Here is a 56,577-nt window from a genome sequence, read left to right as displayed (position 1 = left end):
AGTAGTCGTCGGCGTCGGCGTGCGGGACGGACCAGTGGTCGGCGAGCGCCCGCCCGAGCGTGGTCACGCCACTGCCACTCGCACCCATCACGTGCACTCTCGATCGTCGCATCCGTCCATTCTGACCGGTCGGACGCGGACGAGCTCAGGCGTGGTCGTGGAGGGTCAGCTGGTAGCCGTCCGGGTCGGCGAAGGTGAAGGTGCGACCGAACGGGCCGTCGATCGGCGCCGAGACGATCGTGTGGCCGTCGGCGACGAGGGCGTCGTGGATCTCCTGGACGTCCGTGGCGTGCAGCCAGATCGCCGCGCCGATCCCAGGCTGGGGTGCGGAGGCGAGATCGGTTCCGGGGACGATGTCGCGCAGGGCGAAGGCGGTCGGCGACGTCTCGAAGACGACCGCGTGCGGCGGGCCGGCCTGCGAGCGGACGAGGCCGAGGTACTGCTCATAGAAGGCCTGCGAGGCGTCGAGGTCGGTGACCTGGAGGGAGATGAAGTCCGGTCCGGTGACGGGCATGATGTGCGTCCATTTGTGTCGTGTCAGTTATCTGACACACTCAGCCTATGTCAGAATACTGACATGAGTCAAGACGGGATCGAACTGGACACCTCGCTGGGGTACCTCCTGAAGGAGGCGTCGAGCGCGCTCCGCTCAGCGATGGAGGCGGTGTTGCGACCACTCGGCATGACGATCACGCACTACTCCTGCCTCGAACTCCTCGCCCAGCGACCTGGGCTGTCGAACTCCGACCTCGCCCGCGGCGCCTTCGTCACCCGCCAGTCGATGAACGTGCTCCTGCAGGCACTCGAGCGCGATGGCTTCGTCAGCCGCCCCGAGCAGGCTCCCGTCGGCAAGGCGCTGCCGACCCGGCTCACGCCGCTCGGTCGTGAGCACCTCGCGCAGGCGACCGCCGCCGTGCGATCGGTCGAGGTCAGGATGCTGAGCGGCCTGACCGCCGATCAGCAGCGGGAGGCACTCGTCGTCCTGCGCAGCATGATCCGATCACTTCGCGACGACGAGCGCTGAGGCAGCCATCACTCGGTGATGGGAAGCGTCTCCACGAACGCCTGGATCCGGTCCGCAACCGTGACCGGCACCTGCCAGGCCGTGAAGTGCGCCCCGCGATCCAGTTCCGTCCAGCTCCGGATGTCGCTGTACGCCCTCGCCGCGTAGGAGCGCGGGAGTCCGCGTTCGCCCGTCTGCACGGCGACGGCCACGGGCACCTCGATTAGCGGGAGTTCGGGCTGCTTCGGGTGGTCGCGATACGGCCGGAACGATGATCCGATGCTCTGCGTGAACCAGTACAGCGAGACCGTGGTGAGCAGCTCGTCGTCGGTCCACCAGATGCCGTCGCCCGCCCAGGCGAGGAGCTTCTCCGCAATCCATGCGGCGAGGCCTACCGGCGAGTCGTTCAGGGCCGTCGCGAGGATCTCGGGCCTGGTGCCCTGCACCCGCGCATAGGCGAGACCGCGAGCCCACTCCTGGTCGTGTCGATGGAGCCAGTCCTGCTCCTCGGCGGTGAGGTCGCGCGCTCGGGACGCAGACGGGAAGGCGGCGTGCGTCGCGAACTGGCCGATGACCGATTCGGGATACAGGGCCGCGAGCCAGTCGCTCGTCGTCGACCCGACGTCCTCGCCGTAGGTGAGGTAGCTCGCGTGCCCCAGCACCTCGGTCATGAGTGCGTGCATGAGTTCGGCGACCACCGGGCCGGTGAACGGCCGGTCCGCGAGGGGTGCTGAGAACCCGTACCCGGGCAGGGAGGGGACGACGACCTCGAAGCCGAGCGTCCGGCCGTCGCCGAGGTCGACCGTGCGTCCTGCGAGTTCCTTCGCCAGCGGCAGCATCTCGATGAAGGAGTACGGCCAGCCGTGGAACGCGATCACCGGGACCGTCACCGTGACGCCGTCCGGCGCCATCAGCCGCGCGACATGCAGCCGCTGCCCGTCGACCTCCGCCTCGAACTGCGGCACATCCTGAAGTTCGCGTTCGATGCGCCGCCAATCGAAGCCGTCCCGCCAGTGGTCGACGAGCGCCCGCAACCGGTCGAGCGAGAGGGCGCTCTCCTCGCCGGCGTCGCCGATTGCGGCGGGGAGGCGAACCGCGTCGAGACGCCGCCGCAGGTCCTCGAGGTCGGCATCGGGCACCTGGATCCGGAACGAACGCATGCGCTCAACGCTAGAGCAGACGTCCGACAGGGGTGGCGAGTCGGATCAGCTAGCGCACCAGCGTGCGCATCCAGCCCCGCAGATCGGAGAGGGCCGTGAGGGCGATGGTGGCGTGATCGGCGTCGAGGTAGACGTGTGAGGTGACCGTCGCGCCGGCCTGCTCCTGCGCGGCGACGTAAGCGGCGGTCACGGTAGGCCGGATGAGCGTGTCCTTCGCCCCCTGTGCGACGAAGAGCGGCACGGTGATCCGCTCGGTCGGCGTGTTCTCCTGCAGGAGCTCGCTCCACACGGGAGCCGTCGCCGGGTCCGCCGTCAGGAACGATCCGATCATCGGGTCGGCGATGTCGTGCAGCTCCTTGTTCTGCCCGAGGAGGCACAGTTTCGCCATCTGGGGCACCGCTACCACCCCGGCCGGGGAGAGGATGGTGCTCAGCGGGTCCGTCGGTAGCCGGTCGGCGTAGGCCTCCGCATACGCGTTGAAGGCGTAGGCCCCGATCGTGACACCGGAGACGTCGCGGATGTCGTCCTGAAGGAGTGCCGCCAGGTCGCTCGCCGGAGCCGCCACCGCGACGCCCCGCACGTCGAGCTCGGGCGCGTAGGTGGCGGCACGCTGCGCCGCGAACAAGGCCGCGTGTCCGCCCTGCGAGTGCCCCCACAGCACGACGCGGTCACTGGCGCCGATGCCCTCGACGTGCTGCGCGGCACGGGCGATGTCGAGGACGTTCGCCGCCTCGGTCGCGCCGATGAGGAATGACGCCGGGCCGGGGATCCCCATCCCCGCGTAGTCGGTGGCGACGACGACGTTGCCGTCCGCGAGCAGGTCGGTGAGTCCCTCGATGAGCGCGAACGGTGCGATACCACTCGATGGAGCACAATGCGGTGCGGTCCCGGTCGTCGGGTGCGCCCAGGACACGACCGTCCGGGTCCCGGCCGCCACCTGTCCACTCGGCGCGACGATGATACCGGAGACGAGGATGTCGGCGCCCTCGACATCGGTCGAGTGATAGACGACCCGCAGCGCCGTGGCACCGTCTGGCGCACCGACGACGGGCTCGCTCCGCACGATCGTGCCTGGAGGTGCTGCGGTCGAGGCCGGTGTGGGCGTGGCGGAGCCGTAGAAGCCCTCCACCGAGGACTCGACCGCCGCGCCCTCCCCCACACGCACGCCGAAGTCGAGCAGACGCGCGACGGCGGGTGCCGCCACGATGAACGCGACCAATGCCGCGACGCCGATGATCCGGCCGACGATCCGACGACGGCGCGTGGCCGCGTGCTCACTCGGTGCACCGTCTTCCGCGGTACCAGGCTCGGAGTCGCGTTGCGCCGCCATGACTCACACGGTAGACCGTGGATCAGGCGGGCGCGACGCCGAGATTCCACTGATGACACCGCCCGTCGCGACCGGTAGCATCGCCGGTACCGGGCTCCCTCGCCCGGTTGTGGCCCAGACCCCGCCGCCGCTTGAGCCGGCACCCGAATGTCTGGATCGCAGCGGCGGGGCTGGGTTCCGGTACCGAGGTTCGGATAGCCATCTTGCGAACGGACCGAGCATTCCGCCGAAACGACCGGATTCAGCGCGTAACATGATCTGTACCGGGCTCCCTCGCCCGGTTGTGGCCCAGACCCCGCCGCCGCTTGAGCCGGCATTCGGGTGTCTGGAACGTTGCGGCGGGTCTGGTTCTGAGTATCAGTGACCGACTGCAGGACACCTGCCCGGTGTCTGATTCAGGCGCGGTAGTGCGCCGCCAGGCGCTCGAGGCCCTCGTCGATCGAGACCGCCGGCGTCCAGTGCAAGGCCGCGCGGGTCTGGCGCTGGTCGAACCAGTGGGCGGTCGACAGCTGCTCCGCGAGGAAGCGCGTCATCGGCGGCTCATCGGCGCCGGGGCGGATGCTCCACAGGCGCTCGACGAGCCCACCGGCAGCTCGGGCGACACCGGCGGGGACGCTGAAGGCGGGCGGCTTCACGCCGGCAGCACGGCAGATGCCTGCCAGCAGCTCGCCGACCGGACGCGGCTCGCCGTTGGTCACCACGAACGCACGACCGTGTGCCGTCTCGGCGTGTTCGAGCGCCGCCGCGATTGCCGACGCTGCGTTCGCGACGTACGTGCTGTCGATGAGGGCGGTGCCGTCGTCGAGCAGCGGCAGGCGGCCGCGGCGGGCGCGGTCCACGATGCGCTCGACGAGCTGCGGGTCACCCGGACCCCAGACGAGGTGCGGCCGCACGACGACGACCGCGAAGCCGCGACGGTCCCGCGCGAGGGCGTGCAGTTCGCCCTGCGCCTTCGTCCGCGCGTACTCCCCGCGTGCTGCGTCCGGGTCGGCCGGTTCCGCACCGACACCCACGAGCGCCGAGCCACCGTGCGCGACGGACGGCGAGGAGATGTGGACGAACCGTGAGACACCCGCGGTCTCGGCCGCGTCGAGGACGACCTCGGCCCCGGTGACGTTGACCCGCTCGAACTCCGCCGGATCACCCGCCAACGAGACCTTCGCGGCCAAATGCACGACCGCGTCGACACCGTCCATCGCCGACTCGACGACGGCTGCGTCGGTGATGGATCCCCGCACCTCCTCGACGTCGGCGAGCGCGGATGGCCCACGCTGCAACACCCGGACGCGATGTCCACCGCGGAGCAGCTCGAGGGCGACCTCGCGGCCGAGCATGCCGCTCGCGCCGGTGACGAGGACCGTCACGGGGTGCTCAGCCGTTCACCGGCCAGGATGCCTTCCGCCCACACCGACAGGCGGGTGCGGTCGATCTTGGAGTTGTGGCGGATGTCCGTCGGCAGCTCGGGTACGACGAACACCGCGACGAGCGGCTGCGGTGAAGCGTCGCGCACCTGTGCTGCGAGCTGGGCCTCGGCGAGCTGGACCCGCTTCGTGCCCGTGGTCGTCTCGACGATCGCGACGCACTGGCGGAGACCCTCGGGACCGACGCCCACGACGGCGGCGCGGCGAACGAGCGGCACCGTCTCGATCGCCTGCTCCGGTCCGACCGGAGCGATCGGTCCGTCCTGGGTCGCGATCACGTGCGGCAGACGGCCCTCGATCCAGAGGCGGCCGTCGGTGTCGAGATGCCCGACATCGCCGGTGCGGTGCCAGCGTCCGTCATCGGCGACGTCGCGGACGGCGGCCCGGTCGGTCAGCCAGAGGCGGTCGTACTGCGACTTGAGGTGCTCGGCCGAGATGATGACCTCGCCGAGGCGGTCCGCGTCCTGCGTCGGCGCACCCGTGGCGCGTCCGGCCTCGTCGAGTGGGCTGATGCACACGTCGACGCCGCCGATGGGCGTCCCGACGCACACCCCCGTGTGCTCGGTGTCCTCGTCGGGCAGCGTGTCGAGGGTGATGTCCGAGACGAGCAGGCACTCGGTCATGCCGTACACCGCGTGTGCAGACGCGTTGGGCAGGACACCCACGAGTGCCGTGAGGAGCTGTCGGCTGACGGGCGCGCCCGTCGAGAGCACGGTCCTGACGCCCTGGAGCGCCTGACGGTCCGTACTGTCGAGCGCGTCGGCCGTCGCGACCACGTTCAGGATGGCCGCCGGCGAGAGGAACACGATGTCGGCATCCGTCTCCTCCACGGCCGCAGCGACCGCTCGAGCGGTGAGCGTCCGGGGCGCCGAGATGTCCATCTCCGGCGTCGAGGAACGGGCTCCGAGCGCCGGGCCGAGGAGCGCGAACGGCGCGAACCCGGTGACGAGCCCCGAATCGGCGGTGATCGCGAAGTGTTCCGAGAGGACGTCACGCAAGGACGACAGCTGCGCGTGGGTGTACTTCACGCCCTTCGCCGGGCCGGTCGATCCCGAGGTGTAGAGGATCGCCGCGAGGTCGGTCGGGCCGGGTTCGCTGGGCAGCTCGGGCGTCGTACGGGCGTCGAGCAGGTCCTTGAGGCTGTGCGAGACGCCGAGGGCCGTCGCAGTCGCGCCGGGGAGGCGGGCCGCGGAGATCTTCACACCCGGCCAGCCGAGTGCACGCGCGGCGGCGAGGCCCTTGGTCTCGCCGATGACGTAGGCGGGCCACGCGCCTCGGACCGCGCGGTGGAGGCCTTTGACGCCGAGGCCGGCATCGGCGACGACCACGACCGCGCCGATGCGCAGGCAGGCGTAGATGACGGCGGTGAGCGTGGCGCCAGGCGTGACGAGCAGCGAGACGCGGTCGCCGCGCCGGACACCGATGCGGTGCAGACCGGCGGCCAGGCGTGTCACGCGGTCGTCGAGTTGCCGCCAGCTGACGCGACGGGCCGCACCCGAACCGCGCTGTTCGACGATCGCATCGCTGTCGTCGGTGCGCCGCTCGTCCAGTCGCCGCCAGAGCGGTTCGAAGTCCGGCTGCTCGGTCGCAGCGGCGGCGGACTCCATCGGAGCCGCATCGACGGGCGCGCCCTGCGGCAGCCGGTCGTCGAGCCAGGTGAGCAGCGACTCCGCGACCGGGGCGTCCTCGATGACGAGGTGGCCCGCGCCGGCGAAGCGGTGGACCTCGGCGTGCGGGAGGCGGTCGGCGAGGTCGTCGAGGTAGCGGTCGCTGAAGATCGGGTCGCGCGGACCCCACAGCATGACCGCCGGGACGCGGAGCTGGGCGACGTCGTCGGCGAGGCGCTCGAGACGCGGGAAGCTGACATGCTCCGCGGTCGCCGGGATGTCGGCGACGAACGCGCCGATGCCGCGACGGCGCGCGGGCGCGGAGTACGGGCTGCGGTACGCGTCGCGGACGTCGCGGTCGAGCGGCGGGGAGGCGAGCGACAACGTCGTGTCGAGGAAGGCGGTCGTCTGGACCGAGCCGGCACCGAGCATGCCGCGAGCGCCGGCGAGCCGCAGTGGCGCGGGGATCGGGGTGCCCTCGGGGTGGTGCACGGCCGTGTTGAGCAGCATCGACCCGACGAGGAGCTCCGGGTGCTCGGTGGCCCAGCCGAGGGAGATGACGCCGCCCCAGTCGTGACCGAGGGTGACGACGGGACCGGTGAGGCCGAGCGCGTCGGAGAAGGCTGCGAGGTCGGCGATCCGCTGTTCGAGGGTGCGGGTGACCTCGGTCCGCTCCGACCAGCCCATCTCGAGCTGGTCGACGGCGACGACGCGCCAGGCGGTCCCGCCGGCCTGGGCCTGCTCGACGGACCGGGTGATGAGCGAGCGCCAGAGGTACGACCAGGTCGGGTTGCCGTGGACGGCGAGGATGGTGCCGACCGGTTCGACACCGGCGTCGCTGAGCGCGTCGGCGGTGTCGAGGTAGTGCCAGTTCCTCGTCACACCGTCGTCGGCCAGTCGACCGGGGACGTCGAGGCGGTGCGAGTACCGCGCGGGCAGGCCCGGCAGACCGGCGGCGCGCACGCCCATGGTCCGCAGGCCGACGTTCGCGGCGACCGTGCCCGCTACCACGCGAGTTCCATGAGGCCGGTGTTCAACCCCGAGCCGACGCCCATGAGGAGGACGCGGTCGCCCTTGTTCAGCGTCGACTGCTGGTCGGCGAGGGTGATCGGGATGGAGGCCGGCCCGACGTTGCCGAGGTAGGGATAGGTGACCGGCACACGGCTGCGGTCGAGCGAGGCGGCCTTCACCATGGAGTCCGTGTGGATGGACGACACCTGGTGGGTGATGTAGCGGTCCATCTTCGACCAGCGCCACGAGTCGCCGGCGGCTTCCTTCCAGGCGGAGACGACGAGGTCGAGCCCGCCCTTGAGAAGCGCTCGGGCGTCGGTGAACATGCCGTCGACGCTGCCGACGCAGAGGTGGTTGAACTCCGTCGCCGCGCGGGTGACGCCGCCGAGGATGCGGTGCCCCTCGGGGTGACGGTCGGCCGGCCCGATGACGGCGGCGGCGGCCCCGGAGCCGAGGGTGAGGGAGGCGAACTCGCTCATGAAGTCGTCGCGATCGATGGTGCTGCCGCTGAGGCGCTCGATCGTGTTGGCGTGCACCTCACTCGCGTCCTCGCCGTTGACGATGAGCGCGTACTCGATCTGGCCGGACTCGATCATCGCGGCCGCCATGGTCATGCCGGTCACGAAGCCGAGACAGGCGTTGGCGATGTCGAAGTTGATGGCCGAGCTCGGCAGGCCGAGGCCGTCGTGGATGCGGACGGCGACGGAGGGCTCGAGGTGCTGCCGCGTCACCGAGGTGTTGATCATGAGCCCGATCTGCGAGGGCGAGATGCCGGCCTCGGCGAGCGCACGGCGACCGGCCGACACCGTGGCGTCGTCCGAGTTCTCGCCGGGTCCCCAGTGTCGTCGCTCGACCACACCGGCGACGCGTCGCAGGATGCCCTTCGGGAGGCGGGCGCGTTTCATCGCGGCCGCGAGGCCCTCTTCGATCTCGACCGAGGTCACCACTGCGGACGGCAGCGTGCTCGCCACCGACAACATGGCCACATTGTCGAATCGGGTAGTTGCGTTTCCGGTCACGATTCCTCCGTGCCTCTGACCAGGCAGTCTTGACCGCCAGCGTCTGACGGTACTCCTCTACCCTGAACGTGGACGAATCGTGTCCCCGTTGTTGACAGCGGGTGCCCAGCGGGACAGCGCGCGGGGCGTCCGCCTAGGCTGGTGGACGCGGCCCATTCCGCCGGTGCCGCCTGATCGGAGGATGTCCCGATGGTGGTCCGCCCCTACTGGTTGAAGCGCGCGAGCATCGAGGAATTCGAGGCGGCCTACGACCCCGGGACGTGGCCCTCGTACACCGATTCGACCGGCCTGCCGCTGGTGGCCGAGGCGATGTCCAACCAGGATCCGGCGACGCGCGCGTTCATCGCCGGGCGGCTCCTTGACGACGGGGCGGATGCGACGGTCGTCCTCGACGAGGGGTACACGCTGCTGCACGTCCTGCTGGCGCAGCGCGCCCGGGACCCCGAGGTCGACCCTCCGCTCGTCCGTCGCCTCATCGCCGCCGGTGCCGACGTGAACCGGCCCGCCGGACGACACCAGCGCCGCCCGGTGGAGGAGGTCGACCACCCGAAGCTGTCCGAAGCGGAGCTCGAACCCTACTACCGTGCGTTCTTCGACCAGCCGGGCCTCGAGCTCCTCGCGCCCGACCCGCACGGGCACTCGGTGCTCGACCGCGCGCGCTCGAGTCGCTTCCGGCGGCCGCAGCTGTTCGACCTGGTGACGGTGTATCTGGATGCGGCCGGACTCGCCCCCGCCGCCGAGGCGGTGACCCGCACGGCGACCTGGCAGAACCTCGACGAGCTCCGAGCCGTCTACACCCCAGGCCTCGCGTCCGCGGTCGACGAGAACGGCGACAGCCTGCTCCACGCCGTTCTGCGCAATCCCGACCTCACCGTCCGCTCCACGTTCGTCCCGCAGCTGCTGGCCGACGGTGCCGACGTCGCCCTGCTCACCGCCGAGGGCGACAGCGTCCTCCACCTCGCGCTCGACCGCTCCGGCGCGCGGGAGGCCGAGCAGGACGCCCGGGTGCTCGGCGCACTCATCAGCGCGGGTGCCGATGTCAACGCGTCGTCACCGGCGAACGGTGTGCCGCTGACCGCGCTCGCCGGGCAGGGCAACTTCCCCGAAAGTCGGCTCGAACCGCTGTACGACGTACTCCTCGCCGCGCCTGGCCTTGACCCGGCCGTCGACCTCGCCGACGGCCGCACCGCGCTGGATGTCGTCCGCACGGCACGGCCTGCTCGTCCGGTGCTCCTCGCCCGCCTCGAGGCCATGGTCGCCTGACACCGGAGCCGACCGCGGGAGCCGCGATCCTGCAATCGGCACTGCCACGCGCGCAGGTCGCCGCAGTAGCCTGTGGGGATGACCACCCGCCGCACCCTCGACCAGTCCTCCAAGCTGAAAAGCGTCCTCTATGAGATCCGGGGGAAGGCCCTCGTCGAGGCCGTGCGTCTCGAGGCCGACGGGCACCGCATCCTCAAACTCAACACCGGCAACCCCGCCATCTTCGACTTCGAGGCACCGCACCAGATCGTGCGCGACATGATCGCCGCGCTCCCCCACTCCCACGGGTACAGCGACAGCCGCGGCATCCTCTCCGCGCGCCAGGCTGTTTCCTACCGCTACGAGGAGATGGAGGGGTTCCCGCGGGTCGACCCTGAGTGGGTGTTCCTCGGCAACGGCGTCTCCGAGCTCATCACGATGACGATGCAGGCCCTGCTCGACGACGGCGACGAGGTCCTCATCCCCGCGCCCGACTACCCGCTGTGGACGGCGATGACGAGCCTCGCGGGCGGCACCCCGGTGCACTATCGCTGCGATGAGGAAGCAGACTGGGCGCCGGACATCGAGGACATCCGCTCCAAGATCACGCCGAACACCAAGGCGATCGTCGTCATCAACCCGAACAACCCCACGGGTGCGGTGTACTCCCGCGAGGTGCTGGAGCAGATCGCCGGGGTCGCACGCGAGCACGGGCTGCTGCTGCTCGCCGACGAGATCTACGACCGCATCCTGTACGACGACGCCGTCCACATCCCGATGGCGACCGTCGCCCCCGACCTCCTCTGCCTCACGTTCAACGGCCTGTCGAAGACCTACCGCGTCGCCGGCTACCGGTCCGGCTGGCTCGTCATCACGGGGCCGCGTGACCACGCGCGCGGCTTCCTCGAGGGCATCACCCTCCTGGCGTCCACGCGCCTGTGCCCGAACGTGCCCGCGCAGCACGCGGTGCAGGCGGCGCTCTCCGGCGTGCAGTCGATCGACGCCCTGATCGCACCGAGCGGTCGCCTGCTCGAGCAGCGCGACGCCACCTGGGCCGGCCTCAACTCGATCCCCGGCGTTTCCTGCACGAAGCCGATGGGTGCGCTCTACGCCTTCCCGCGCCTCGACCCGGAGGTCCACGAGATCCACGACGACGAGCTGCTCGTCCACGATCTGCTCGTGGCGGAGCACATCCTGCTCGTCCAGGGCACGGGCTTCAACTGGCCGGACCCCGACCACCTGCGGGTCGTCACCCTGCCGGAGGAGCGCGTCCTCACCGACGCGATCGAGCGGCTCGGCAACTTCCTGTCCTCCTACAAGCAGTAGGCGCCGACAAGCAGGAGGCGCGGCAGCAGGACATCAGCGCGGTAGCAGGACGTTCGCGAGCAGCGCGTCCTGCTGCCGGGCGGATCTCCTGCCCTACACCCCGAGGTAGCGGCCCGGCCGGTGGTTGAGCGCGAGGATGAGGTTCAGGAGGACCGCACCGAGCGCCGAGACGAGCACGTTGAGCGGCGGCACGGCGACGAGCGACACGAGCACCACCACGGTGTCGACGGCCATGAGGACGTAGCCGGCACGGATGCCGAAGCGGTCCTGCAGGATGAGCGCGACGATGTTGAACCCGCCAAGGCTCGCCCGGTGTCGGAACAGGATCAGGATGCCGACGCCGCAGAGCACGTTACCGACGACGGCCGCGTAGAACGGGTCGATGTGTCCGACCGGCAGGAACAGCGGGTGCACCCCGGACAGGACGGACACGAGCACGATCGCGCCGCCGCTCCGCAGCGTGAACACCCAGCCCTTGCCGCGGATCGCGAGCAGGAAGAACGGCAGGTTGATCGCGATGAAGAGCACCGGGAACGGCACGGGCGCGAGGTAGCTGACGAGGAGCGACAGGCCGGCCGTCCCGCCGGTCACCGCCGATCCCGCCTTCAGGATGAAGAGGCCGAACGACACGACCGTGACGCCGACGAGCAGGCCGAGGATGTCCTCGACCACCCCGTGTCGGACCGGAGACGGCGCCGGGGCAGGGGTGGGGGGAGCCTGCTGCGCGCTCGACGTCGCGGCGCTCGGCTGCTGGGTGCTCATTCCGCCAACGATGCGTCAGCTCATCGTCTTGCGCAAGACGAGTAGAGTGCAGTGGTCATCGTGCTCGATTTCCAGCCCGAGAGTGAGCAACATGCCTCATCCCGCGACCATCGACCACCTCGACGCGCGCATCCTGACCGCGCTCGACGACGACCCGTCCATGACGGCCCTCGCCCTCGCACGCACCCTCGGCGTCGCGAGGAACACCGTCCACGCCCGCCTGCGTCGACTCGAGACGAGCGGCGCACTCGGCGCCCCGAGTCGCCGGGTGCGACTGTCGGCGCTGGGCTACCCCCTCACCGCGTTCATCGAGATCTCCATCCGGCAGGACCTCGCGACGGAGGCCTACGCGGCCCTTGAGTCGATCCCGGAGATCGTCGAGGTGCACGCGACCACCGGCGACGCCGACCTCTTCGCGAAGGTCGTGGCCCACGACACGGAGGACCTGCACCGCATCGCCGGTGTGCTGCTCGCGGCTCCGGGCGTGGTCCGGACGAACACGAAGGTCTCGCTCATCGAGGTCATCCCGTACCGCGCGTCGACCCTCCTCGATCGCCTCGCCGAGGGGCCGTCAGCGCGCTGATCGGGCACGCACCACGGCGGCGGTGCCCGCGGCGATCGCGACGACCGTGCCGTAGCCGAGGACCGTGGCGTGGAGCCCGATCGCCGAGGCGAGGAGACCCGCGATGACGGCCGGGACCCCGAAGGACAGGTAGGCGACGATGTACAGCGCGGCGAACAGCTCAGCGCGTTCGTCGGCCGGCGCGAGCGGGACGAGCGAGGCGATCGTGCCCATGAACGCCGTGCCGAACCCGGTGCCGGCGATCACGACGGCGACCACCGCGATCGGGAGCGACCCGAGGATCAGCGCGACGAGGAGGAGCACGGTCCCGGCGGACAACGCGGACGCCCCGTAGACCGCCGCGACGACGGGTCGGCGACGGTGCAGCACCGCGGCGGCGACGGCCCCAGCGGCCGGCAGCAGCCCGATGAGGAGCGCCCCTCCGAGCTGGCCGTCCACGCCGAGTTCCGTGTGCATGATGCTCGGCCCGAGGGAGAGGAACAGCCCGCCGGTCGCCCACCCGCCGAGGACGATCGGGATGCTCACGACGAACAACCGTCGGGCGTCGACGGGGACGGCTGCGCGGGGACGGATGGCGCGAGCCCATCCGGGAGCGCGGGCGGAGGTCTCCGGCACGATCCAGATGGACGCCGCGATGAGCAGGTAGGCGACCGCCAGCGGCAGGAACGTCCAGCTCGACGGGTCGGCGACCGTCTGCAGCAGGACGCCCGCGAGGATCGTGCCGGAGGCGAGACCGATCATCGGTGCGATGGCGTTCAGCAGGGTCGCCGCGCGTGGCCGCTCGGGCGGGGCCAGATCGATGATGGTCGCCGACAGGGTCGAGAGCAGTGCCCCACTGGCGAGACCTTGGAGCACGCGGGCGAGGTACAGCAGCGCTCCGGAGTCGACGTGCCAGAGGAGCAGCATGCTCGCGGCGAGCACGACGAACCCTGCGGTGATGACCGGGCGACGTCCGAGGTGGTCCGAGACCGAGCCGATCGTGAGGAGCGCGACGAGCAGGGCGAGCGCGTAGGCCGAGAAGGCGATGGTGACGCCGATCGGGCCGATGCCGAGCCGCTCCTGGAGCTCCGGGTAGAACGGTGACGGAGCGCTGGCGCCGGCGAGCATGAGCGTGCTGCCGAGCCCAGCGAGGACGAAGCCGAAGCGACGGCGCGGAATCGCGGGCACACCGGTGGCCGCGGTGGGCACGGGTCGGGTCGAGGGTGACGGGGTCGTCGTCTGCACGGGGCGGCATCCTTTGGTTCCAAAAATATCGAACGATTGGACGATACGCGCTTTCCGCTGATTGTTCAACTATTATCGAACCATGCCCGCACCCGCCGATCTCACGCACCCCGACCGCGAGGCGATCGAGCTGCCGGCCGTGCTCTTCGCGCTCAGCGATCCCGACCGACTCGAGATGGTGCGGCAGCTCCGCGACGGCCCGATGGACGCCGCGAACTGCACGGCCCTCGACCCCACGATCCCGAAGTCGACGAAGTCCCACCTCATGAAGGTGCTCCGCGAGGCCGGCGTCATCCGGAACGAGCCGAACGGTCGCCACCGCACGCTCACCCTGCGGCGTGACGACCTCGACACCCGGTTCCCGGGCCTCCTCGACGCCGTCCTCGACGCCGACTGACCGGTGCCCCCACCCCTCGGGTTCGCAGCTCGTGGACGGGAACTGCCAGAATTGTCGGCGCGGTGATCCACCGTGCACACGACGACAGGGGGCTGGGGAACATGGGAACGCTGCGGTACGGGAACGAAGCACTCGAACTCGAGGACCGGACCCTCGCCCATGTGCAGATGGTCGTCGTCTCGAAGCTCCGCAAGGGCGAGGCGTTCCTCCTCTCGTGGACCATCGACCCCGCGCACGGCTCGGGCCGCTACGCGATCTGGATCGAGACCGGCGTCCCGATCGTCTTCCGGTTCACCGGCTCCCGCCCGGTCGCGCTCAACCGTGCCTGGTTGCAGGCCATGCTCGACCGCACCTACACGCCGGCGGGGCTCGAGCTGATGCCGGAGGCCGACTACCCGGAGCTGTCCGCCGACAACTGAGGCACAGCCACCGGCACGATCCCGGGTAGCACAAGCGGTCCGACCGTTCAAGCATCGGTCGTCCGACACGTGCTCGATTACCATCGGATCATCGAAGGTCGGGGACTTCTGAGAGTCGGCTCGAGCGGTGCCTGGAGGGCCCGCAGCGCGCGGTCGAAATCGTCGAAGACGTTCGGAGGCGGGTCACACGGATCAGACCGTGCGGCCCGCCTCGTATCTGCGATCGCCGCTTGATGCAACGGCGCTCGACGACGCGTCGAGCAGGATGGTCGCGGACGCACGCGGGCCGAAACGCTCGGCGAAGTCGATCTCATTCGGGAGCCAGACATCGCGCCACAACGATTCGTGGTCGCGGCCGAGTCGTTGATCGCGAGCCATTCCGCGCTCGGCGGCGGTGTTCAGGTCGACATCACACCACACGGTCACGTCGAGACTGGGAAGCGCCTCAGGGTGCAGGAGCCCGATGAGGTCGACCACGAGGATCTCCGCCTTCGGGAGCGACTCCGGCGCGCCGAGGGCCCGTGCCGACCAGTCATACCGACGGAACTCGCTCTCTTGACGCGCCCGGAACGGATCCAACACGGTGGTCACGAGGCGTCGACGATCTACCCCGTCCCAGTCGGATGACCGCCTGTGCGAGCGAGCCGGGTCGAGGAAGTCGTCGCCCCTGATGCGCGCCGCCCGTGGGAGTTCCGCGACCAGACTTCGCGCGAGTGTCGACTTCCCTGAGCCGCAGTAGCCCGAGATGCCGACAGTGATGGGATGCGCCGTTTGCTGCGAATGACTCTCGACATGGTCGATGAGGGCACGATATTCCATATGTTGACCATACAAGTGACCAGTCCACGCTGGGTAGGCCGAAGACTCTCGCTCTGCCGGTGGCGGCCTGCGCCTGTGCCGCTCGCGGCAAGTGCCGGGGCGGCTCAGTGCTGCGGCTGCCCCTCGGGCTCGGTGCGGTCGATCGAGTCGACGGCCTCGCGCATGCGGTCGAGGAAGTCGACGATGCCCGCAGCGATCTCCGGTTCGATCCCGGTGGTCGCCTCCATCATGCGGTGGTGCATGTGACTCAAGGTCTTTCGGACCTCCGAGTCGGCGAAGTCGGTGGTCGACACGGTGACGCGGCGACGGTCGGTCTCGCTCGGGCGACGGACGACGTGACCCGCTGCCTCCAAGCGGTCGAGCATGACCGTGACCGATGAGGTCTTGATGCCGAGGTAGGCGCCCAGATCCGTGGGGCTGACCAGGCGGTGCTCCTGCTTGGCGCGCAGCATGAACCGCAGCGCGAGGAGGTCGTTCTCCCCCATGTGCATCTCGTCGCGCGTCCGACGACGCATGGCTGCCTCGGCGGCGCGGTACAGACGCATGGCCTCGAGCATGCGGCGGCCACGCTCGTGCTCGTCCTGTTCGTACCAGTAGTGCTGGGCGTCAACGGCTTGGGCGGTCATGAAGTCCAACAGTAGTGGTTCTCGTAACGAGATTGTCTAGCGGAGTCAGGATCGCGATGTCAAGTGGGGTACATGCAGACGCATGAATAACTAGATTCTCTAACAACACGAACGTTGAGCAAGGAGCAGTCATGAGCACGGTGTTGGAGCGAGGCACAGGGACCACGGTCGCCTGGGCTGAGCCGGATGCGACCCTCTGGGTCGCCTCGGTCGACGGTGAGTACGCCGGCATGGTCGAGTTCCGGGACGGCCGCTTCGTCGCCGCCTCGAGCACCGGCAAGGACCTCGGGGTCTTCGTCTCGCTGCTCCGCGCCAAGGAGGCGGTGGAGAACGGCCCGACGAAGACGCTCCAGTTTCCGTACGTCGCCGCTGTCGCCGCGTCCGCGATCGTGTCCGCGACCGCCGTCGCCTTCACCGCGTTCGCCGTCCTCTAGCCACACCGTGAAGCGCTCGCTCGAGGTCCTCCCGGACGGCATCCTCGCCGAGCGTGCAGCCGACGGAGACGCCACCGCCTTCGAGGTCCTCGTCTTCCGGCACGGATCGCTCATGCGTGCCTACGCCGTCCGCGTGCTGGGCAACCAGTCGGAGGCGGAGGACGTCGTGCAGGACGTCCTCATCCAGGCGTGGGGCCAGCTGGACCGACTGAACGACCCGAACGCGGTGAAGTCCTGGCTGATGCGCATGGTCTCGAACCGGGCGATCGACCGCATCAGACGCCGCCGCGAACACAGCGAGATCGAGGATTGGAATGCCCCCGCCCCGTCCCATCAGTCCCCGGAACGGGTCGTCGAGGTGCGCATGCAGATGAGCGCGCTCGCTTCGATCCTCGACCGACTCCCCGCCATGCAGCGCGAGTGCTGGATGCTCAAGGAGACGGGAGGGCTGTCGTACGTCGAGATCGCCGAGTCGCTCGGGGTCCCGACGTCGACGGTGCGCGGCCAGCTCGCGCGGGCCAGACAGACCGTCCTGCGGGAGATGGAGGTGTGGCGATGAACGACGACGACCACGAGTCCATGCTCGACGGCCTGGCCGGCGCCGACCTCGACGGGCACACCATCGACGAGCTCTCCGACTACCTGGACAACGGCCGCGAGCCCCTCGACCCCGACATCGAAGCCTCCCCCGGCTGCCAACTCGCCCTCGACGCCCTCCTCCGGCTGCGCACCCAGACCTGGGCGCTGCTCAAGTCGGAGGCGGCGACGCACTCCGAGCAGGACCGCTCCTGGATGCACGCGGTGCTCCAGAACATCTCGCTCGAGGCGCACGCCGGTCGGGACATCCCGCTCAGGCACCCGGACCCCGAGGTGCACCTGCGCATCACGGAAGGCTCCGTCCGTACCCTGATCCGCGGGGTGGGCGACAGCGTCGGCGGGGTCATCGTCGGTCGGGTCCGCCTCGACGGCGATGTGACGACCCTGGACGCGCCGATCACGGTGGCGATCACCGCCTCCGCCGCGTTCGGTAACAACCTCGAACGGCTGTCGCAGCTCATCCGGGATCGCGTCGTCGCGGAACTGGCCACGCACACCGAGCTCAACGTGGTCGCCGTCGACGTCACGATCATCGACATCCACACGCAGCGCGTCGCCCGGCCGGAGGACTCCTGATGGACACCGATGCCGCGCTCTCGCAGCAGCTCACCGCCGTCGTCGCCGCGACACCAGGGGTCACGACGGTCTACGCGTCCGGGTCACCGATCCGTGCGGTCCTGCGGACCGTCGCCGATGCGGTCGGTCGCGACGACGAGGAGCCGACGAAGGTGATGGTCGGTCGCGGAGCCGACGGCGCGCTGACGATCGGCGCGACCATCGGCGTGACCGACGGGGCTCCGGTCCCGGCGACCCTCCGTCTCGTCGGCGATGCGATCCGCAGGGTGCTCGCGACGTCGATGAAGGGGACGCCGATCCGCGAGATCGACGTCCGCGTATGCCGGATCGAGGACGCAGCACCGCTGGGAACGCCGCTCACGAGCGCGGCGACCACGCTGTAGACCCCGTCAGACGGGCGCTGGCTCCTGCTGCACCGTGGGTGCCGTGCCGGTCGTCCGCGCGCGGTGGCGGCGTTCGATCGCCTGACCGACATAGCTCGCCACGATGATCAGCGCCGCACCGAGCGCACCCAGCGGGCCGATCACCTCCCCCGCGATGAGCACGCCGACGAGGAGCGCCCAGACGGGTTCCGTCCCCATGAGGATGCTCGCGCGCGACGCCGAGGTCCGCCGCACCGCCCACAGCTGGACGACGAAGGCGAACACGGAACACAGCAGACCGAGGAACAGCACGTCCAGCCAGCCGCGCAGATCGAGCAGCGTGACAGCCGCAGCGAGACCGTCACCGGCGATGAGGCTGAACGCCCCGGCGCACACGAGCATCTGGACGAACACCACGCCGAGCGTGCTGTCGGTTCGACCTCGCGTCAGGTGCGCACTCGACGTCACGTGCACCGCACGGACGACGGCGGCAGCGATCACGAGCGCGTCGCCCACGGTGGGTGCGCGGAGACCGCCGTCCGACACGAGCAGCGCGACACCGACCACGGCTGCGACCGCGGCGACGAAGTAGGACCTCGGGAGCCAGGACCGCGACGCGACACCGTCGAGCACCGGCGTCATGACGAGCGCGAGGCTGATGAGCAGCCCGGCGTTCGTCGCCGAGGTCAGGTGCACGCCCCACGTCTCGAGGCCGATGATCGCGGCCTGCGAGCAGCCGAGTGCCGCCGCAATCAGCAGGCCCCGTCCGCGAGGGAGCCGCTCCCGTCGCACGAGACAGATGAGCCCGATGGCGATCACCGCCACCAGGAACCGCAGGGCGACCGCGGCCGGCACACCGGTGACGGCGGCGAGGTCCTTCGCCGCGAGGAAGCTGGCGCCCCACACCGCCGCGACCCCGACGAGCAGCACGTCGACGATGAGTTCGGAGGGTGCGCGGCGGGCCATGCCGCTACTCTCCAGGAGACGGACACGACAGAACAACAGGCAGTGTCTGGATCGACGATGAAGGAATGACTTATGGATCCCGCGCGCCTCCGCCTCCTCCGCGAACTCGGCGACCGTGGCAGCGTCGCCGCGGTCGCCGCAGCCATGCACGTCAGCGCCTCGGCCGTGTCGCAGCAGCTCGCCGCGCTGCAGGCCACCATGCCGGTGCCGCTCACCGAGAAGCACGGGCGCCGCCTCGTCCTCACGGAGGCCGGCGAAGCCCTGGCCGTCGCCGCCGCGCGCGTCGAGGAGGCACTCGCCGAGGCCAGGGACGCCGTGGACTCCTTCCTCCAACACGAGCAGCGCCCCGTGAGCGTCTCCGCGTTCCACAGCGCGGGGCTGGCGTTCTTCGGACCGCTGCTCGCGGGCGGCCCCATCCCCGGAGCCGACGCGACCGGTCCGGTTCCGCGGCTCCTCCTCGCCGACGCCGACGTCGCGCAGGACCGGTTCGCCGGTCTCACAGCGGACTACGACCTCGTCATCGCCCACCGGCTCCCGCACGAGCCGGCCTGGCCGCTCGACCGCCTCGTCGTGACGCCGCTGCTCGTCGAACCCCTCGACATCGCGATGCACGAGGCGCATCCGCTGGCCGCACGGTCGGAGCTGCGACCGGAGGATCTGCGCGACGAACGCTGGATCTCCACGCACGAGGGGTTCCCGCTCGCCGGCGTCCTCCATCACCTGGGCGCGTTGAGCGGCCGGGCGCCGCGGATCGACCACCGCATCAACGAGTTCTCGGTCGCCGCCCAGGTCGTCCGCACGGGGGCGGCGATCGCCGTCATGCCGCGCACCACGGCGGCACCGTTGGCCGTCGACGGCATGGTCCTCCGACCGGTCGCCGGCGCGGTCCTCGTCCGACACGTCGACGTCCTGGCGAGACCGGAGGCGATGGCGCGATCCGCGGTCCGGTCGGTGCTCGCCAGCCTCCAGCGCGTGGCCGCCGACGCGGCACGCTGAGCTCGTATCAGCCCTCCGACGAGACGTCCACCCCCAGTCACCCGACGCCCGGGAGGCGCAGGGTGGATGGACAACGACGAAGGAGCATCCATGCGCGCACTCACGTACCAGGGTCGCCGGTCGGTGTCGGTCGAGACCGTCCCGGACCCCGCGATCACCGCCCCCACCGATGCGATCATCCGTGTCACCTCGGCAGCCATCTGCGGCTCCGACCTCCACCTCTACGAACTGTTCGGCCCGTTCCTCGACCGCGGTGACGTCCTCGGCCACGAGACGATGGGTGTCGTCGAAGCCGTCGGCTCCGAGGTCACCCGCGTCGCGGTCGGCGACCGGGTCGTCATCCCCTTCACCATCGCGTGCGGCGAGTGCTTCATGTGTCGCAACGGGCTGCAGTCGCAGTGCGAGACGACCCAGGTGAAGGAGCACGGCAGCGGCGCCTCCCTGTACGGCTACACGAAGCTCTACGGCCAGGTGCCGGGCGGACAGGCCGAGTTCCTGCAGGTCCGACTCGCCGACGCGAACTGCATCGTCGTCGGTCGCGACCTGCCCGACGAGTCCTACCTCTACCTAAGTGACATCCTCCCGACCGCCTGGCAGGGCGTCGAGTACGCCGGGGTGCCGGACGGCGGCTCGATCACCGTGCTCGGCCTGGGCCCGGTCGGCCAGCTCGCGGCTCGCATCGCCAAGCACCGCGGTCTCGAGGTCTTCGCCGTGGACCCGGTGCCGGAGCGCCGTGCCCTCGCCGAGCGCTACGGCATCCGTGCCCTCGACCTCTCGGACGACGTGGTCGCTGAGCTCCGCGACGCCACCGGTGGACGCGGCCCGGACGGGGTCGTCGACGCCGTCGGCATGGAGGCCCACGGCTCACCGATCGCGGCTGCGGCGCAGACGGCCGTCGGCGTGCTGCCCGACGCGATCGCGCGACCGGCCATGGAGCACGCCGGCATCGACCGGCTCGCCGCCCTGCACACCGCGCTCGAGCTCGTCCGCCGTGGCGGCGTCGTGTCCCTGAGCGGCGTCTACGCCGGTGAGGCGGACATCATGCCGATGAAGTCGATGTTCGACAAGCAGGTCTCACTCCGGATGGGTCAGTGCAACGTCGCCCGCTGGATTCCGACGCTGCTCCCACTCGTCGAGGACAGCGCCGATCCGCTCGGCGTGCTCGACCTCGCGACCCACCGGGTGCCGCTCGCCGATGCTCCGGCGATGTACGAGACGTTCCAGAAGAAGGAGGACGGCTGCATCAAGGTCGTCCTGAAGCCGTCGCCGTGACCGCCCGCTGTACGAAACGACCCGCGCCGATCATTCGGCGCGGGTCGTTTCGTGTCAGGCGGTCAGCACGGCGTCAGCGCCCGATCACCAGTCCGTCGGACCGGCGCTCCCCGCCTCGTACTCCTCGAGCGGCGTTTCGCCGGCGGCCCAGGCGGTGACGACCGGGGTGACGATGCGCCAGCACTGCTCGGCGATGTCGCCGCGCACCGACAGCAGCGTGTTCTCCTGCAGGAGGCCGGCGAGCACCTGCGCGTAGGCGCTCAGGGTCGCGGCTCCGGGATCGGCCTCGAGCTCGACCCGGCGCAGGCCGTCGACGTCGTCGGCTCCGGTCACGATGAGGTCGAGGTGCACCGCACCGCCCTTGAGTGACATCCGGAGGACGGTGTCGGAGTGTCCGTCGGGAGCGTCGAGCCCCGCCGGCGCGGCCGAGGGTCGGAAGTGGACGGCGACCTCACGGCGTGGATCGCCGATGCCCTTGCCGGAGCGCAGGACGAACGGCACGCCCTGCCAGCGCGGGGTGTCGACCTGGAGCAGGAGCTGTGCGAGCGTCTCCGTCTCGCGGGAGGCGTCGACGTCGGGCTCGTCCACATAGGAGGGGAAGAGCCGGTCGCCGACCCGGCCCTCGGTGTAGCGGGCGCGACGGGCGGTCGACGGGTCGTCCTTCCACAGCCGGACGGCGCCGAGGACCTCGGCGATGCGGTCGTGGACGTCGGTCGGCGTCACCGCGTCCGGCCGCTCCATCGCGGTGAGGGCGAGGACCATGAGCAGGTGGCTCTGCAGCATGTCGCGCAGAGCGCCGGTCTGGTCGTAGAACGCCGCACGACCCTCGAGCCCCAGCTCCTCGTCGTAGAGGATCTCCACCTTCTCGATCTGTTCCGCGTTCCAGCCCGCCTCGAGGAGTCGGTTGCCGAAGCGGAGGCCGAGCATCCCGAGCACGGTCGCGTTGCCGAGGAAGTGGTCGATGCGCCACAGACGCTCCTCCGGCACGACCTCGGCGAGCGCCGCGTTGAGCGCCTGGGCGTCAGCGAGGTCGTCACCGAAGGGCTTCTCGATGGCGATGAGGAGGTCGTCGGGCAGGTCGATCTGCGCGAGCGCCTCGGCGACCTTGCGCCCGGCGGACGGCGGGAGCGCGATGTAGAGGATCGGCGAGCCGGTGCAGGCGTCGAGCAGCGCACGCAGTTCGTCGGGGTCGGAGGCGTCGGTCGGGATGAACTCCGTCGTCGACACCAGCGCGTCGACGGTCCGGGCCCCGATGCCGGCATCCTCGAGACTGGCGCGGACGGTCGCACGCCACTCCTCGTTTGGCTGCGGCGTGCGGGCGGCACCGATGATCTGCAGCGAGATGTCGCGGGCGGCGTCGACGACCTCGCCGAGGCCGGGGATCAGGAGCCGCTTGGCCAGGTCGCCGTTGGCGCCGAGGATCGCGATGGTGCGCTTCGTCGGTTCCAGCGACTCCGCGTCCGGGATGCCGGGTACGGTGTCGGGATCGGGCTGGGTGGTGGTGTCGGACTGGTCGCTCATGGTTCCATCCTGACCGAGCAACCGCCGATCGTCCTGGGGTTGCGCACGCCCGCGCCCCGGTCACTGAGCCGCACTCGGTCACTGAGCCACACGCGGTCACTGAGCCACACGCGGTCACTGAGCCTGTCGAAGTGCGCCCTTCGACAAGCTCAGGGACCGGACGGGGACCTCAGGGACCGGACGGGGAGCTCAGGGACCGGAACGCCGCCCGCTCACGCCGAGTCGCGGACCACGAGTTCCGTCGGGAGCGTGATCGCCGCGGGACGCTCGCCCTCGATGACCTGCAGGAGGAGGCGCACCATCTCGGCGCTGATCCGCTCGAACGGCTGGCGCATCGTCGTGAGCGCGGGGTCGGTGCCGACCGCGATGCTCGAGTCGTCGAAGCCGCCGACGGCGACGTCCTCCGGCACCCGCCGACCGGCCGCCTGCAGAGCGTCGATGGCACCGGCCGCCATGCGGTCGTTGGCGACGAACACGGCGTCGATCGTCGGGTCGGCCTCGAGCAGCTCGCGCATCGCCGCTTCACCGCTCGCGCGGCCGTAGTCGCCGTGCCGGACGAGCCGGTCGTCGAACGCCTCGCCGAGTTCGAGCCGGTAGCCCTCGAGCCGGGTGACACCGCCCGGGGTGTCCTCGGGTCCGGCGATCGTCGCGATCCGCTCCCGACCGAGGCCACGCAGGTGCGCCACCATCTCGCGGGCGCCCTCGAGGTCGTCGGCGGCCACGTAACCGAGGCGCTTCTGGAACCCGAGCGGGATGCCACACGCGATGGCCGGGACCTTCGAGTCCACGATGTCGCTGATGAGCCGCTGTCCGCTGTGCGCCGAGACGAGCAGCACGCCGTCGACGTGACCCGCCTCGATGTAGGCGAGAGCCCGCTCCTGCTCGGCGGCACTGCCCGCCATGATGAGCACGAGCGACAGCTGCCGTTCGGCGAGCGCCTGCGCGGCCCCCGTCAGCAGCATCGAGAAGTTCGGGTCCTCGAAGAGCAGCTGGTGGTCCTCGGTGAGGAGGAACGCGACCGATCCGGTGCGGTTCGTCGCCAGGCTCCGCGCGTGCGGGTTGACGCGGTACCCGGTCTTCCGGATGGCCGCGTCGACGGCCGCCTTCGCGTCCTGGCTGACCCAACGCCCGCCGTTCAGCACCCGCGACACCGTGCCGCGGGAGACGCCGGCGGCCTCCGCGACGTCGTCGATCGTCGGGCGCCGACGGGACGGGACGGTGGTCATCCCGTCAGCCTAGTGCTGAGGCTTCGCGCGCGACGGCGGAGGTTCCTGCTGCCGCAGCGCGGGCCACAGCGGCTCATGCCTTCACGGCACCGGCCGCGAGGTCCACCCGCCAGAAGCGCTGCAGGATGAGGAAGATCAGGATGAGCGGCACGATGGCGAGCAGGGCACCCGTGATCACGAGGGTGTACAACGCGGGGGCGGAGGCACCCTGGTTGAGCAGCCCGTTGAGGCCGACGGTGATCGGGAACAGCGAGTCGTCGCCGAGCATGATGTACGGCAGCATGAAGTTGTTCCAGATGGCGACGAACTGGAACAGGAAGATCGTCACGAGTCCGGGCAGCATCATCGGCATCGCGATGCGTCCGAAGATGCGGAACTCGCCCGCGCCCTCCGTCCGAGCCGCCTCGATGACGTCGGTCGGCACTGCCGCGGCCGCGTAGATGCGGGCGAGGTAGATGCCGTAGGGGCTGATGATCTGCGGCAGGAGCACACCCCAGAAGGTGTTCGTCAGCCCGACGTTCGCGAGCAGGAAGTACTGCGGGATCGCGAGGATGACTCCCGGCACGAGCACGCCCATGAGCAGGATGCTGAAGACGGTGCGCTTGCCCGGGAAGTCGAACTTGGCGAGCACGTAGCCCGAGATCGCGGAGACCCAGGTGGAGGCGATCGCGCCGATGCCCGCGTAGAGCGCCGTGTTGACCATCCAGCGCCAGAAGAGTCCGTCGCGGTACTGGGTGAGCTCGACGATGTTGTCGAACAGATGGGTGCTCGGCACGAGGGTGAAGGTGGAGAACAGTTCGCCGCTGCTCTTCGTGGATGCCATGAGCACCCAGAAGACGGGGAAGAGGCAGTAGATCGCGCCGAGGATGAGGATGCCCGTCGAGATGCCGCTGGGCCGGTCGGAGCGCATGGTCGTGCTGCCGGCGCGTTCGCGGCGTCGCGCACCGGCGGGTCGGTCGAGTCGAAGCGTGGTCATGGTGTCAGTCCTCCTGACCGAAGGCTCGCTTCTGCACGACCCGGAGGAAGAGGAAGGAGACGATGAACGTTGCGACGGCGATGATGATCGAGGTCGCGGCGGCCGAGTAGATGTCGTCGCGGGTGAACGCGTCGCGGTAGACGAGCATGAGCGGCGACCAGCTCGTGGAGAGGCTGTTCGTGAGCGGCCGCAACGTCGTCGGCTCGGCGAACACCTGCAGGGTGGCGACCATGGAGAACAGGGCCGTCATGACGAGTGCGGGGGCGACGATCGGGATCTTGATCCGCAGCGCGATCTGGATCTCGCTCGCACCGTCGATGCGGGCGGCCTCGTAGATCTCACTCGGCACGGCCTTGAGCGAGGTGTAGATGACGATCATGTTGAACCCGACGCCGCCCCAGAGGGCGATGTTCGCGATGCCGAAGATGATGGTCCCCGAGGACAGGATCTCCGGGGCGTCCCAGCCGAGGCTGTCGAAGATCGCGTAGAAGGGGCTCACGGCCGGGAGGTAGAGGAAGCCCCAGAGCAGCGAGCTGATCACCGCGGGCACCGCGTAGGGCAGGAAGATCGAGATGCGGGAGAACGAGACCGCCCGGGTGCGACGGGAGTCGAGCAGCAGCGCGAAGAGCAGGGCGAGTCCGAGCATGCACGGGATGAGGATGAGGCCGTAGAGCAGCACTCGTCCGACACTGGCCGCGAACTCCGGGTCGTTGAACGCGCCGAGGTAGTTCTCGAAGCCGGCGAAGGCGGTCGTGCGCGCCCCGGAGCCGAGGCCGAGCCCGGAGACCTGCTTCTTCTGGAAGCTCAGGAACAGCGTGTAGACGATGGGCGCCGCCATGAACACCAGGAACAGGATGATGCCGGGGGCGAGCATCGCGTACGGGATGAGCAGCCGACTCTTCAGGTTCTTGCGCGATCGGGCCGGCGGGCGCGAGCCTGTCGGCGGATCCTGGGTGGGCCGGATCGTGTCCAGCGCGGATGGTGCAGCCATGCCGATTCCTTGGGTCGAGGGCGGGGAACGGGGAGCGGGGCCGGCTCGGTGAGCCGGCCCCGTGGGACTACTTGACCGAGAAGCCGCTCTTCTTCAGGTCGTCGATGGTGATGGACTGCATCGCGGCGACGGCGTCGGAGAACGCCTGCGCGGTCTTCGCCTCGGCCGCCTTCGCGAACTCGTCGTTGTAGGCGCTGAAGGCGACGTTGACGTTCGGGCCGTAGGTGAACGGCGCGACGGTCTCGGAGGCCTTCGACGCGATGTCGTAGAAGTCGCTCTGCTGGCTGAAGAACTCAGGCGACGTCTGGAGGGCGTCGGCGGCGACCTTCGTGGCGGCCGGGTAGACCCCGGACACGTCGGCGAGTGCGGCGACGGCCTTCGGGTCGGTGTTCAGCCAGGTGGCGAACTCGACTGCGGCTTCGGCGTGCTTCGACTGCGTGGTCACCGCGGTGGACGAGCCACCCCAGTTGCCGTTGGAGGGCTTCGACGCGTCCCACTGCGGCAGCTCGGCCGCGGTCCATTTGCCGGCCGTGTCGGGGGCGTTCCCGCCGAGGACGCCGGGCGCCCAGACGGAGGAGATCCAACCGACCTGCGAACCGTCGTTCAGGCCGGCGTTCCACTCGGGCGTGTACATCGGCTTGTTGTCGATCGCGCCTTCCTCGACGAGCTGACCCCAGTAGGACGCGACCTGCTCGGTCTGCCCGGCGTCGATGTCGACCCCCCAGCTGTCGCCGTCGATCGACCACCACGACGCACCCGCCTGCTGCGCGAGTCCGGCGAACCAGCCGGCGTCGTTCGCGGAGAAGGTACCGAGGTACTTCGTCGGGTCGGCCTGGTGCACGGCGCGGGCGACCTCGGCGTACTCGTCCCACGTCGTCGGCACGCTGAGGCCGAGGCTGTCGAGGATGTCGGTGCGGTAATAGGCCATCATCGGGCCGGAGTCCTGCGGGACGGCGTAGACCGCATCGCCACCGAGCGTGACCGAGTTCCACACGCCCTCGGAGAAGTCGTCCTTGAGATCGGCGGCTCCCTGCTTCGAGATGTCGGCGAGCGCATCGGACGCGACGAGCGTCGGGATCTTCTGGTACTCGGCCTGGATGAGGTCGGGAGCGCCGCTGCCGGCCTTGATCGCCGTGAGCAGCTTGGTGATGGCGGGGTCGCCACCGTCCTGCTTCTGCACGACCACCTGGATGTCGGGGTGGTCCTCGTTCCACAGCTCGACGACCTGCTCGAGGTTGGGCGCCCAGGCCCAGTAGGTGAGTTTGACGGGGCCGGACTCCGTGCCGCCCGAGGATGCCGAGCATCCGGAGAGCAGTAGGGCCGTCGTGGCGACCGTGGCGATGCCGATGTGGCGAAGCGTGCTGCGCATTCGTCCTCCTTGTCGAAAGCTGGGGCGCTCTGGTGCGGGGCAGCGACGCTTCGATGGAGAACGTCGTTGTACCTGTGAGCGGTTACAGTTATTCACAACCGTTTCGCGTTGTCAACATCGAGAATCCTCCGAAACGTGTCTCTTGGGTCTGTGATAGAACTGGGAGCGCACACAGCCAGGCGATCGAACGGATCCGCTCTCGGCCCACTGAGTCACAGGAGACGCAGCATGACCATCGAGCTCAACCCGCTCACCGCACGGGCCACCTGGATCCCCGGCACCACCGGCCTCCGTTACGGCGGCGACTACAACCCCGAGCAGTGGCCGCGGGAGACCTGGCTCGAGGACATCGCCCTCATGCAGTCGGCCGGCGTCGACCTCGTGAGCGTCGGGATCTTCTCCTGGGCGGTCCTCGAACCGCGCGAGGGCGAGTACGACTTCAGCTTCCTCGACGACATCATCGGGCTGCTGCACGAGGCCGGCATCTCGGTCGACCTCGCGACGCCGACGACGGTGCCACCGGCCTGGTTCTGGAAGCGACACCCCGAGGCCCACCCGGTCACCCGCGAGGGACTGCGACTCGGCCACGGCTCACGCGGCATCGCGAGCCCCAGCTCCCCCGCCTACCGTCGCGCGGCAGCCGCGATCACCGAGCAGCTCGCCGCCCGTTACGGATCGCACCCGGCCGTCGTCCTCTGGCACGTGCACAACGAGTACGGCGCGCCGATCAGCGAGGACTACTCCGAGGGCTCGGTGCTCGCCTTCCGGGCGTGGTTGCAGCGGCGCTACGGCTCGATCGAAGCACTCAACGCCGCATGGGGCACCCGCTTCTGGGGCCAGGACTACGGCGAGTGGGACGAGATCGACGCACCGCGCGTCTCGGCATCCGTCGTCAACCAGACGCAGCGACTCGACTTCGCGCGCTACACCTCGGACATCCTGCTCGAGTGCTACGTCGCCGAGCGCGACATCATCAAGCGGTACGCACCGGAGACCCCGGTGACGACGAACTTCATGGCCACGAACTGCCGTTCGATCGACTACTGGGCCTGGAGTCGCGAGGTCGACATCGTCGCGAACGACTACTACCTCGTCGCCGAGCGGGAGGACAACCACATCCTGCTCGCGCTCGACTCGGACCTCACCCGCTCGCTCGCCGGCGGCGACCCGTGGATCCTCATGGAGCACTCCACCTCGGCGGTGAACTGGCAGCCGCGCAACATCGCGAAGCGAGCGGGCGAGCTCGCCCGCAACAGCGCCAGCCACCTGGCGCGCGGGGCCGACGCGATCCTCTACTTCCAGTTCCGCGCCTCGCGGTACGGCGCGGAGAAGTTCCACTCGGCGATGCTCCCCCACGCCGGCACGGAGAGTCGCATCTGGCGCGAGGTCATGGCGCTCGGTCGCGACCTCGGCAAGCTGGACGAACTGGTGGGCTCGCGGGTGCGGAGTGAGGTCGCGATCCTCTGGGACGTGCAGTCGTTCTGGGCCCAGGACCTCGAATGGCGTCCGTCGGTCGAGCTCGACCATCGCGAGCGTGTCGAGGCCTATTACGCCGCCCTCTGGCGCGCTGGCGTCACCGTCGACTTCGTGCACCCGCACGACGACCTGAGCGGCTACCGCCTCGTCCTCGCCCCGTCGCTGTACCTGGCGGACCGCGAGACCTCCGAGAACCTCACCGCGTACGTCGAGGGCGGCGGTGCCTTCGTCGTGTCGTACTTCTCGGGCGTCGTCGACGAGCACGACGCCGTCTGGGAGGGTGGCGCACCGGGAGCGTTCCGTCGCGTGCTGGGCCTCTCGGTCCCCGAGTTCCTGCCGCTGCACGAGGGCGAGACCGTGCAACTGGACGACGGACGGACGGGCTCGAGCTGGAGCGACGACATCGTGCTCGAGGGCGCCGAGGCCGTGTCGAGCTACGTCACCGGCCCCGCCGCCGGTCAACCCGCGGTGACCCGCAACCGGTTCGGCGCCGGGACCGCCTGGTACGTCTCCACGAAGCTCGACGAGGCCGGGCTGTCGGAGCTGCTGTCCGGAGCCTTGGGGCAGGCAGGCGTCGACGCGCCGCCGGTACCGCCGCTCGGGCTGGAGGTCGTCACCCGCTGGGGTGAGGAGGCGTCGTTCGCGATCGCGATCAACCACGGCGACGAGGATGCGCAGCTCACGACGACCGGTGCGGTCGAGCTCTTGACGGGCGAGCCGGTGGTCGCGGGTGCGGTGGACATCCCGGCGGGTGCCTTCCGCGTGATCCGGACGCCGCTCGGCGGCTGAGCGGGGAGCGGGCTCGAGCGCCCTTCGACAGGCTCAGGGACCGGGTTCCCGTTCACCAGTCGCGCCCTTCGACAAGCTCAGGGACCGGGTTCCCGCTCGCCAGTCGCGCCCTTCGACAAGCTCAGGGACCGGGTTCCCGTTCACCGGTCGCGCCCTTCGACAAGCTCAGGGACCGGGTTCTCGTTCACTGAGCCACACACCCGGTCACTGAGCTTGTCGAAGTGCGACGCCGCTCCACATCCCGACCGCTCGCCGGGTTCGTCGAGGCGTAGTGACTGATCATCTCGAATGTCAGTGGTCCGTGATGGACTGGAGTCATGACCGAGACCTCGACCACGCTCCCGCTGCGCGCGGTGGACGTCTTCGAAGAGCGTCTCGCGGAACTGTCGGACGAGTTTGCCGGCATCGCGCGCGAGCGTGCCGCGCTCGACGCCCGGGAGGCTCGTCTCCTCGCCAGGTCCGCAACCCTGGCCGATGCCATGGCGGACAGCCTCGTGTCGCACGACGAGACGCCCGCGCAACGGAAGGCGCTCATCCGTCGTTCCACCTGCGCCACGCTCGCCATGGCGACACGCGCCTCCGAGCCGACCGTGCAACGAGCCACCGGCGATGCCGAACGGCTCGTCACCGATGCTCCGGCCGTCCTCCGTGCACTGGAGGACGGCCGCATCTCGAGCCGGCACGCGCGGACCATCACCGATCAGCTCCAAGACATCCCGGTGCACGGGCGAGCCGCGTTCCTCGAAACGGTCCTCTCCATCGCGGAGCAGTCCACTGTCGCACGACTGCAGCACCAGGCCCGCACCCTCCGCGAGCGACTGCACCCGGAGTCCATCACCGTGCGGGCGGCGCGGTCGGAGGCCGACCGACGCGTGGAGATCGAGCCCGCGGCAGACGGCATGGCGTGGGTGCACCTGTTCACCACGGCACCCATCGCCATCGCGATCGGAGAACGACTCGACGCACTCGTCGGTGCAGCCCACCTGACGGACGACGACCGCACCTGTCAGCAGCTGCGTGCCGACGCACTCGGCTCGCTCTGTATCAGCGGCGTCACCACGGCCGACCAGACAGACCACCAGGGCCGGCGGTCGCCGATCGCCCGGCCGGTGGAAGTGCTCGACGACATCCATCCCACGGTGAACCTCACCGTGCCCGTGCTCAGCCTCCTGGGAGTCAGCGAGGCCCCAGCGATCCTCGACGGCTACGGCCCGATCGACCCCGAGACCGCGGCGCGGCTCGCGGTCAACGCCCCCTCGATGACGAGGGTGCTCACCCACCCGGAGACGAGTGCGGTCGTCTCGGTCGGGCGGCAGCAGTACCGCGTGCCGGCGGATCTGCAACGGGCGGTCCGCCTCCGCGACGTCACGTGTCGCGCGCCTGGTTGCGGGCGTCGGGCTCGGGCGTGCGATCTCGACCATTCCGTCGCCTGGGCCGACGGTGGCACGACGAGTGTCGGCAATCTGGCGTGCGTCTGCCGACATCACCACCGACTGAAGCATCTGCCCGGGTGGTCACTCGACCATCGACCCGACGGCGTCCTCGACTGGACCACACCCGACGGCAGGCGACACCGCACGGAACCGGAAGCGGTCCCGCCGTTCTGAGTGCGTGCGCGCTCTCCGAGCCAACCTCGGTCACTGAGCTTGTCGAAGTGCCCCCGAGCACACGTCCACGGGCAGAACACGCCACACCGTGGGCCCTTCGACAGGCTCAGGGAACGGGCCTCCCGCTCACCGAGCCAACCTCGGTCACCGAGCCGACCTCCGTCACTGAGCCGACCTCGGTCACTGAGCCGACCTCGGTCACTGAGCTTGTCGAAGTGCCCCCGAGCACACCTCCACGGCCACAGAACGACTCCCGTGGGCCCTTCGACAGGCTCAGGGAACGGGCGTCTTGGCCACCGAGCCAACCCCGATCACCGAGCCGACCCCGGCCACCGAGCCAACCTCGGCCACCGAACCGACCTCGGTCACTGAGCTTGCCGAAGTGCCCCCGAGCACACGTCCACGGGCAGAACACGCCTCCCCCGTGGGCCCTTCGACACTTCGACAGGCTCAGTGCGGCGCAGCTCAGGGAACGGGCCTCCCGCTCACCGAACCGACCCCGGTCACTGAGCTTGTCGAAGTGCCCCCGAGCACACGTCCACGGCCACAGAACGACTCCCCGTGGGCCCTTCGACACCTCGACAGGCTCAGTGCGGCGCAGCTCGGGGAACGGGCGCCCCGCTCACCGAGCCTGTCGAGGTGCGCGCCTACTTGTCGTTCTCGGCGAGCCAGGCGTAGGACTCGGCGACGCCGCCGAAGATCTCCTTGCTGTAGCCGTCGAACTCCACGACACGGGTCGCGTGCGGTGCGGCAGCGAGGATCGCCGGGATGTCGACCTGGCCCTGACCCGCGGGCTGCTGGTTCGCGAACGCCTGGGCGAGCGCGTCGGGCACGACGAGCGCACTCTCGCTGCTCGGCAGTGCGGTGGCGATGTCACCGGAGATGATGCCGTCCTTGATGTGCAGGAACTGCACGCGGTCACCGAGCGAACGGAGGAACGCCGGGGTGTCGGCACCGCCGACCGTCGACCAGAAGGTGTCGATCTCGAGGACGACCTCGGGCGACAGCTGCTCGACGAACAGCTCGAAGATCGGGCGCCCGTCGACGTGGGTCGAGAACTCCCAGTTGTGGTTGTGGTAACCGAACTTCAGGCCGGACGCCGCTGCTTGGACGGCGAGCTCGTTGACGCGCTCGGCGAGACGTGCCGCGTCGTCGGCGGTCTGCCAGCGATCGGTGGGGATGAAGGGGTCGATGACCGTCCCGATCCCGAGCCGCGATGCCGCGTCGAACGCGACCGCCGGGTCGGCGGCGTCGATGACGGGCGCGTGGCCGGACGGGGCCGTGACACCAGCGGCGGCGAAAGCGGTCTCGAACTCGGCAGCGCGCTCGACGAACGCGTAGGGCTCGACCTTCGTGAAACCGATCTCGGCGATGCGGGCGACGGCGCCCTGCAGGTCCTCGGCGATGGCGTCGCGGACGGTGTACAGCTGCACGGACGGTGCGCTCATGGGTACTCCTTCGTAGCTTCGGGCGGGCACCGACGGGCGCTTCCGCGCGTGTCTCCCACAGCGCGGAACCGCTTCTGTCGACTCGTCGACAAAAGTACCCGAGGTGAGTCTAGCGACAGAGACTGGACGTGCGGGGCGCCGAGGCACTCATAGGCTGGAGAATCGACCGACCATCAGCGAGGGTGCACCATGTCAGAACCGAACCGGACGAAGCGGAGATCACCACTGCGCGCGATCGTCATCATCGGCGCCCTCACCCTGATCGCCGTGGTCGTCTACGCGCTGACCCTGAACCCGAACGTGTTCACCGTGCTCGTCATCTGCATCGTGATCGTGGTCTCGATCGAGGCGCTGACGAGCAGACCCGACCGGCCGTAGTCCGACCGGTGGCGGGACCGTTACTTCTCGGAGCGCTTGAGGGACTTCTTGACCGCGCGCTCGGCGAGGACGGTCACGTAATCCTGGACAGGACGCTCGGCGAGCGCGCTGACCTCTTCGCGCACGAGCTCGCCGATCCGAGCGGAATCGACCCCCGAGTACTTCTCGCTCAGCTTCGCAGTGAGCTGACGGATGATCTCTTCGTGGTCGATCTCAGTTGCCATGGACTCAGTATCAACCCACAGTTGTTGCCTGGGCTGTGAATCGCGACTTCCGTCCGCCGCTGTTCTCCCGCCGGACACCTGGCCGCCGCGATCCGTTCACCCTCCCCATCGGGCACCCGCCGAGGATATTCTGACCGCGATGTCGATTTCCGTGTTCGCCGTTCGACGTCAGAGTGAGGCGGGCGATCAGCGCCCCTGACGACAGGAGAAGACGATGTCGAAATACATGCTCATCATGCGCAACAGCGGGTCCGTCGAGAAGCTCGAGGACATGGACTTCGAAGCGGTCATCAACGCGATGGGCGCCTACAACGAGTCGATGATCAACGCCGGCGTGATGGTCGGCGGTGACGGCCTCACCGACGCCGCACAGGGTGCCGTCGTCGAGTTCACGACCGAGGCCCCGATCGTCACCGACGGCCCCTACGGCGAACTCCACGAACTCTTCAACGGGTTCTGGACCATCGAGGTCGCCACCCGCGAGGAGGCCATCGAGTGGGCCGGCCGTGCGCCGCTCGGCCCCGGCAACAAGATCGAGGTGCGCCGCGTGACCGACGAGACGGACTTCGCCGACCACGCCGACAACGAGTACCTCCAGAAGGAGAAGGAGTGGCGGGCGCAGGAAGGCGTGGCGAAGCCCGCGGCCGACCCGGCCTGAGCACGACCGACGCGAGACGGACATGACCGACGCCGACCTGACCGACACCGGCGCGGCGGACGGCGATGAGGCCGCCCGCCGCGTGGTCGACAGCGTCTGGCGGATCGAGAGCGCGCAGATCGTCGCCACCCTCACGAAGCTGACCGGCGACCTCGGTCTGGCGGAGGATCTCGCCCAGGAGGCGCTGCTGGAGGCCCTCGAGCAGTGGCCGCGCGACGGCGTGCCGCGCAACCCGGGTGCGTGGCTGACGATGGTGGCGAAACGTCGCGCGATCGACGGTTGGCGACGCCGGGCGGCATTGGACGAGCGGTACCGGTCGCTCGCCCGGGATCTTGAGCAGGCGAGCGACCTCGACTGGGAGCCGATCGGGGACGACGTCCTGCGTCTCGTCTTCACCGCCTGCCACCCGGTGCTGTCGCGGGAGTCGCAGGTGGCGCTGACGCTGCGGGTCGTCAGCGGGCTCACCACCCAGGAGATCGCCCGGATGCTCCTCGTCCCGGTGCCGACGGTGCAGGCGAGGATCACCCGCGCCAAGAAGACGCTCGCCGCGGCCAACGTCCACTTCGAGGCGCCGGACCCGGCCGAGTGGCCGCGGCGCCTGTCGGCCGTCCTCGGCGTCGTCTACCTGCTCTTCACCGAGGGGTACGCGGCGACGAGCGGACCGACCTGGATCCGCGCCGAGCTCGCGAACGAGGCGCTGCGGCTGGGCCGACGGTTGGTCGCGCTCGTCCCCCGCGAGCCGGAGGCGCACGCGCTCGTCGCGCTCATGGAGTTCCAGGCCTCACGCTTCGCCGCCCGCGTCGCACCCGACGGCTCCGCGACCCTGCTCGCCGACCAACACCGCGAGCGCTGGGACCGGGCGCAGATCGGCCGCGGAACGGCGGCGCTGGCCCGCGCCGACGCGCTCGGCCGCGGACGCGGCGCCTACGCACTGCAGGCGACCATCGCGCAGTGCCACTCGGTCGCCCCCAGCGTGGACGCGACGGACTGGGAGCAGATCGTGATCCTCTACGAGGCGCTCGAACGGATCGCCCCTAATCCGGTCGTCGAACTCAACCGCGCGATCGCGGTGTCGATGGCGACCGGCCCGGCGACGGCGCTCCGCATCGTCGACGGCCTCGCCGACGATGCGTCGCTGCGGGGGTCGCATCTCATCCCGAGCGTCCGCGGCGAACTGCTCGCACGGCTGGGGCACACCGAGGAGGCCCGCTCGGAACTCCTGACCGCCGCGCACCTCGCAGCGAACGACCGTGAGCGCGACGTCCTGCTGCGGAAGGCCGCCGGACTGCCGCAGTGAACCGCGTCTCCTGCGACCTCAGCGTCCGGACGACACCTGCGAGGGGCGATCGAAGCGCTGCCCCTCGGGCTTCGACGGCAGCAGCATGAGGACGAGGACGATGATGCTCCCGACAGACGGCACGAGGGTGAGGAAATAGTACGGGCCGGGGAACCCTGCATCGTGCAGGCGCCGCCAGGCGATCGCCAGGCTCGGCACGATGAGCGCCACCCAGGCGACGAGCAACAGTACGACGCCGACGATGAGCAGGACGCGCACGCCGAACCCCATGGGTCCAGGGTCCGCGAGGTCGTATTCGCTCCCGGACAGCCCCTGCTCCTGCGCGGCAGCCGTCGCCGCGGAGACTGCGGTCATGATCGCGCCGATGGTGATCAGCAGCGTCGGGATGAGCATCAGGAGCGTCGTGAGCAGCGCACTCCACCAGTACTCGCTGAGCGACGCCCGACCCGAGAAGTTCGCGTACTGCTTGAAGAACCGCCTGGTGGCCTGGCGGAACGTCGCCCCGTAGAGCGGCAGGGACAGTTCCTCCGGCGAAGCGGCACCGCGCGGCGCCGGTGCGATGTACTGCGGCTGCCCGTACGGCGGTTGGCCGTACTGCGGCTGCCCGTACGGCAGCTGGGACTGCGGACCTGGAGGGTTCGGAGGATACGTCATGACTGCTTCCGGATCGCTGGTCGAGGTGCCTCCAGTATGCCCGGCATGGCGACCGGGGCATCGGGGCGGATCACTCCGACGCGGCCTCCCAGCGCAAGAGGTCGCCCGGCTGGCAGTCGAGTGCGACGCACAGCGCTTCGAGCGTCGTGAATCGGACCGCCTTCGCACGGCCGTTCTTCAGTACCGCGAGGTTGGCCGGTGTCACCCCCACGAGCTCCGACAGGGTACCGACCGACATCTTGCGGCGAGCCAACATGACGTCGATGTCCACGATGATCGGCATCAGATCACGTCGTCCAACTCGGAACGGAGCCCCTGCGCCTCGATCTCGCGGTCGACGGCCTGACGCAGCAGGGACCGCATGACCACGACCACGAGGGCGACACCGGCGGTCACGAGCGCGGCGCCGCAGAGGAGACCGATGACCCCCGGCGCGATCCCGCCCGGAGCGAGGAGGACGGCGAGCCCGAACGTGAGCAGCGCGGACACGGCGATCGCACCGATGATGACGTCGACGAACCGGAACGAGCGAGCCGAGAAGACCCGCCCCCGACGGACCAGGTCGAGGAGCGCCCAGACACACACGGCGCAGAGCTGGAAGGTGATGATCTCGGCGATCACGATGATCGCGAACAGGGTCCGCGGCACCTCGTCCACGCCGTCGAGGTCCGCCCAGAGCAACGGGACCATCACCACCTGCACCACCAGCGAACCCACCAGAGCGACCGCGAGGATCACCCGCAGCACCAGGACCGTCACTCCGCGCATCGCGCACCTCCATCGAAGAACAATGGAAAGCTATCGTTATTCGATAGATTGCGCAAGCCGACGCCTTCCCGCTCCCTGAGCCATTCCGGTCCCTGAGCCCATCCGGTCCCAGAGCCCTTCCAGTCCCCGAGTCCGTCGGGTCCCAGGGCCATCCCGGTCCCAGAGCAATTCCGGTCCCTGAGCCTGTCGAAGGGCGCACTCAACCTCGGAACGCCTCCTGACGACGCCTCGCGACGAGCAGCACACCGGAGAGGAGGGCGAGTGCGGCGATGAGCAGCGCCGCGGCCGGCGCGGCGCCGGTCCTGGCGAGGTCGTCGCCACCACCGCCCCCGCCGGCTCCGGGCGCCGAGGCACCGGGGCTTCCGACAGACGTGCCCGGGAGGGCTCCACCGCCCGTCACCTGCAGCGAGGCCGTCGCCGCGCGATCGGTGGTGACACCTCGGAGCTCGACCGTGTGCACCCCGTTCGGCGTCGAGACCGGCACGGCGACGACACCCGAGACGGCACCCGAGCCGTCGGCGGTGAAGGTGGCGAGCCGCACCGGGTCGGAGAAGAGCGTGACCGTCACCTGCTCACCGGCGCCGAAACCCGAACCGGCGACCGCGAGGGAACCGCCCGCCGTCACCGATGAGGCACCGAGGACCACCCGGGCGCCGTCCCCCGGCTCCGGGTCGACGGGCGTCTCGACGACCGTGACGGTCACCGAACGCTCGGCGCCGACATTGCCGGCGACGTCGGTGGCGCGGTACCGCACGAGGTGCTCGCCCGGTTCGTCGAGCACGAGCCCGGCATCGGAGACCGGCGACCAGCCGGCATCGTCCTGGCCGGCACCACCCGAACCCGCGTCGCCCGACCTCACTGCGGCTTCGACCAGGGCGACCCCGGAACCCTTGTCCGTCGCGTCGAACCGCACGGTGACCGGTCCGGTCGCGGGGGCCTCCGGTGTGGTGACCGCCTCGACCTCCGGCGCGGTCGTGTCGATGTCCACGGACAGGGCCACCGGTTCGGAGACGTTCCCAGCAGCGTCGGTCGCGCGGGCCGCGACCACGTACACGCCATCGGCGCCGAGCATCAGCACCCGCGTCTCCGGGTCGAACGCGTCGACCTCCTCCGCCGGCGTCCACGCGCCGTCGCCGAGCCGGAGTTCGACCATCGGGGCGTCGTCGACGTCGTCGTCAGCGTCGACCGCGACCGACACGCCCTCGCGATACCAACCGGCCTCGCCCGTCGGCTCGGCCGGACTCGACGCGAGCGTCACGGTGGGCGCCGTCGTGTCCGGCTCCCCCGCCGGAGCGACCGCGTTCACCGTGATCTCCAGGATCCCGACGGATCCGCCCTGTTCCGCCGCACCCCAAGCCTGCATGCGCACCCGGAGGGCCGACGTCGCGACCGGTGTGAAGCCCACGGCGTTGGCGACGTCGCGGTCCCGGGTGTACGGGTCCGTGGTGTCGACCGGCACCCAGGAGCCGTCCGCGGCGAGCGTCTCGACCACCCAGCTGTGCGGCGGGATCACCCCCACGTTCGCCTCGTCTGCGGCGTCGGCGAAGAAGTGCACCGACGCGGCGTCGAGCGTGACCTCGCGGTCCCAGCTCAGCTGCACCCACTGCTCACCGACCATCGGCCAGGTGCCCCAGGACGCACCCGAGGCACTGCCGTCGTTGACGGCGTCGACCGTGGTCCACGGCGAGGAGTAGGAGGCGGTCGCCGTGGCGAACGACGCGATGTCGCCCTCGAGCGGGGCGTCCGCCGAGCGCTGCACGGTGATGGCGGTGACCGCCGACACGTTGCCGGCGGTGTCGCTCGCACGCAGGTAGACGTCGTGCGCCTCGAGGTCGAGCATGACCGGCGCGGTGTACGGCTCCCAGGCGTCCTGTCCGTCGACGGCGACCTCGAGGCCCGCGAGACCGGACGCGGTCTCCGGCGCGCCAGGATCGGCGGCCGACGCCGTGACCGCGCGGCTCTCCGCATCGAACGCCGCGTCGACGGTCGGTACACCGGAGTCGATCCGGAACGACGCGTTCCAGACCTCGGAGGTGTTCCCGGCGGCGTCCGTCGCCCGGATGGCCACGCTGTGCGGTCCGTCACCGGTGATCGTCTGCACGGCCGTCCGCTGCCCGGCGACGGCGGTCCAGTCGCCGCCGTCCCGCTGGAACTCGATGAGCGGCGTGGGGTCCGCCGCGTCGAGCGCCGTCGCCCGCAGCGTGACGTCACCGAGGAACCAGTCCCCCGCGCCGTCGACGCCGATCGTCTCGACGTCGAGCGTCGGCGCTTGGGTGTCCTCGGTGACCGTGCCGTCGATGACCGTCACGGTCGCCTCGACGCGGCCGGCCGCATAGCCTTCGGCGGTGCCGAGCACGGTGAAGGATCCGGGCGCGGCGAGCTGGTCCGCGGGGACGGGGTCCCAGTGCACGGTCGCGCGGACGGAGCCGCCCGTCGCGTCGTCGAGGAGCACGGTCTCCGGGAGGAGGGGCTGCGTCCCGGTGATCGTCGACACGACGACCGGCTGATACCCCGTCGTCTCGGCGGCCAGCACGCGCCACTCCTCGACGGCGAGCGCCGAATACGCCGGCGGGTTCGCCCCGTTGGACGAGGCGTTGAGCACCGCCCGGAGCCGGGTGGTGGTGACCGGTTCGAAGGTCACGGTGTGCTCCGCGGTCGTGGAGGTCGGGTAGCCGCTCGGGTTCACGACGTCGACCCAGGCTCCGGACTTCCAGGACTGCAGCCTCCAGCTCGACGGGTCGGACACCCCGTTGCCGGTGCCCGGTGCGACGTCGCGGAAGAACTTGATCGATGCGCTGTCGATGCGCACGGGGCGGTCCCAGTCGTACTGGATCCACTGCTGGGCGGGACGCTCCGCCGACCAGCTGCCCCACATGTCGGGCGGCAGCGGGTTCGGTCGGATCGTCTCGTCGTTGAGGGCGTCGATCCAGTACTGCGTCGGGACGGGCTCGTTCGAGGCCGAGGCGGTCGCCCAGGGTGCGACGTTGCGCCGTGGGCTGAGGTCGGGGCCGCGCTCCGGGGTCGTGACGACCTCGCGCATGGTCGGCGGCACGGTCGTGTCGTCCCACTCCACGCTGTCGATGGCGACCGAGCGACGGAAGTGGTTCCCGCCGACGGCGTCGGCCGTGTGGTACGCGATGTACCACTCGCCCTGGAACTCGGTGATGGCCGGGTGCGAGGTCGTGGACGACACGGGGGCGAGGACGCGGCCGCGCTGGGTCCACGGCCCGAAGGGCGAATCGGCCGAGGAGTACGCGATGCACGCGTGGTAGGTCGCCGGGGTGCAGGTGGAGTCGGGTCCGGCGTTGTTCGCCGCGTAGGCGAGGTAGTAGGTGGCGCCGCGCTTGAACAGCCACGCCGCTTCGAAGAAGCCGTCGACACCGGAGGAGATCGTGCGCACGTCACCCGTGAGCGTCACCATGTCGGCTTCGAGCTCGACCGCGCGGAGCTGACTGAAGCTGCCCCAGTAGAGGTAGACACGACCGTCGTCGTCGACGAAGACCGTGGGGTCGATGTTGTGGATCGTGTTGCCGAGGATGGCCTGGGAGATGATCGGGCCGCCGACCGCGTCCGTCCACGGGCCGAGCGGGTCGTCGGCGACCGCGACGCCGATGCCGAACTGGTCCTCCGACGTGCTCGCCGCCTCGTGGACCGGGACGTACCAGTAGAAGCGGCCGTCGGCACCCTCCACGACCTGCCCCGCGTAGGCGCGGCCGGAGGTCGCCCAGTCGAAGACGGTCTCAGGACGCATGAGCGACGGGTGGTGCTCCCAGGTGCCGGAGTCGGGATCGCCGGTGGAGAACGACTGCCACTCGTTCATGATGAAGTCGTTCGTGGTTGGGCCGGCCTCGTCCCGCCCCGCGTAGATGTAGAGCTCGTCGTCGACGACCAGGGTGGCGGGGTCCGCCGAGTACACGGAGCCGTCGCCGATGATGGGGTTCTGCGTGGCCGCCTCAGCCGGTGGTGAACCGACGACGACCGTGAGCAGTGAGGCGAGGACGGCGGTCGCGGCTCCGAGAGCGGCGAGGCGGAGGGGACGGGACACGAGGATCTCCAGTGATCGGTGTGGTGGTGCGGGTGGCCCTTCGACAAGCTCAGGGACCGGGGTAAGGGACCGGGGTAGGGGCTCACGGACCGGGGTGAACGGGCTCAGGGACCGGCGCAGGGGGCAGGGGCGGCAGCCGGGGCAGGCCCGGGGAGCGGGATGCGCTCCCCGTGCCTGCCGAGGCGATCAGACGAGCGGTCCGGTCGGTCCGCGCTCGAGCTGCGTGCGTCCGGCCCGCTGGCGGGCGATCAGCACGGCGGCGGCTCCGAGGAGCACCGCGAGGGAGGCGAGGCGACCGAACGTGGCGGCCTCCTCGGGCACACCGGTCGACGCGATGGCGTCCGGCGTACTGGCACCCGGCGTGATGACGGTCACTTGGGCCGTCACCTCCCCGCCCGGAAGGACCAGGGCGAGCGTGTGGACGCCGGCCGTGATCGTGTACGGGACGGTGAACACCGCGTTCGCCGTGCCGTCGGCACCCACCGTGAGCGTCCCGAGCGTCACCGGCGTCGACCGCAGCTCGACGCGGAACACCGCGCCCGGCTGGGCTCCCGTCAGCGACACCGGCAGCGCTCCGCCGGGGGCCACGCTCGTGACACCGAGTCGCAGCACCTCGTCACCCGTCAGCGAACCGCTCGGTTCGCTCGGGCCGGGCGTCGGCGTCGGGTCGACCGGAGTCGGCGTCGGCTCCGGCGTGACCGGCTTCGCGGGGACGTCGACGGAGACGGACTCCGAGACGTTGCCCGCGACGTCGGTGGCGCGGACGGCCACCGTGGTCGCCGCATCACCCGTGGCGACGGGTGCGGTGTACGTGGTCCACGCCCCGTCCCCGATCCGGACCTCCGTGAACGCGACACCGGAGTGTTGGTCCTCGGCGGTCACGGTGACGGTGCGCGCGGTCCCATCGAATGTACCCGCGGGCGTCGGGACGGTCGCATCGCGCCGCACCTCCACGACCGACGGCTCCGACACGTTGCCGGCGGCGTCCGTTCCACGGAAGGACACCGTGGTGACCCCGTCCGCGGTGACGACCACCGGGCCGGTGTACGCCACCCACTCGCCGGTCCCGACCCGCGCCTCAAGGGTCGCGACGAGGTCGCGGTCGTCGAGGGCGGTCGCCGAGACGCTCACGTCCTCGCGGAACCATCCGGAGGCGGGCAGCTCGGGGGTGACCGTAGTGGTCACGACGGGAGCGGTGACGTCCGGGACCGGCTGGTCGGCCGCCTCGAACACCTGCCACTCCTTGATCCCGAGGCTACCCTTGCCGCTCTCGGCGCCCGAGGCTTCGAGGAGCAGACGCAGCTTCGTCGTCGTCACCGGGGTGAAGGCGACCGGGTTGAACGCGTCGACCTCGGTCCCATACGCGCCCAGCGCTTCGACATCGACCCAAGCGCCGGCGCCGTCTCCGGCTTCGGCATCCCAGTACTGCGCCTTCCAGGACGTCGGGACCTCGATGCCGAGGCCCGCGTCGTCGAGGTTCGAGACGAAGTACGCCCCGGTCTCGCCGACGGTGACCGCCTCGGCCCAGTCGTACTGGACCCACTGCTGACCGATCTCCGGCCACGCACCCCAGACGGTCGCGTTGTCGTTCGGCGTGACATCACCCGACGAGGTCGGAGCGACGTCGTCGTTGAGACCGTCGACCGTGTTCCAGGCGGCCGTGAACGAGGCCGTCGGGACGGCTCCGATCGCGACGTTCCGGCGGAGCTGACCGTCGCTCTTCGGCACGACGACCGTGGTGTCCGCGGACACGTTGCCCGCGGTGTCGGTGGCACGGAGGTGGACCTTGGTCTCCTCCAGGCCTACGAGGACCGCCTTGGCGTAGGGCGTCCACTCCGCTGCATCACCGATGCGGACCTCGATGGAGGCGAGACCCGAACCGGCGTCCGTCGCGGTCGCCTTGACCGTGCGGGCCGCGGCGTCGGCGACCGGGGTCACCGACGGCGCTGTCGCGTCGATCCGGACGGTGACGTCGGAGGAGGCCGAGCGGTTGCCGGTGGCGTCCGTCGCGCGGGCGGCGACGGTGTGGACACCGTCACCACTCACGGCGATCGGACCGGTGTACGGAGCCCAGGCGGCGTCGTCGACCGACACCTCGACGACAGGCGCCGAGTCGAGGTCGTCGGTCGCGGTGACCGAGACGGTCGCAGCTCCCGTGTGCCAGCCCGAGGCCGGAGCCGCCGGGTCGGCGGTGAGGGCGACCACCGGAACGGTGTCGTCCTCCTCGCCGCCACCGGCACCGACCGTCACCGTGGCGGTCGCCGACTTCGCTCCCGGCAGGGCCGATTCGACCGTCCCCGCGACCTCGAAGACACCTTCAGCCGCGTAGGACGAGGGATCGACGGTGGCCCACATCACCGGCAGGTCCTCGCGGGACCCGTCGTTGTAGAGGACACCGAGCGAGGTCGGCAGTGCGGGTGCGACCCCGGCTGCGGTGGTGACCGCGACCGGGTCGACGGCGTTGATCTGCCCGGGAGCGGTCGCCCGCACCCAGACGGTCGCCTTCGCCGGCACCGCGGAGCCGGTCACGAGACCGACGACGGAGAAGCTGCCCTCACCCGCGACCTGCTCGGGTGTGATCGACGCCCACGAGACCGGGAGGTCGGCGTGGCTGCCGTCCGCGAACGTCGCGTCGACCGTCGACGGCAGTGTCGGCACGACACCGGTGGTGGTGCGCACATCGATGGGTTCGATCGCCGTCGGGGCGACCGCGAACACCTCCCACTCGCTGACCGCGACACCGGCGTACGGGTCGGCTCCGGTGCCGGGACCGGCCGCGCTCAGCACGAGGCGGAGCTTGGTGGTGGTCACGGCGTCGAAGTCGACGGCGTTCGGTGCGTCGCGCTCGACGCCGTAGGCGGAAGCGCCCGTGACGTCGGCCCAGGCGTCGCCGGTCCAGTACTGCGCCTTCCAGGACTTCGGCACGTTCACACCGGCGCCGGAGGAGGGGTCCGTCTGGTCGCCCCAGAACGACACCGTCGCGGCGTCGACCCGGACCGGAGTCGCCCAGTCGTACTGCAGCCAGCGGGTGGCCGGACGGCTCCCCGACCAGGTGCCCCAGACGTCGGCCTGAGATCCGCCGCTGTGGAGGACCGTGCCGTCGTTCACCGCGTTGACGCTGTTCCATCCCGCCGTGAACTCGCCAGTCGGCGTCGCCTCGCGGGCGACGTTCTGACCGCCCGCCGACGCCGCACCCTGGACCACGAGGTCCTTCGTGCTCGTGAGCTCGCCGTCGCTCGCCGTGAGGCGCAGCGTGTACGAACCCTCGGCGGTGAAGCTCGCCGTCGTGGACGCCGCGGTGGCGTCACCGAAGATGACGAGGCCGTCGTCCGGGGCGTCGACCACGGACCACGCCGAGGTCACGTCGCCGAGCGGCAGCCCGTCGTCCTTGACCTCGCCGACGAGCGCGAGCGTGCCGCCGGCCGAGTTCGCCTGGTCGACCCAGGCGTTCACCGACGGAGCCTGGTTGGTGGAGGCGGGTGCCGCAACGCCGGTCGCGAAGAGTTGGAGCTCCTTGACCCCCGTCTTGAACCCGGCGGCGTGGTTGACCGTCAGCCGCACGGCGTCGCCGGTGACCTCGGGGAACTGCACATGGTTGTAGTTGGCTCGGGGGTAGACCGGGCCACGCGCCTGGGCCGGGATCGCCGTCCAGGTGTCGCCGTTCCGGACCTCGAGCGAGTACGTCGCCGGCTCCGAGTACCCCTGCACGGTGGCGGTGGACGAGGAGTTGTAGAAGTACACCCTGGCGTCGTCGAAGGTCTTGGTGCCTCCGAGTTCGACCACGAGCGAGTCCTTCGCGTTGGGTGACCCCGCGGTTCCCCAGAAGGGCTCGTTGGCGGTCGTGCCGTCCACCGCCGCGGTGGCGGGACGGCTCGGCGCGGAGAAGCTCGCGCTGACCTCGGCACCCTCGGCGGCGTTCGCGGATCCGGCACTGGCCGGATCCACGTCGGCGCCCGCCTTGGCGAAGAGGTCCACGACCCGGTCGCCGGCGGCGAAGGAGACGTCCTGCGGCGCCTGCAGCGAGGCGGTCGTCGAGGACAGGACGGTGACGTCGTCCGCCACCTCGACCGTGCCCGTCGCGGGGTCGTAGACGACCTTGCTCAGGGAGTCGATGGTGAAGGCGAGCTTGCCGTCGAGGAACACCGAGTAGCCCTCCGGGATGCTGTCGCCGTAGTGGCGCTCACCGCCCGGAGCATCCCAGGTGATGGTGAGGTCCTGGTCGCGGAAGGCGATGTTGTTCGCCGTGAAGTGGTCCCAGTCGATGTCGATCGGGTCCAACTCGATCTTCGCGTCGCTCCGCGGACGGAGCCCCATGGTGTCCTCGATCATCGTGAAGTTCGTCGCGCCGAGGATCGTGTGGTGGATCCAGGAGCGGTAGCCGATGTCCTGCGGGTCGGCGTCGCCGTCGGACCAGAACTCGTTCTGGTCGGGCAGGCGGTTGTCGCCGCCGTTCTGGTAGTGCGACCACGCGTTCCAATACAGGAGCTTCTTGTACCACTCGGCGTCGATCGCCTTCGTCGGGTAGTCGCGGAGCACCTTCGCCAGCATGCGGAACGTCACGGTGGAGTTGATCACCGAGAAGTTGTTGCTGCCCGGTCCGCCGTAGTCCGCCTGGTCGGCCTGGTTCGCCGTGTAGAAGGGGAAGATCGGGTACTGGGCGTCGTCCGCGAAGAGGTCGAGCGCCTTGACGTAGTCGTCGGCGTAGTCCGCATCGCCCGGCTTCGGCATGAGACCGACGGTGAAGGGGTAGAAGTTGTTGATCTCCTTCCACTTCGCCAGCTTGCCGTCGGACGTGAACCGGTGCTTCAGGACCTTCGCGTCGGCGTCCCAGAGGAGCTCGACGACCTTGTCCTTGATGCCCTGCGCGAACTCGTCCATCTCGACGGCCTTCGCCTCGTTGCCGGCGGTCCGGTAGGCGGCGGCCGAGGCGAGCGCGTTGGAGTACAGGTACGCGTTCTCGGTGCGGTCCATGTACGCGTTCGGGCGCTCGTGGAACGACACCGCGTCGGCGTCGTTGCCCGTCATGGCACCCCAGTTGTAGTCGATGAGGCCGCTGTCGTCGGTGTCGTACGCGTCGAGCAGGCCCTTCACGTCGTCCTCGGCGTACTCCGCCAGGTTCTCGGCGATCGCCGTCGGTCCGCCGTGCAGCTGGTAGGAGCGCCACGCCGCCTCGGAGATGTACTGCGTGTAGCTGTTCGACCAGTTCGCCGGGTCACCGGGGTTGTCGACGAACTTGTAGCTCTTCGAGGTCTCCCCCGCCGACACCCAGGGGCCGTAGGAGTAGATCGGGTTGCGGAAGTACTTGAGGTCGTCGATGAACATGCCCGTGGTGAGCACGATGGCGTTGTTGTAGCCGAGCACGCCCTCCATCGAGGTGGGGAACTGGTAGTCGTTGCCGGGGATGTCGGCGTCGAGGAAGTTGAAGCGCATGAGCCACCAGCGGTAGTACAGCGTCTTGTCGATGTTGTCCTCGGGCGTGTCCAGGTAGGGCACGTTGTCGGCCCACCACTGGTTGTACGCGGTGACCTGCGCCGTGTACGAGGCGTCGGGCGCGAGTCCGCGGACGGCGTCGTACTGGGTGCGCGACTCCGCGATCTCGTCGGTGACGAACCCGAGCTGCACCTTGGTGGACACGGTGCCGCCGGCCGGGACGGCGAGGCTGGCCGTGATGCCGCCGCCGTCCGGCGTGAAGCCGTCGCCGGAGAGCCGCGGGAAGATCGTCGTGAGCTTGTTGGCCGCGGACACGACGCCGGTGAGCTCATCGCCCTCGACGGTCGTCGTGTAGGCCGAGCTGGCCGTGAGCTGCACGGTGTGCGCGCCGTTGGTACTGCGGACCTGCAGCCCGGTGACCGCGACGTTCCCGTCGGTGATGTACTTCGTCTGGACGACCTCGATCCCCGAGGCCGCGTGGCGGTGCACGCTGCGCCAGTAGCTCGGCGTCTGCACCCGGCTCGCCGTGTCCTCCGTGAGCGTCACGTCGGAGCCGTCGATCTTCGCCGCGACCGTGTACGCGGCCTTGCCGTCGATGGCCTCCCAGTAGGCGACCTGGCCGCCGAACCCGAGCTTCGACGGGTCGTGCTCCTTCATGAACACCGCACGGCCGCGGCTGAAGAGCCACTGGTTGTCGTCGCCGAAGCTGCCGGTCGTGCCGGTGCGCTGGAGCATCCGGTCCATCCAGAAGTCGGGCCCGCCGAGGGCTCCGGCTCCAGCGGCCACGTCCGCGTCGAAGATCGCCTGCAGCTGGTTGCCGGCCGTGTAGCCGGTGCCGGTGGCGGGGACCGGGGTGTCGCTGCCCGAGAACGTCGGGTAGCCGATGTCGGCGTTCGCGGCCTGCGCCGGCGCCGTGAGGAAGGTCGTGCCGATGACGGCGAGAGCGGCTGTCGCCGCGATCCCGCCACGCCATCCACGCGACCCCCGCTTGGGGGTGGATTGCTGTGTTCTGACCACGCTGTCTGATTCCCTCTCGTCAGTGAGTAGGACACTCCCGGGGAGGTTATCGGGAGATTCGCAGGATTCGCAAGCCTTTTCGGAAGTTTCGGCACACCGGGCGGAAATCGGATGACAGCACGACGAAAGCGCCCGACACCATACCGAAAGTCCAGCTGTTCCGGTGTGGTGTCGGGCGTTCAACGGCGCTCCGCGGGCGTCGGTCAGCTCCGCGTCGTGGGGATCCAGACGCGCATCGTCGACGGACCGCGCTCCGCCCAGGAGTGGTACGGGGCGATGCTCGCGGTGAACGGATCGGCGTCACCCGGGGCGTCGAACCCGTCCGCGTACGGCCAGGCGGCGTCCACGACCGGGCGGGTCCGGAGCACGACCGTCAGGCGCCCGTCGGACGCCTCCTCGATGTCCGCGTGCTCGTCGATCTCGACGCGGGCGAGCGACTCGTCGCCACCCGGAAGGTCGACCGACTCGACGCAGTAGACCTCGGGGCCGCGCTCGATCGCGACGGTGCCACGGATCGCGTCCACGCGCGGGTCGGGGTGCGTCACCCGAGGCCGGATGCTGAAGGACAGCTCGACGACGTCGCCGGCGGAGAACGCGCGGGTGACGTCCGCGTACCCGGTCGGGACCTCATGCTCGTCGCGGGAGCCCGAGGCCGTCTGCACCACGAGCCGGGCGTCGTCCGCCCAGGACGGGACGCGCAGCGACACCGTGAGTGCCTGGGTGGGAGCCTCGACGATCCGAAGCGAGACCACCCCGGTGCGCGGGTACTCCGTCACCAGCTCGGCCCGGAACCGGCCGCCGTGCTCACCGCCGACGACGGTGTCGATCGTGGCGGAGGCGAACTGATGGATCTGCACGCCGTGGTCGTCGGTCGTCGCGATGAAGGCCGCGAGGCTCGCGAGCGTGCGGGCGACGTTCGGCGGGCAGCAGGAGACGTCGAACCAGGGCGCGCGCTCCGACGACGACGCCCGGGGCGACACCTCGTCGTCCGGGCTCGACTCCCCGGGCGTCCGCTGGTGCAGCGTGTTGGCGTAGAAGAACGCGGTGCCGGCGGCTGACGGCGACGTCGCCACGACGTTGTACAGCACTCGCTCGATGTGGTCCGCGTACCGGACGTCGCGGTCCTCGAGGAGGAGCCGCCAGCTGAACATGATGGAGGCGATGCCGGCGCAGGTCTCGGAGTACGCGCGATCGGACGGCAACTCGAAGTCCTCACCGAAGGCCTCGTCCTGGTGGTGCGACCCCTGGCCACCGGTCAGGTAGGTGCGCCGGGCGATCGTGCGGTCCCACTGGCCGCGGAGCGCGTCGAGCAGCCCGGTGTCCCCGTGTTCGACCGCGATGTCGGTCGCACCGGCGGCGAGGTAGTTCGCCCGGACAGCGTGTCCCCGCAGCGCCTCGGCGTCGCGGATCGGGAGGTCGTCCTGGAAATAGGCGCGCCCCCACTCGATGTCCTGGAGGACCCCGTGGCCACGACGTTCCACGAACAGCGACGCGAGGTCGAGGTACCGCGACTCCCCCGTCACGCGGGAGAGCTCGGCCAGACCGACCTCGACCTCGGCGTGCCCGCACACGGACTGGATGCCGTCTGCGCCGAACACCTCGCAGATGAGGTCGGCGGCACGCGTCGCGATGCCGAGCAGGCCGTCGTCGGCACCGGGACTCGTGCGCGCTCGCGCCACCGCCGCCTGGAACAGGTGACCGAGGCAGTAGAGCTCGTGGCCCCACTCGAGGTCCGACCAGCGCGCGCCCTGGCCGGGCCGGCCGAAGCGGGTGTTGAGGTACCCGTCGGACTCCTGTGCGGCGGCGACGCGGTCCACGACGCTGCGGAACCGGGATTCGAGCGCGTCGTCACCGCCCCGTCGCCCGATCTCCCAGGCCACGGCCTCGAGGTACTTGTAGACCTCGGAGTCGGCGAACTCGCGACCCCGGCGACCCTCCGGCAGGGTGCCGGCGGCGGCCAGGTCGAAGTTGCGGATCCAGCCCTCCCGCTCCAGCCAGTGCTCGACGTGCGCGAGGGTCGCGGTGCCGTTCACGCGCTGGCGGTCCGCCCAGAACCCCTCGGTGATGCCGACCTCGTCGAGCCCGAGCGGGGTGAGCGCACCGGTGGTGGGGACGACCGGGGCCATGCTGGTCCCCGTGCCCGTTGCTGTGGTCCTGATGGTGGTGCTCATGGTTACCCCTTGAATGCGCCGGACATGAAGCCGCGCACGTAGTGACGTTGGAGGATGAGGAAGAGGAGGATGCACGGCAACGCGAGGACGACGACGCCGGCCTCGGTCGCGCCGTAGTCCACGACGCCCTGGACCTGGCCGCGCAGGTTGGAGACGGCGAGCGGCAGGGTCATCTTCGCGGAGTCGTTGATGAGGATCAGCGGCGCCATGAAGTCGTTCCAGGCGGCGAGGAACGCGAACAGTCCCACGGTGATGAGGCCGGGCTTGACCGCCGGGACGAGCACCTTCCAGAGCACGGTCCAGGAGTTGCAGCCGTCGACCATCGCCGCCTCGTCGAGCTCCTTCGGGATCGACTCGAAGGCGATCCGCATCATGAAGGTCGAGAACGGCAGCTGGAACATGGTGAGCACGAGCGCCACCCCGACGAGCGAGTTGGAGAGACCGACCAGGTTGAGGAGCACGTAGAGCGGGATGAGCAGCGTGGCGTACGGGACCATGAGGATCGCGATGGTGGCGAGGAACAGGGCGTTCTTGCCGCGGAACTGGAACCTCGCGAAGGCGTACCCGCCGAAGAGCGAGATGACGAGCGTGAGGATCACGGTCAGCAGCGAGACGAACACCGAGTTGCCGATGTATTGCAGGATGCCGTCCTGGTACCCGGCGAGGGTGATGTAGTTGCCGAGCCCCCACCCCTCGGTCTGGTTCGTACCGGCAAGCGGAGACACCGAGCGGACGGCGGTCCAGACGAGCGGGTAGAGGAAGATCACGGCGAGCGCCGCGGTGAAGATCCAGAACGGCATCCGGATGGCGATACCGAAGAAGTTCGTCGGCTTCCCGTCCCGTCCGCGGCCGCGAGTGCGTCCGTGACCACGGACGTCGGGCATCGTCGAGGTGACGGTGGCCGGTTCCTTTCGGGTGATGGTCATGCTCAGTCCTCGACCTTCTTGCTGAACGCGCGGATCTGCACGATGTTGATGACGATGAGCGCGGCGAGCACGATGACCGACAGCGCGCCGGCGACGCCGAGGTTGTTCGGGCCCTGGAACGCCACGTTGTAGATGAGCTGGACGATGGTGATGGTGCTGTTGTCGGGACCGCCCTTGGTGAGGATGTAGAACTGCTCGAACGCGAGGAGCGAGCCGGTGACGCACATCACCGTGGTGAGGGCGAGGGTCGGCTTCAGCAGCGGGACGGTGATGTCGCGGAAGGTCTGCCAACGCGACGCGCCGTCGATGCGGGCGGCCTCGTAGACCTCCTCCGGGATGCCCTGCAGCCCGACGAGCATGAGCAGCATGTAGAAGCCGGCGAAACGCCAGACGATGAGGAAGACCGTCGACCAGAGCGCCGCGTCCGGGGTCCCGAGGAAGGTGAAGCCCATCGCCTTGGTGAGGTCCGCGAACGGGCCGGCGATCGGCGAGTACAGCACGTAGAACAGGAGCGACGCCGAGGCGAGGCCGAGCGCGCTCGGGATGAGGAAGGCGGTGCGGAGGAAGCCCTTCCATCGGCTGGACTCCTGGACGAGGAGCGCGAGGCCGAGCCCCAGGCCGATGAGGAGGACCGTCGCGATGACGGTGTACTTCAGCGTGAAGACGACCGAGTCGAGGAAGAAGCGGTTGTCGATCGCCTTCGGGAAGTTCTCGGGGAAGTTCACACCCTGGTTGCCGCCGAGGAGCGGCCAGTCGGACCCCGCCATCTGGAAGACGAGCCCGAGCGGGACGAGGAAGAGGAGGATGACGAAGACGGCGGTCGGGAGCGCGAACAGCCAGCCGGTACGGGCCTGCGCGGCGCGGCGCTTCCTGGCACCGACCGAGTCCGTCGGGCCTCGTCTGGCGAGGGTGGTACTCATGGGTGGGACCTTTCGAACGGGTGGGTGCCGATGCGCCGTCGCGATGGGGGGATCACGGCGGCGCACCGGCGGTCGGACTACTGCGAGAGCACGTCCGTGATGGCGTCGTTGTCGGCGTCGACGGAGTCGGTGCCCTCGAGTACCGCGTTGCGCACGAGCGTCAGCCAGGGGCTGGTCGGCGAGTTGAAGGCCTCCTGGAAGTTCAACGAGTACGGGGTGTCACCCTTCGATGCGACCTCGTTGATCGTGACCAGGCGCGGGTCCTTGCTCGAGTACTCGTTCTCCGCGAGGTCGGAGCGGGAGACCACGTCGTTGTCCTTTGCGAGAACACCGACCTGGGCGTCCTCGGACATCAGCCAGCTGAGGAAGTTCCACGACTGCGCGGCCTTCTTGCTGTCCTTGGAGACACCGATGCCGTCGCCACCGACGAAGGTCGAGTCGCCGCCCTTCGGCCCCGGGATGCCGGACACGCCGACGTCGAACGGGGTCGAGGAGAGGAGCGTCGCCGGGTAGGGCATGACGCCGACCTTGCCCTCGGTGAAGCCGGCGGTCCAGGTGGGTCCGGCCTCGTCCTTCGAGGAGGGGAGCACGGCGCCCGACTTCCACAGATCGGCCCACGTGCTGTAGACCTCCTTCGCGCCGTCCTCGGCGAGGAGCGACTCGGTGCCGTCCTCGTTCATGACCTGCTCACCGTCGGCCCACACACTGGGGAACCAGGTGAAGACGAGGCAGCCGCCGCAGTTGAGGCCCGTGGCGGTGCCGTAGGTGTCCGGCTTGTTGAGCGCCTGCACGGCTTTGGCGTCCTCGGCGAACTCGGCGAGGGTCGTCGGACCCTGCTCGGGGTCGAGGCCCGCCTCCTTGTAGAGTTCCTTGTTCCAGAAGAGCATCGAGAGGTCGAGGACGAAGGGGAGGACGTGTTCCTTACCGTCCGCGGTGCCGGCGGCGAGGTGGCCCTGGTTGATCTCGTCCTTGAAGTCGAGCCCGTCGATGTTCGCGGTGAGGTCCTGGAAGAGGCCCTGTTCGACCCAGTTCGGGACGTACACGATGTCGGCGGCGAACAGGTCGGGGAGGCTGTCGGAGCCGGCCGCCGCACCGACCTTCGCGACGTAGTCGTCGTTCGGGACGACGGTGAGCTTCACCTGGTTCTCGTGCGAGGCGTTGTAGGCCTCCACGAGGAGCTTCGCCTGCTTCTCGAGTGGGGCGCGGGTCCAGAGCGTGAGCTCCGAGCCGTCGTCGACGCCCTCGGGTCCGGCGCTGGCGAGCGGGGCGCTCCCACCGCCGCTGGACGAACAGGCGGCGAGGCCGAGGAGCAGGGCGCTGGCCGCCAACACCCCTCCGACCCGCTGCTTGCGTGTGATGTGCGTGCTGCGCATGTGTGACTCCTCTGACTCTTCGTTGAGCGGACCGGTCGGGTCCGGCGGTGCTTCGGGAGAGGTTTCGAAACTGTCGAAAACCCTTTCGGTAAAGCTAGCCTGGGATCAGAGTAGCGTCAAGAGGAATATCCGGTAACGTTTCCGAAAGATGAAGAGGGGGCGTTTCATGCCAGACAACGATGTTTCGGCGACGACCGGGATCGCTGCCGGTCGGGCGGCGACCCTCGGTGACGTCGCGCGCATCGCGGGCGTCTCGATCGCCACGGCGTCGAAGGCGATCAACGGGCGGAGCGAGGTCGCGCCGAAGACCCGACAGCGCGTGCTCGATGCCGCGAAGTCCGTCTCGTTCACCCCGAACGAACTCGCCCGGAGCCTCATCAACGGCCGGACGGGCACCGTCGGCCTCCTCACGAGCGACCTCGAAGGCCGGTTCGTGATCCCCATCCTCATGGGCGCCGAGGACGCGTTCGGCGCAGGCCAGGTGAACGTGTTCCTCTGCGACGCCCGCGGCGACGCGATCCGCGAGCAGCACCACCTCAACGCGCTGCTCACCCGGCGCGTCGACGGCATCATCGTCGTGGGTCGCAGCACCGACCCACGGCCCTCGCTCGGCCACAAGCTGCCCGTCCCCGTCGTCTACGCGTACGCACCGTCCGACGATCCGACGGACGTGTCCATCACCCCCGACAACCGCGACGGCGGGCGCCTCGCCGTCGAGCACCTGATCGCCTGCGGGCGCTCCCGCATCGCGATGATCACGGGTGAGCCGCAGTACGCGGCTGCCAGGGACCGCGTGACGGGCGTGCAGAACGCCCTCGCGGCGGCGGGACTGGAGCTCGTCGGCTCGCCGATGTTCTCGGAGTGGACCGAGCACTGGGGTCGCGATGCGGCGGCGATGCTGCTCGCACAGCACCCGGAGATCGACGGCATCGTCGCCGGTTCCGACCAGATCGCCCGCGGCGTGCTCGACACCGTCCGCGACCTCGGGCGCGACGTCCCGAGCGACGTCGCGGTCGTCAGCTTCGACAATTGGGAGATCCTGGCCACCAACTCGCGCCCGGAGCTGTCGTCGATCGACGCCAACCTGCAACAGCTCGGCCGGCTCGCCGCCACCCGCATCTTCGAGGCGATCGAGGGCACGGAGGTCGCGCAGGGGGTCGAATACCTGCCGGGCCGCCTCGTCCTCCGCGGTTCCACGATCCCGAGGCGCTGAAGTCCGGTCGGACGCCGATACTCGCCGCGCGGGTAATGCGACAGCCGTCGGACATCGCTACGGTCGAGCCATGGACAGCTCAACCGTCATCATGATCGTGGTCCTCGCCGCCGTCGCGGTCATCGTCTTCACGATCACCGTGCAGGCCAGACGACGTAGCGGCGGGTCGAAGCATCGCGGTGGTACGACCTCGGACTCCGGCATGCCGTTCATCGTCGATGGTGACGGTCACCATGGAGGCGGCCACCACGGCGGAAGCGACTCCGGCGGTTGGGACGGTGGCGGTGGCGGCGACTCCGGCGGCGGCGGAGACGGGGGCGGTGGGGGCGGCGGAGACTGACCGGTCGACTCCGTGATCACCTCGGCTGATCAGCGGCGTCGCTGCTGCTTCGAGCGGCGCTTCGGCTTCGTGCGCGGCTTGCGCTTCGATGGCGGCACAACCGCGTCCCCCTCGCCCGAGCGCTTCCGGCGCGAGACGTCGACGCCGCCTTCCGGTCCACCGATCCACATCGGCACCCCACTCACCCAGCCTGCGACGAAGAACAGCACCCCGCCGACGACCAGGCCGGCGACCCCGACGACCTGCCAGATCGCCTCGTCATAGATCACGGGCCCCACGGCCTGACCGTCGAAGAGCAGATGGAACCCGTTGTTCACGACGACGACGAGCAGCGTCAGCCACCCCACACCGAACACCGTGCCGGCCACCCACCCCCATGAGGCGATCGCCAACCCGCCCAAGACGGCGGCCGCAGCGACGGGTACGCCGAACGCCACGAACAGGACGATCGCGACCCAGGACTCGGCACTGTCGCCGCCGATGGCGGCCAAGACGATCGCGACGACGACGAGCAGCACCACGGAGGCGATGAGCGCGCCAGTCCACGTCGTGATGCGCCGTCGACTCATCCGGTACGGGTTGGTGGTGGGATCGCGGTGCTCCTGCGAGCCCGACTGCTGCTTCGACATGCCCTCATCCTCGACCATCGGACGCCGCTCCATCGATCGACCTCGTGGCACGGCGTCGCGATAGCCTCGCTGCATGGGGGAATCGCGAGGCACACGAGCGCGCCCGGGCGCGACCCAGGCCCGAGGCTGGCTGACCCTGTCCTGGTGCGCATCAGTCTTGGCCGCGGCGTTCCTGGGGGCAGGCGTCGTGAGCATCTCGACCTACGCGTCGTTCCTCGACTTCCCGCAGGACGATCCCGGCTGGATCAGCCACCACGACTGGCTCGCCTCCACCGGCACGGCTGCACTGATCATCGGCGCCGCGCTCGCGGTCTGCAGCGCGGTGGCGTTCATCCTGTGGCAGGTCGGGCTCCCCGAGCAGCAGACGCGGAGCCGGGATCGGCCCTAGCGACCCGCGAGGTCGCCGAGTCGGGCGCGCATCGCGCGGAGCACGTCGACGAGGAGCACGTCGTCCGGTCCGGCGAGCCACTGCTCGAGGGAGGCGTCGAAGAGTGCCGAACCGATGGACGCTGCGAGCGCCGCGTCGGCTGACGTGACACCACTCTCCATGAGGGCATCGCGCATCGCGTCGGTGAGGACCGCCGACTTCAACCGTTCCCGCTCGCGCAGCTGCGGTTCCGACCGGATGACAGCGCGGCGGGCGGCGATGTCGTCCCGCCAGCACTGCAGCTCACCGGCGGCCACGGTCTCGAGGCCGGACATCACCAGGGCGAGCGGGTCGAGCCCTGCTGGCGCCGCGGCGACCAGCCGTCCCACCACCGTCGGGAGCTCGCGCTCGCGGAGGAAGAGCACATCGCGCTTGTCGGCGAAGTGACGGAAGAATGTGCGGGTGGTGAGCCCGGCGGCTTCGGCGATCTCCGGGACGGTCGTCGCCGTGAAGCCCCGCTCGGCGAACAGCGCCATCGCAGCGCTCTCGAGTCGGAGAGCGGCGTCGGGTGCCCAGCGTGCCATGCGATCAGGATAGCCGATGACACGTCGTGTCGTCAGGTGTAGAGTGATGGCACACCGTGTCATCATCGCTACGCCAATCCGCAACACCCTTGGAGGCCTCATGCCGACGAACACCGCAGCCTGGCTGCCAGCACCCCGCGCGGACCTCGTCGTCGGTCCCGCTGCGATGCACGAACCCGGCCCGGGTGAACTCCTCATCCGGAACCGTGCGGTCGCGGTGAATCCGCTCGACGACGTCAAGCAGCAGACCGGGAACCTCATGTACCGGTGGCTCCCCTCGCCCGCCGTGCTCGGTGAGGACGTCGCGGGCGAGGTCGTGGCCGTCGGGCCGGACGTCCGTCGCTTCGCCGTGGGCGACCGCGTCGTGGCCTACGCGGTCGGCATGGAGCGCGGTCGGCGCCATGACGCCGAGGGCGGGTTCCAGCAGTTCACCGTCGTGCGGGCGGACCTCGCTGCCCCGATCCCGGACGGTCTGCGTGACGAGGACGCGGTCGTCCTGCCGCTCGGGATCTCCACGGCCGCGACCGCTCTCTTCCAACGCGACCACCTCGCGCTCCCCCACCCCTCGGAGCACCCCACCCCCACCGGGACGACCGTCGTCGTCTGGGGCGGCGCCACGAGCGTCGGGAGCAACGCCATCCAGCTCGCGGTCGCCTCCGGCCACCGGGTCGCGACCACCGCCTCGCCGCACAACCACGACCGGATGCGCGAGCTCGGTGCAGACCTCGTGTTCGACTACCGCAGCCCGACCGTCGTGGCGGATCTGGTCAGCGCCCTCCGCGGCTCCTCGGTCGTCGGCGTCCTCGCCGTCGGGACCGGCTCCGCAGAGCCCGCCGTCGCCGTCGCTTCCGCCACCGGGGCACGCCGCGTCGCACTCGCGAGCCCGTCGGTGTCGTTCGGGTCACTGCCTCGTCGGGCCGGCCCGAGTCTGACGTTCGTCCGCACCATGACCCGGCTCGTGGCGGCCAACGTCGCGCTCCAGATCCGAGCCCGTCGGGCGGGGATCTCGGCGCGGTACGTGTGGGGCA

The 56,577-nt window shown here is 70.0% G+C and carries 51 protein-coding genes (2 of these 51 cut by a window edge); 21 read left to right on the top strand and 30 right to left on the bottom strand.

All coding sequences use genetic code 11. From position 1 onward, the window contains the following. Both ITJ66_RS02370 and ITJ66_RS02365 read right to left on the bottom strand, forming a co-directional pair. Nucleotides 1-112, bottom strand: partial view of an AAA family ATPase gene (locus tag ITJ66_RS02370; RefSeq protein ID WP_194643163.1) — the 5' portion only. The gene continues 422 nt to the left of window position 1, outside the view; the window shows 112 of its 534 coding nt (coding positions 1-112); its start codon is at nt 110-112; its stop codon lies beyond the left edge, outside the window. A gap of 33 nt (nt 113-145) precedes the next feature. Further along, a complete protein-coding gene (locus ITJ66_RS02365; RefSeq protein WP_194643161.1) occupies nt 146-514 on the bottom strand; it encodes a VOC family protein in 369 nt (122 codons plus the stop codon). A 63-nt stretch (nt 515-577) separates the two neighbouring features. Between ITJ66_RS02365 and ITJ66_RS02360 the strand changes: the two genes are divergently transcribed. Beyond that, nucleotides 578-1,024, top strand: a complete 447-nt coding sequence (locus ITJ66_RS02360; RefSeq protein WP_137242711.1) for a MarR family winged helix-turn-helix transcriptional regulator — start codon at nt 578-580, stop codon at nt 1,022-1,024. 8 nt (nt 1,025-1,032) lie between these two features. On the opposite strand, the gene ITJ66_RS02355 is transcribed toward ITJ66_RS02360, so the two are convergent. The 5 genes from ITJ66_RS02355 to ITJ66_RS02335 form a co-directional block, all read right to left on the bottom strand. Then, nucleotides 1,033-2,163 carry an epoxide hydrolase family protein gene (locus ITJ66_RS02355; protein WP_194643159.1) on the bottom strand — a complete coding sequence of 377 codons (1,131 nt, stop codon included), beginning with the start codon at nt 2,161-2,163 and terminating at the stop codon, nt 1,033-1,035. Between the two features lie 49 nt (nt 2,164-2,212). Next, nucleotides 2,213-3,493 (bottom strand): alpha/beta fold hydrolase, encoded by a 1,281-nt coding sequence (locus tag ITJ66_RS02350; RefSeq protein WP_194643157.1) that lies wholly within the window; start codon nt 3,491-3,493, stop codon nt 2,213-2,215. 395 nt (nt 3,494-3,888) lie between these two features. Next, nucleotides 3,889-4,857 carry an NAD(P)-dependent oxidoreductase gene (locus tag ITJ66_RS02345; RefSeq protein WP_086472705.1) on the bottom strand — a complete coding sequence of 323 codons (969 nt, stop codon included), beginning with the start codon at nt 4,855-4,857 and terminating at the stop codon, nt 3,889-3,891. After that, on the bottom strand, nt 4,854-7,532 hold the full coding sequence (locus tag ITJ66_RS02340; RefSeq protein WP_370582544.1) for an alpha/beta fold hydrolase: 2,679 nt from the start codon (nt 7,530-7,532) through the stop codon (nt 4,854-4,856). Before ITJ66_RS02340 ends, ITJ66_RS02345 begins: the two co-directional genes overlap by 4 nt. Next, entirely contained in the window at nt 7,526-8,512 is a 987-nt protein-coding gene (locus ITJ66_RS02335) for a 3-oxoacyl-ACP synthase III (protein ID WP_194718740.1), read from the bottom strand. Before ITJ66_RS02335 ends, ITJ66_RS02340 begins: the two co-directional genes overlap by 7 nt. A gap of 228 nt (nt 8,513-8,740) precedes the next feature. Here ITJ66_RS02335 and ITJ66_RS02330 point away from each other — a divergent pair, with 228 nt between their 5' ends. Beyond that, nucleotides 8,741-9,814 (top strand): hypothetical protein, encoded by a 1,074-nt coding sequence (locus ITJ66_RS02330; protein ID WP_137242714.1) that lies wholly within the window; start codon nt 8,741-8,743, stop codon nt 9,812-9,814. A 78-nt stretch (nt 9,815-9,892) separates the two neighbouring features. Continuing rightward, the gene (locus ITJ66_RS02325) at nt 9,893-11,119 is read left to right on the top strand and encodes a pyridoxal phosphate-dependent aminotransferase (protein ID WP_064295812.1); all 1,227 of its coding nucleotides are present in this window, start codon (nt 9,893-9,895) and stop codon (nt 11,117-11,119) included. A 93-nt stretch (nt 11,120-11,212) separates the two neighbouring features. Here ITJ66_RS02325 and ITJ66_RS02320 read toward each other — a convergent pair whose 3' ends face one another. Beyond that, complete coding sequence (locus ITJ66_RS02320; RefSeq protein WP_194643155.1) at nt 11,213-11,881, bottom strand: YitT family protein; 669 nt, start codon at nt 11,879-11,881, stop codon at nt 11,213-11,215. A gap of 91 nt (nt 11,882-11,972) precedes the next feature. On the opposite strand from ITJ66_RS02320, the gene ITJ66_RS02315 reads away from it, so the two are divergent. Beyond that, a complete protein-coding gene (locus ITJ66_RS02315) occupies nt 11,973-12,464 on the top strand; it encodes an Lrp/AsnC family transcriptional regulator (RefSeq protein WP_159876895.1) in 492 nt (163 codons plus the stop codon). On the opposite strand, the gene ITJ66_RS02310 is transcribed toward ITJ66_RS02315, so the two are convergent. Further along, a complete protein-coding gene (locus tag ITJ66_RS02310) occupies nt 12,453-13,688 on the bottom strand; it encodes an MFS transporter (RefSeq protein ID WP_370582543.1) in 1,236 nt (411 codons plus the stop codon). The two genes, ITJ66_RS02315 and ITJ66_RS02310, sit on opposite strands and share 12 nt — an antisense overlap. A gap of 82 nt (nt 13,689-13,770) precedes the next feature. On the opposite strand from ITJ66_RS02310, the gene ITJ66_RS02305 reads away from it, so the two are divergent. Continuing rightward, a complete protein-coding gene (locus ITJ66_RS02305; protein ID WP_064295809.1) occupies nt 13,771-14,085 on the top strand; it encodes a helix-turn-helix transcriptional regulator in 315 nt (104 codons plus the stop codon). Nucleotides 14,086-14,186: 101 nt separating this feature from the next. Beyond that, nucleotides 14,187-14,504, top strand: a complete 318-nt coding sequence (locus tag ITJ66_RS02300) for a hypothetical protein (protein ID WP_194643152.1) — start codon at nt 14,187-14,189, stop codon at nt 14,502-14,504. A gap of 192 nt (nt 14,505-14,696) precedes the next feature. Here the strand turns inward: ITJ66_RS02300 and ITJ66_RS19680 are convergent, their stop codons facing one another. Then, nucleotides 14,697-15,095 (bottom strand): hypothetical protein, encoded by a 399-nt coding sequence (locus ITJ66_RS19680; protein WP_228501441.1) that lies wholly within the window; start codon nt 15,093-15,095, stop codon nt 14,697-14,699. Between the two features lie 332 nt (nt 15,096-15,427). Continuing rightward, a complete protein-coding gene (locus tag ITJ66_RS02290; protein WP_079704559.1) occupies nt 15,428-15,949 on the bottom strand; it encodes a MarR family winged helix-turn-helix transcriptional regulator in 522 nt (173 codons plus the stop codon). A 131-nt stretch (nt 15,950-16,080) separates the two neighbouring features. On the opposite strand from ITJ66_RS02290, the gene ITJ66_RS19675 reads away from it, so the two are divergent. From ITJ66_RS19675 to ITJ66_RS02275, 4 genes are read left to right on the top strand one after another with little or no spacing between them, the layout of a single operon-like run. After that, nucleotides 16,081-16,383 (top strand): hypothetical protein, encoded by a 303-nt coding sequence (locus ITJ66_RS19675; protein WP_228498088.1) that lies wholly within the window; start codon nt 16,081-16,083, stop codon nt 16,381-16,383. Nucleotides 16,384-16,390: 7 nt separating this feature from the next. Then, nucleotides 16,391-16,942 (top strand): RNA polymerase sigma factor, encoded by a 552-nt coding sequence (locus ITJ66_RS02285; protein WP_370581809.1) that lies wholly within the window; start codon nt 16,391-16,393, stop codon nt 16,940-16,942. Further along, on the top strand, nt 16,939-17,556 hold the full coding sequence (locus tag ITJ66_RS02280; protein ID WP_228501439.1) for a hypothetical protein: 618 nt from the start codon (nt 16,939-16,941) through the stop codon (nt 17,554-17,556). Before ITJ66_RS02285 ends, ITJ66_RS02280 begins: the two co-directional genes overlap by 4 nt. After that, complete coding sequence (locus tag ITJ66_RS02275; protein ID WP_194643148.1) at nt 17,556-17,939, top strand: hypothetical protein; 384 nt, start codon at nt 17,556-17,558, stop codon at nt 17,937-17,939. The genes ITJ66_RS02280 and ITJ66_RS02275 overlap by 1 nt, the downstream gene beginning before the upstream one ends. Before the next feature lie 6 nt (nt 17,940-17,945). On the opposite strand, the gene ITJ66_RS02270 is transcribed toward ITJ66_RS02275, so the two are convergent. Further along, nucleotides 17,946-18,884, bottom strand: a complete 939-nt coding sequence (locus ITJ66_RS02270; protein ID WP_137242724.1) for a DMT family transporter — start codon at nt 18,882-18,884, stop codon at nt 17,946-17,948. A gap of 72 nt (nt 18,885-18,956) precedes the next feature. Between ITJ66_RS02270 and ITJ66_RS02265 the strand changes: the two genes are divergently transcribed. Together ITJ66_RS02265 and ITJ66_RS02260 are read left to right on the top strand one after the other, a co-directional pair. Continuing rightward, nucleotides 18,957-19,880 carry a LysR family transcriptional regulator gene (locus tag ITJ66_RS02265; RefSeq protein WP_194643146.1) on the top strand — a complete coding sequence of 308 codons (924 nt, stop codon included), beginning with the start codon at nt 18,957-18,959 and terminating at the stop codon, nt 19,878-19,880. A gap of 90 nt (nt 19,881-19,970) precedes the next feature. Beyond that, a complete protein-coding gene (locus tag ITJ66_RS02260) occupies nt 19,971-21,152 on the top strand; it encodes an alcohol dehydrogenase catalytic domain-containing protein (protein ID WP_194643144.1) in 1,182 nt (393 codons plus the stop codon). Between the two features lie 84 nt (nt 21,153-21,236). Here the strand turns inward: ITJ66_RS02260 and ITJ66_RS02255 are convergent, their stop codons facing one another. From ITJ66_RS02255 to ITJ66_RS02235, 5 genes are all read right to left on the bottom strand, one after another. Then, complete coding sequence (locus ITJ66_RS02255; protein ID WP_191940092.1) at nt 21,237-22,673, bottom strand: glucose-6-phosphate dehydrogenase; 1,437 nt, start codon at nt 22,671-22,673, stop codon at nt 21,237-21,239. Between the two features lie 212 nt (nt 22,674-22,885). Then, nucleotides 22,886-23,899, bottom strand: coding sequence for a LacI family DNA-binding transcriptional regulator (locus ITJ66_RS02250; RefSeq protein WP_138945928.1), 1,014 nt, complete (start codon nt 23,897-23,899; stop codon nt 22,886-22,888). Between the two features lie 73 nt (nt 23,900-23,972). After that, the gene (locus ITJ66_RS02245; protein WP_079000706.1) at nt 23,973-24,875 is read right to left on the bottom strand and encodes a carbohydrate ABC transporter permease; all 903 of its coding nucleotides are present in this window, start codon (nt 24,873-24,875) and stop codon (nt 23,973-23,975) included. A gap of 4 nt (nt 24,876-24,879) precedes the next feature. After that, complete coding sequence (locus ITJ66_RS02240; RefSeq protein ID WP_194643142.1) at nt 24,880-25,866, bottom strand: carbohydrate ABC transporter permease; 987 nt, start codon at nt 25,864-25,866, stop codon at nt 24,880-24,882. A 67-nt stretch (nt 25,867-25,933) separates the two neighbouring features. Further along, complete coding sequence (locus tag ITJ66_RS02235; protein WP_194643140.1) at nt 25,934-27,235, bottom strand: ABC transporter substrate-binding protein; 1,302 nt, start codon at nt 27,233-27,235, stop codon at nt 25,934-25,936. A 228-nt stretch (nt 27,236-27,463) separates the two neighbouring features. On the opposite strand from ITJ66_RS02235, the gene ITJ66_RS02230 reads away from it, so the two are divergent. After that, the gene (locus ITJ66_RS02230) at nt 27,464-29,500 is read left to right on the top strand and encodes a beta-galactosidase (RefSeq protein ID WP_194643138.1); all 2,037 of its coding nucleotides are present in this window, start codon (nt 27,464-27,466) and stop codon (nt 29,498-29,500) included. A 317-nt stretch (nt 29,501-29,817) separates the two neighbouring features. Then, nucleotides 29,818-31,107: an HNH endonuclease signature motif containing protein gene (locus ITJ66_RS02225; RefSeq protein WP_194643136.1), complete on the top strand. Its 1,290-nt coding sequence runs from the start codon at nt 29,818-29,820 to the stop codon at nt 31,105-31,107. A 647-nt stretch (nt 31,108-31,754) separates the two neighbouring features. Here ITJ66_RS02225 and ITJ66_RS02220 read toward each other — a convergent pair. After that, nucleotides 31,755-32,555 carry a sugar phosphate isomerase/epimerase gene (locus ITJ66_RS02220; RefSeq protein ID WP_079704551.1) on the bottom strand — a complete coding sequence of 267 codons (801 nt, stop codon included), beginning with the start codon at nt 32,553-32,555 and terminating at the stop codon, nt 31,755-31,757. Nucleotides 32,556-32,744: 189 nt separating this feature from the next. On the opposite strand from ITJ66_RS02220, the gene ITJ66_RS02215 reads away from it, so the two are divergent. Next, a complete protein-coding gene (locus tag ITJ66_RS02215) occupies nt 32,745-32,933 on the top strand; it encodes a hypothetical protein (protein WP_137242728.1) in 189 nt (62 codons plus the stop codon). A 20-nt stretch (nt 32,934-32,953) separates the two neighbouring features. Here the strand turns inward: ITJ66_RS02215 and ITJ66_RS02210 are convergent, their stop codons facing one another. Further along, nucleotides 32,954-33,157 carry a three-helix bundle dimerization domain-containing protein gene (locus tag ITJ66_RS02210; RefSeq protein WP_064295795.1) on the bottom strand — a complete coding sequence of 68 codons (204 nt, stop codon included), beginning with the start codon at nt 33,155-33,157 and terminating at the stop codon, nt 32,954-32,956. A gap of 214 nt (nt 33,158-33,371) precedes the next feature. Here ITJ66_RS02210 and ITJ66_RS02205 point away from each other — a divergent pair, with 214 nt between their 5' ends. Together ITJ66_RS02205 and ITJ66_RS02200 are read left to right on the top strand one after the other, a co-directional pair. Next, a complete protein-coding gene (locus tag ITJ66_RS02205; protein ID WP_137242729.1) occupies nt 33,372-33,815 on the top strand; it encodes a YciI family protein in 444 nt (147 codons plus the stop codon). A 22-nt stretch (nt 33,816-33,837) separates the two neighbouring features. Beyond that, nucleotides 33,838-35,112 (top strand): RNA polymerase sigma factor, encoded by a 1,275-nt coding sequence (locus ITJ66_RS02200; protein ID WP_194643134.1) that lies wholly within the window; start codon nt 33,838-33,840, stop codon nt 35,110-35,112. A gap of 18 nt (nt 35,113-35,130) precedes the next feature. Here the strand turns inward: ITJ66_RS02200 and ITJ66_RS02195 are convergent, their stop codons facing one another. From ITJ66_RS02195 to ITJ66_RS02155, 9 genes are all read right to left on the bottom strand, one after another. Beyond that, nucleotides 35,131-35,766 (bottom strand): DUF805 domain-containing protein, encoded by a 636-nt coding sequence (locus ITJ66_RS02195; RefSeq protein ID WP_194643132.1) that lies wholly within the window; start codon nt 35,764-35,766, stop codon nt 35,131-35,133. 70 nt (nt 35,767-35,836) lie between these two features. Beyond that, on the bottom strand, nt 35,837-36,049 hold the full coding sequence (locus tag ITJ66_RS02190) for a helix-turn-helix transcriptional regulator (protein ID WP_137242732.1): 213 nt from the start codon (nt 36,047-36,049) through the stop codon (nt 35,837-35,839). Continuing rightward, nucleotides 36,049-36,534 carry a DUF2975 domain-containing protein gene (locus ITJ66_RS02185; RefSeq protein ID WP_137242733.1) on the bottom strand — a complete coding sequence of 162 codons (486 nt, stop codon included), beginning with the start codon at nt 36,532-36,534 and terminating at the stop codon, nt 36,049-36,051. The genes ITJ66_RS02190 and ITJ66_RS02185 overlap by 1 nt, the downstream gene beginning before the upstream one ends. Nucleotides 36,535-36,733: 199 nt before the next feature. Continuing rightward, nucleotides 36,734-40,579 carry a family 43 glycosylhydrolase gene (locus tag ITJ66_RS02180; protein WP_194643131.1) on the bottom strand — a complete coding sequence of 1,282 codons (3,846 nt, stop codon included), beginning with the start codon at nt 40,577-40,579 and terminating at the stop codon, nt 36,734-36,736. Between the two features lie 186 nt (nt 40,580-40,765). Then, entirely contained in the window at nt 40,766-47,026 is a 6,261-nt protein-coding gene (locus ITJ66_RS02175; RefSeq protein ID WP_370582542.1) for an Ig-like domain-containing protein, read from the bottom strand. 203 nt (nt 47,027-47,229) lie between these two features. After that, nucleotides 47,230-49,197 (bottom strand): glycoside hydrolase family 127 protein, encoded by a 1,968-nt coding sequence (locus ITJ66_RS02170; protein ID WP_137242735.1) that lies wholly within the window; start codon nt 49,195-49,197, stop codon nt 47,230-47,232. A 2-nt stretch (nt 49,198-49,199) separates the two neighbouring features. Beyond that, nucleotides 49,200-50,123 (bottom strand): carbohydrate ABC transporter permease, encoded by a 924-nt coding sequence (locus ITJ66_RS02165; RefSeq protein WP_307783524.1) that lies wholly within the window; start codon nt 50,121-50,123, stop codon nt 49,200-49,202. A gap of 2 nt (nt 50,124-50,125) precedes the next feature. Then, nucleotides 50,126-51,043: a carbohydrate ABC transporter permease gene (locus tag ITJ66_RS02160; protein ID WP_137242736.1), complete on the bottom strand. Its 918-nt coding sequence runs from the start codon at nt 51,041-51,043 to the stop codon at nt 50,126-50,128. 77 nt (nt 51,044-51,120) lie between these two features. Continuing rightward, nucleotides 51,121-52,416, bottom strand: a complete 1,296-nt coding sequence (locus ITJ66_RS02155; RefSeq protein WP_137242737.1) for a sugar ABC transporter substrate-binding protein — start codon at nt 52,414-52,416, stop codon at nt 51,121-51,123. A 166-nt stretch (nt 52,417-52,582) separates the two neighbouring features. Between ITJ66_RS02155 and ITJ66_RS02150 the strand changes: the two genes are divergently transcribed. Together ITJ66_RS02150 and ITJ66_RS02145 are read left to right on the top strand one after the other, a co-directional pair. Continuing rightward, nucleotides 52,583-53,629 (top strand): LacI family DNA-binding transcriptional regulator, encoded by a 1,047-nt coding sequence (locus ITJ66_RS02150; protein ID WP_137242738.1) that lies wholly within the window; start codon nt 52,583-52,585, stop codon nt 53,627-53,629. Between the two features lie 70 nt (nt 53,630-53,699). Next, nucleotides 53,700-53,969, top strand: coding sequence for a hypothetical protein (locus ITJ66_RS02145; protein ID WP_194643130.1), 270 nt, complete (start codon nt 53,700-53,702; stop codon nt 53,967-53,969). Nucleotides 53,970-53,998: 29 nt separating this feature from the next. On the opposite strand, the gene ITJ66_RS02140 is transcribed toward ITJ66_RS02145, so the two are convergent. Beyond that, entirely contained in the window at nt 53,999-54,598 is a 600-nt protein-coding gene (locus tag ITJ66_RS02140; protein ID WP_194643129.1) for a hypothetical protein, read from the bottom strand. A gap of 73 nt (nt 54,599-54,671) precedes the next feature. Between ITJ66_RS02140 and ITJ66_RS02135 the strand changes: the two genes are divergently transcribed. Continuing rightward, a complete protein-coding gene (locus ITJ66_RS02135; protein WP_137242740.1) occupies nt 54,672-54,986 on the top strand; it encodes a hypothetical protein in 315 nt (104 codons plus the stop codon). Here ITJ66_RS02135 and ITJ66_RS02130 read toward each other — a convergent pair. Further along, nucleotides 54,983-55,549: a TetR family transcriptional regulator gene (locus ITJ66_RS02130; protein ID WP_161578578.1), complete on the bottom strand. Its 567-nt coding sequence runs from the start codon at nt 55,547-55,549 to the stop codon at nt 54,983-54,985. The two genes, ITJ66_RS02135 and ITJ66_RS02130, sit on opposite strands and share 4 nt — an antisense overlap. Nucleotides 55,550-55,649: 100 nt before the next feature. Between ITJ66_RS02130 and ITJ66_RS02125 the strand changes: the two genes are divergently transcribed. Continuing rightward, nucleotides 55,650-56,577, top strand: the 5' portion of a protein-coding gene (locus ITJ66_RS02125) for a zinc-binding alcohol dehydrogenase family protein (RefSeq protein WP_194643128.1). The gene runs 188 nt beyond the window's last position; 928 of the gene's 1,116 nt are visible here — the first part of the coding sequence; its start codon is at nt 55,650-55,652; its stop codon lies beyond the right edge, outside the window.

The organism is Plantibacter sp. VKM Ac-2885, from assembly GCF_015351205.1.
In the GTDB taxonomy this organism is placed as follows: domain Bacteria; phylum Actinomycetota; class Actinomycetes; order Actinomycetales; family Microbacteriaceae; genus Plantibacter; species Plantibacter auratus.
The sequence above is the reverse complement of the archived record's forward strand: the minus strand, read 5'-3'. Positions and strand labels throughout refer to the sequence as shown.

Excerpts from the sequence above, each read along its gene's own strand:
- ITJ66_RS02245 (WP_079000706.1), bottom strand. The coding sequence starts at position 24,875 with ATGACCACGCTTCGACTCGACCGACCCGCCGGTGCGCGACGCCGCGAA.
- ITJ66_RS02195 (WP_194643132.1), bottom strand. The coding sequence starts at position 35,766 with ATGACGTATCCTCCGAACCCTCCAGGTCCGCAGTCCCAGCTGCCGTAC.
- ITJ66_RS02240 (WP_194643142.1), bottom strand. The coding sequence starts at position 25,866 with ATGGCTGCACCATCCGCGCTGGACACGATCCGGCCCACCCAGGATCCG.
- ITJ66_RS02265 (WP_194643146.1), top strand. The coding sequence starts at position 18,957 with ATGGATCCCGCGCGCCTCCGCCTCCTCCGCGAACTCGGCGACCGTGGC.
- ITJ66_RS19675 (WP_228498088.1), top strand. The coding sequence starts at position 16,081 with ATGAGCACGGTGTTGGAGCGAGGCACAGGGACCACGGTCGCCTGGGCT.
- ITJ66_RS02160 (WP_137242736.1), bottom strand. The coding sequence starts at position 51,043 with ATGAGTACCACCCTCGCCAGACGAGGCCCGACGGACTCGGTCGGTGCC.
- ITJ66_RS02225 (WP_194643136.1), top strand. The coding sequence starts at position 29,818 with ATGACCGAGACCTCGACCACGCTCCCGCTGCGCGCGGTGGACGTCTTC.
- ITJ66_RS02275 (WP_194643148.1), top strand. The coding sequence starts at position 17,556 with ATGGACACCGATGCCGCGCTCTCGCAGCAGCTCACCGCCGTCGTCGCC.
- ITJ66_RS02280 (WP_228501439.1), top strand. The coding sequence starts at position 16,939 with ATGAACGACGACGACCACGAGTCCATGCTCGACGGCCTGGCCGGCGCC.
- ITJ66_RS02215 (WP_137242728.1), top strand. The coding sequence starts at position 32,745 with ATGTCAGAACCGAACCGGACGAAGCGGAGATCACCACTGCGCGCGATC.
- ITJ66_RS02205 (WP_137242729.1), top strand. The coding sequence starts at position 33,372 with ATGTCGAAATACATGCTCATCATGCGCAACAGCGGGTCCGTCGAGAAG.
- ITJ66_RS02290 (WP_079704559.1), bottom strand. The coding sequence starts at position 15,949 with ATGACCGCCCAAGCCGTTGACGCCCAGCACTACTGGTACGAACAGGAC.
- ITJ66_RS02200 (WP_194643134.1), top strand. The coding sequence starts at position 33,838 with ATGACCGACGCCGACCTGACCGACACCGGCGCGGCGGACGGCGATGAG.
- ITJ66_RS02140 (WP_194643129.1), bottom strand. The coding sequence starts at position 54,598 with ATGTCGAAGCAGCAGTCGGGCTCGCAGGAGCACCGCGATCCCACCACC.
- ITJ66_RS02150 (WP_137242738.1), top strand. The coding sequence starts at position 52,583 with ATGCCAGACAACGATGTTTCGGCGACGACCGGGATCGCTGCCGGTCGG.
- ITJ66_RS02170 (WP_137242735.1), bottom strand. The coding sequence starts at position 49,197 with ATGAGCACCACCATCAGGACCACAGCAACGGGCACGGGGACCAGCATG.
- ITJ66_RS02130 (WP_161578578.1), bottom strand. The coding sequence starts at position 55,549 with ATGGCACGCTGGGCACCCGACGCCGCTCTCCGACTCGAGAGCGCTGCG.
- ITJ66_RS02365 (WP_194643161.1), bottom strand. The coding sequence starts at position 514 with ATGCCCGTCACCGGACCGGACTTCATCTCCCTCCAGGTCACCGACCTC.
- ITJ66_RS02355 (WP_194643159.1), bottom strand. The coding sequence starts at position 2,163 with ATGCGTTCGTTCCGGATCCAGGTGCCCGATGCCGACCTCGAGGACCTG.
- ITJ66_RS02230 (WP_194643138.1), top strand. The coding sequence starts at position 27,464 with ATGACCATCGAGCTCAACCCGCTCACCGCACGGGCCACCTGGATCCCC.
- ITJ66_RS02165 (WP_307783524.1), bottom strand. The coding sequence starts at position 50,123 with ATGACCATCACCCGAAAGGAACCGGCCACCGTCACCTCGACGATGCCC.
- ITJ66_RS02250 (WP_138945928.1), bottom strand. The coding sequence starts at position 23,899 with ATGACCACCGTCCCGTCCCGTCGGCGCCCGACGATCGACGACGTCGCG.
- ITJ66_RS02325 (WP_064295812.1), top strand. The coding sequence starts at position 9,893 with ATGACCACCCGCCGCACCCTCGACCAGTCCTCCAAGCTGAAAAGCGTC.
- ITJ66_RS02185 (WP_137242733.1), bottom strand. The coding sequence starts at position 36,534 with ATGCGCGGAGTGACGGTCCTGGTGCTGCGGGTGATCCTCGCGGTCGCT.
- ITJ66_RS02210 (WP_064295795.1), bottom strand. The coding sequence starts at position 33,157 with ATGGCAACTGAGATCGACCACGAAGAGATCATCCGTCAGCTCACTGCG.
- ITJ66_RS02330 (WP_137242714.1), top strand. The coding sequence starts at position 8,741 with ATGGTGGTCCGCCCCTACTGGTTGAAGCGCGCGAGCATCGAGGAATTC.
- ITJ66_RS02315 (WP_159876895.1), top strand. The coding sequence starts at position 11,973 with ATGCCTCATCCCGCGACCATCGACCACCTCGACGCGCGCATCCTGACC.
- ITJ66_RS02260 (WP_194643144.1), top strand. The coding sequence starts at position 19,971 with ATGCGCGCACTCACGTACCAGGGTCGCCGGTCGGTGTCGGTCGAGACC.
- ITJ66_RS02320 (WP_194643155.1), bottom strand. The coding sequence starts at position 11,881 with ATGAGCACCCAGCAGCCGAGCGCCGCGACGTCGAGCGCGCAGCAGGCT.
- ITJ66_RS02145 (WP_194643130.1), top strand. The coding sequence starts at position 53,700 with ATGGACAGCTCAACCGTCATCATGATCGTGGTCCTCGCCGCCGTCGCG.
- ITJ66_RS02190 (WP_137242732.1), bottom strand. The coding sequence starts at position 36,049 with ATGCCGATCATCGTGGACATCGACGTCATGTTGGCTCGCCGCAAGATG.
- ITJ66_RS02235 (WP_194643140.1), bottom strand. The coding sequence starts at position 27,235 with ATGCGCAGCACGCTTCGCCACATCGGCATCGCCACGGTCGCCACGACG.
- ITJ66_RS02305 (WP_064295809.1), top strand. The coding sequence starts at position 13,771 with ATGCCCGCACCCGCCGATCTCACGCACCCCGACCGCGAGGCGATCGAG.
- ITJ66_RS02135 (WP_137242740.1), top strand. The coding sequence starts at position 54,672 with ATGGGGGAATCGCGAGGCACACGAGCGCGCCCGGGCGCGACCCAGGCC.
- ITJ66_RS02300 (WP_194643152.1), top strand. The coding sequence starts at position 14,187 with ATGGGAACGCTGCGGTACGGGAACGAAGCACTCGAACTCGAGGACCGG.
- ITJ66_RS02270 (WP_137242724.1), bottom strand. The coding sequence starts at position 18,884 with ATGGCCCGCCGCGCACCCTCCGAACTCATCGTCGACGTGCTGCTCGTC.
- ITJ66_RS02350 (WP_194643157.1), bottom strand. The coding sequence starts at position 3,493 with ATGGCGGCGCAACGCGACTCCGAGCCTGGTACCGCGGAAGACGGTGCA.
- ITJ66_RS02220 (WP_079704551.1), bottom strand. The coding sequence starts at position 32,555 with ATGAGCGCACCGTCCGTGCAGCTGTACACCGTCCGCGACGCCATCGCC.
- ITJ66_RS02255 (WP_191940092.1), bottom strand. The coding sequence starts at position 22,673 with ATGAGCGACCAGTCCGACACCACCACCCAGCCCGATCCCGACACCGTA.
- ITJ66_RS02155 (WP_137242737.1), bottom strand. The coding sequence starts at position 52,416 with ATGCGCAGCACGCACATCACACGCAAGCAGCGGGTCGGAGGGGTGTTG.
- ITJ66_RS02360 (WP_137242711.1), top strand. The coding sequence starts at position 578 with ATGAGTCAAGACGGGATCGAACTGGACACCTCGCTGGGGTACCTCCTG.
- ITJ66_RS02335 (WP_194718740.1), bottom strand. The coding sequence starts at position 8,512 with ATGTTGTCGGTGGCGAGCACGCTGCCGTCCGCAGTGGTGACCTCGGTC.